This is a genomic window from Stappia sp. BW2 (assembly GCF_008107695.1).
Lineage (GTDB): Bacteria > Pseudomonadota > Alphaproteobacteria > Rhizobiales > Stappiaceae > Roseibium.
The window spans coordinates 113848-171518 of record NZ_VIRG01000103.1; the positions used below are offsets into that span (position 1 = coordinate 113848).

Annotated in this window: 53 protein-coding genes (2 of these 53 only partly in view); 40 read left to right on the forward strand and 13 right to left on the reverse strand. The window is 57.7% G+C overall.

What is annotated here, in order from left to right; all coding sequences use genetic code 11:
* From FMN63_RS28980 to FMN63_RS28995, 4 genes are all read left to right on the forward strand, one after another.
* Positions 1–1691 carry the 3' portion of an autotransporter outer membrane beta-barrel domain-containing protein gene (locus FMN63_RS28980; protein ID WP_162530152.1) on the forward strand. 1354 nt of this gene lie to the left of the window's left edge, so the window shows 1691 of its 3045 coding nt (coding positions 1355–3045); its start codon lies off the left edge, out of view; it ends in the stop codon at positions 1689–1691.
* 184 nt (positions 1692–1875) lie between these two features.
* Entirely contained in the window at positions 1876–2979 is a 1104-nt protein-coding gene (locus FMN63_RS28985; protein WP_148587638.1) for a TIGR03032 family protein, read from the forward strand.
* 1 nt (position 2980) lies between these two features.
* Positions 2981–3232 carry a hypothetical protein gene (locus FMN63_RS28990; RefSeq protein WP_148587639.1) on the forward strand — a complete coding sequence of 84 codons (252 nt, stop codon included), beginning with the start codon at positions 2981–2983 and terminating at the stop codon, positions 3230–3232.
* Positions 3233–3346: 114 nt separating this feature from the next.
* Positions 3347–4384, forward strand: coding sequence for a helix-turn-helix domain-containing protein (locus tag FMN63_RS28995; protein WP_148587640.1), 1038 nt, complete (start codon positions 3347–3349; stop codon positions 4382–4384).
* Positions 4385–4800: 416 nt separating this feature from the next.
* Here FMN63_RS28995 and FMN63_RS29000 read toward each other — a convergent pair whose 3' ends face one another.
* From FMN63_RS29000 to FMN63_RS29025, 6 genes are all read right to left on the reverse strand, one after another.
* The gene (locus FMN63_RS29000; protein ID WP_162530153.1) at positions 4801–6966 is read right to left on the reverse strand and encodes a DUF1963 domain-containing protein; all 2166 of its coding nucleotides are present in this window, start codon (positions 6964–6966) and stop codon (positions 4801–4803) included.
* 50 nt (positions 6967–7016) lie between these two features.
* Positions 7017–8390 (reverse strand): IS1380 family transposase, encoded by a 1374-nt coding sequence (locus tag FMN63_RS29005; protein WP_148587642.1) that lies wholly within the window; start codon positions 8388–8390, stop codon positions 7017–7019.
* A 91-nt stretch (positions 8391–8481) separates the two neighbouring features.
* On the reverse strand, positions 8482–9429 hold the full coding sequence (locus tag FMN63_RS29010; protein WP_148587643.1) for a protein phosphatase 2C domain-containing protein: 948 nt from the start codon (positions 9427–9429) through the stop codon (positions 8482–8484).
* Positions 9430–9508: 79 nt separating this feature from the next.
* A complete protein-coding gene (locus tag FMN63_RS29015) occupies positions 9509–11188 on the reverse strand; it encodes an ABC transporter permease (protein ID WP_148587644.1) in 1680 nt (559 codons plus the stop codon).
* A complete protein-coding gene (locus FMN63_RS29020; protein ID WP_148587645.1) occupies positions 11185–12267 on the reverse strand; it encodes an ABC transporter ATP-binding protein in 1083 nt (360 codons plus the stop codon). The genes FMN63_RS29015 and FMN63_RS29020 overlap by 4 nt, the downstream gene beginning before the upstream one ends.
* Before the next feature lie 108 nt (positions 12268–12375).
* A complete protein-coding gene (locus tag FMN63_RS29025) occupies positions 12376–13332 on the reverse strand; it encodes an extracellular solute-binding protein (RefSeq protein ID WP_498928744.1) in 957 nt (318 codons plus the stop codon).
* Positions 13333–13668: 336 nt separating this feature from the next.
* Between FMN63_RS29025 and FMN63_RS29030 the strand changes: the two genes are divergently transcribed.
* The 7 genes from FMN63_RS29030 to FMN63_RS29060 all read left to right on the forward strand — a co-directional run bounded on the left by FMN63_RS29030 (position 13669) and on the right by FMN63_RS29060 (position 22048).
* On the forward strand, positions 13669–14802 hold the full coding sequence (locus FMN63_RS29030; RefSeq protein ID WP_148587647.1) for an ROK family transcriptional regulator: 1134 nt from the start codon (positions 13669–13671) through the stop codon (positions 14800–14802).
* Positions 14803–15028: 226 nt separating this feature from the next.
* Positions 15029–16135: a thioesterase domain-containing protein gene (locus tag FMN63_RS29035; RefSeq protein WP_162530154.1), complete on the forward strand. Its 1107-nt coding sequence runs from the start codon at positions 15029–15031 to the stop codon at positions 16133–16135.
* A 374-nt stretch (positions 16136–16509) separates the two neighbouring features.
* Complete coding sequence (locus FMN63_RS29040) at positions 16510–17901, forward strand: transaminase (RefSeq protein ID WP_209001430.1); 1392 nt, start codon at positions 16510–16512, stop codon at positions 17899–17901.
* A gap of 1 nt (position 17902) precedes the next feature.
* Complete coding sequence (locus FMN63_RS29045; RefSeq protein WP_148587649.1) at positions 17903–19285, forward strand: glutamine synthetase family protein; 1383 nt, start codon at positions 17903–17905, stop codon at positions 19283–19285.
* Positions 19282–20055 carry an SDR family NAD(P)-dependent oxidoreductase gene (locus FMN63_RS29050; RefSeq protein WP_148587650.1) on the forward strand — a complete coding sequence of 258 codons (774 nt, stop codon included), beginning with the start codon at positions 19282–19284 and terminating at the stop codon, positions 20053–20055. Before FMN63_RS29045 ends, FMN63_RS29050 begins: the two co-directional genes overlap by 4 nt.
* A gap of 95 nt (positions 20056–20150) precedes the next feature.
* Positions 20151–20801: a GntR family transcriptional regulator gene (locus FMN63_RS29055; RefSeq protein ID WP_148587651.1), complete on the forward strand. Its 651-nt coding sequence runs from the start codon at positions 20151–20153 to the stop codon at positions 20799–20801.
* Positions 20802–21298: 497 nt separating this feature from the next.
* Entirely contained in the window at positions 21299–22048 is a 750-nt protein-coding gene (locus FMN63_RS29060) for a hypothetical protein (RefSeq protein ID WP_148587652.1), read from the forward strand.
* Positions 22049–22724: 676 nt separating this feature from the next.
* Here FMN63_RS29060 and paoC read toward each other — a convergent pair.
* The 5 genes from paoC to FMN63_RS29085 all read right to left on the reverse strand — a co-directional run bounded on the left by paoC (position 22725) and on the right by FMN63_RS29085 (position 29735).
* The gene (gene paoC, locus FMN63_RS29065; RefSeq protein WP_148587653.1) at positions 22725–24911 is read right to left on the reverse strand and encodes an aldehyde oxidoreductase molybdenum-binding subunit PaoC; all 2187 of its coding nucleotides are present in this window, start codon (positions 24909–24911) and stop codon (positions 22725–22727) included.
* Positions 24912–24915: 4 nt separating this feature from the next.
* A complete protein-coding gene (locus FMN63_RS29070; protein WP_148587654.1) occupies positions 24916–25866 on the reverse strand; it encodes an FAD binding domain-containing protein in 951 nt (316 codons plus the stop codon).
* Complete coding sequence (paoA, locus tag FMN63_RS29075; protein ID WP_148587655.1) at positions 25863–26504, reverse strand: aldehyde dehydrogenase iron-sulfur subunit PaoA; 642 nt, start codon at positions 26502–26504, stop codon at positions 25863–25865. Before paoA ends, FMN63_RS29070 begins: the two co-directional genes overlap by 4 nt.
* A gap of 362 nt (positions 26505–26866) precedes the next feature.
* Positions 26867–28558, reverse strand: a complete 1692-nt coding sequence (locus FMN63_RS29080) for a methyl-accepting chemotaxis protein (RefSeq protein ID WP_148587656.1) — start codon at positions 28556–28558, stop codon at positions 26867–26869.
* 196 nt (positions 28559–28754) lie between these two features.
* On the reverse strand, positions 28755–29735 hold the full coding sequence (locus tag FMN63_RS29085) for a dienelactone hydrolase family protein (protein WP_148587657.1): 981 nt from the start codon (positions 29733–29735) through the stop codon (positions 28755–28757).
* 1081 nt (positions 29736–30816) lie between these two features.
* On the opposite strand from FMN63_RS29085, the gene FMN63_RS29090 reads away from it, so the two are divergent.
* The 10 genes from FMN63_RS29090 (at position 30817) to FMN63_RS29135 (ending at position 40087) form a co-directional block, all read left to right on the forward strand.
* A complete protein-coding gene (locus tag FMN63_RS29090) occupies positions 30817–31050 on the forward strand; it encodes a hypothetical protein (RefSeq protein ID WP_148587658.1) in 234 nt (77 codons plus the stop codon).
* A gap of 34 nt (positions 31051–31084) precedes the next feature.
* Entirely contained in the window at positions 31085–32485 is a 1401-nt protein-coding gene (locus FMN63_RS29095) for a DUF1254 domain-containing protein (protein ID WP_205514403.1), read from the forward strand.
* A 176-nt stretch (positions 32486–32661) separates the two neighbouring features.
* The gene (locus tag FMN63_RS29100; protein WP_148587659.1) at positions 32662–33204 is read left to right on the forward strand and encodes a hypothetical protein; all 543 of its coding nucleotides are present in this window, start codon (positions 32662–32664) and stop codon (positions 33202–33204) included.
* A gap of 549 nt (positions 33205–33753) precedes the next feature.
* Complete coding sequence (locus FMN63_RS29105) at positions 33754–34023, forward strand: PA2433 domain-containing protein (protein ID WP_148587660.1); 270 nt, start codon at positions 33754–33756, stop codon at positions 34021–34023.
* 284 nt (positions 34024–34307) lie between these two features.
* Complete coding sequence (locus FMN63_RS29110; protein ID WP_286192794.1) at positions 34308–34727, forward strand: hypothetical protein; 420 nt, start codon at positions 34308–34310, stop codon at positions 34725–34727.
* 23 nt (positions 34728–34750) lie between these two features.
* Positions 34751–35335: an OmpA family protein gene (locus FMN63_RS29115; protein ID WP_148587661.1), complete on the forward strand. Its 585-nt coding sequence runs from the start codon at positions 34751–34753 to the stop codon at positions 35333–35335.
* 157 nt (positions 35336–35492) lie between these two features.
* Entirely contained in the window at positions 35493–36797 is a 1305-nt protein-coding gene (locus FMN63_RS29120; protein ID WP_148587662.1) for an MFS transporter, read from the forward strand.
* 623 nt (positions 36798–37420) lie between these two features.
* Complete coding sequence (locus FMN63_RS29125) at positions 37421–38524, forward strand: DUF3734 domain-containing protein (RefSeq protein WP_148587663.1); 1104 nt, start codon at positions 37421–37423, stop codon at positions 38522–38524.
* A gap of 11 nt (positions 38525–38535) precedes the next feature.
* Entirely contained in the window at positions 38536–39273 is a 738-nt protein-coding gene (locus FMN63_RS29130) for an acetoacetate decarboxylase (RefSeq protein ID WP_148587664.1), read from the forward strand.
* A 31-nt stretch (positions 39274–39304) separates the two neighbouring features.
* A complete protein-coding gene (locus tag FMN63_RS29135) occupies positions 39305–40087 on the forward strand; it encodes a 3-hydroxybutyrate dehydrogenase (protein WP_148587665.1) in 783 nt (260 codons plus the stop codon).
* Between the two features lie 368 nt (positions 40088–40455).
* Here FMN63_RS29135 and FMN63_RS29140 read toward each other — a convergent pair whose 3' ends face one another.
* Together FMN63_RS29140 and FMN63_RS29145 are read right to left on the reverse strand one after the other, a co-directional pair.
* On the reverse strand, positions 40456–41844 hold the full coding sequence (locus tag FMN63_RS29140) for a HAMP domain-containing sensor histidine kinase (RefSeq protein WP_148587666.1): 1389 nt from the start codon (positions 41842–41844) through the stop codon (positions 40456–40458).
* Entirely contained in the window at positions 41831–42508 is a 678-nt protein-coding gene (locus FMN63_RS29145) for a response regulator (protein ID WP_148587667.1), read from the reverse strand. Before FMN63_RS29145 ends, FMN63_RS29140 begins: the two co-directional genes overlap by 14 nt.
* A gap of 167 nt (positions 42509–42675) precedes the next feature.
* Between FMN63_RS29145 and FMN63_RS29150 the strand changes: the two genes are divergently transcribed.
* From FMN63_RS29150 to FMN63_RS29240, 19 genes are all read left to right on the forward strand, one after another.
* Positions 42676–43236 (forward strand): HdeD family acid-resistance protein, encoded by a 561-nt coding sequence (locus FMN63_RS29150; protein ID WP_148587668.1) that lies wholly within the window; start codon positions 42676–42678, stop codon positions 43234–43236.
* 284 nt (positions 43237–43520) lie between these two features.
* On the forward strand, positions 43521–44615 hold the full coding sequence (locus tag FMN63_RS29155; protein WP_148587669.1) for a hydrogenase small subunit: 1095 nt from the start codon (positions 43521–43523) through the stop codon (positions 44613–44615).
* A complete protein-coding gene (locus FMN63_RS29160) occupies positions 44615–46414 on the forward strand; it encodes a nickel-dependent hydrogenase large subunit (protein ID WP_148587670.1) in 1800 nt (599 codons plus the stop codon). Before FMN63_RS29155 ends, FMN63_RS29160 begins: the two co-directional genes overlap by 1 nt.
* A gap of 14 nt (positions 46415–46428) precedes the next feature.
* Positions 46429–46998 (forward strand): HupE/UreJ family protein, encoded by a 570-nt coding sequence (locus FMN63_RS29165; RefSeq protein ID WP_148587671.1) that lies wholly within the window; start codon positions 46429–46431, stop codon positions 46996–46998.
* A gap of 9 nt (positions 46999–47007) precedes the next feature.
* Positions 47008–47721 (forward strand): Ni/Fe-hydrogenase, b-type cytochrome subunit, encoded by a 714-nt coding sequence (cybH, locus tag FMN63_RS29170; protein ID WP_148587672.1) that lies wholly within the window; start codon positions 47008–47010, stop codon positions 47719–47721.
* Between the two features lie 370 nt (positions 47722–48091).
* Positions 48092–48778, forward strand: coding sequence for a HyaD/HybD family hydrogenase maturation endopeptidase (locus tag FMN63_RS29175; protein ID WP_148587712.1), 687 nt, complete (start codon positions 48092–48094; stop codon positions 48776–48778).
* Positions 48778–49098 (forward strand): HypC/HybG/HupF family hydrogenase formation chaperone, encoded by a 321-nt coding sequence (locus FMN63_RS29180; protein ID WP_148587673.1) that lies wholly within the window; start codon positions 48778–48780, stop codon positions 49096–49098. Before FMN63_RS29175 ends, FMN63_RS29180 begins: the two co-directional genes overlap by 1 nt.
* 8 nt (positions 49099–49106) lie before the next feature.
* Positions 49107–49541, forward strand: a complete 435-nt coding sequence (locus FMN63_RS29185; protein WP_148587674.1) for a thioredoxin domain-containing protein — start codon at positions 49107–49109, stop codon at positions 49539–49541.
* A 28-nt stretch (positions 49542–49569) separates the two neighbouring features.
* On the forward strand, positions 49570–50403 hold the full coding sequence (locus tag FMN63_RS29190) for a hydrogenase expression/formation protein (RefSeq protein ID WP_148587675.1): 834 nt from the start codon (positions 49570–49572) through the stop codon (positions 50401–50403).
* On the forward strand, positions 50400–50624 hold the full coding sequence (locus tag FMN63_RS29195; protein WP_148587676.1) for a rubredoxin: 225 nt from the start codon (positions 50400–50402) through the stop codon (positions 50622–50624). The genes FMN63_RS29190 and FMN63_RS29195 overlap by 4 nt, the downstream gene beginning before the upstream one ends.
* A gap of 8 nt (positions 50625–50632) precedes the next feature.
* Entirely contained in the window at positions 50633–51223 is a 591-nt protein-coding gene (gene hybE, locus FMN63_RS29200) for a [NiFe]-hydrogenase assembly chaperone HybE (protein ID WP_162530155.1), read from the forward strand.
* The gene (locus FMN63_RS29205; protein WP_148587678.1) at positions 51220–52281 is read left to right on the forward strand and encodes a nickel-dependent hydrogenase large subunit; all 1062 of its coding nucleotides are present in this window, start codon (positions 51220–51222) and stop codon (positions 52279–52281) included. The genes hybE and FMN63_RS29205 overlap by 4 nt, the downstream gene beginning before the upstream one ends.
* A complete protein-coding gene (gene hypA / locus FMN63_RS29210) occupies positions 52281–52622 on the forward strand; it encodes a hydrogenase maturation nickel metallochaperone HypA (protein ID WP_148587679.1) in 342 nt (113 codons plus the stop codon). The genes FMN63_RS29205 and hypA overlap by 1 nt, the downstream gene beginning before the upstream one ends.
* On the forward strand, positions 52622–53515 hold the full coding sequence (hypB, locus tag FMN63_RS29215) for a hydrogenase nickel incorporation protein HypB (protein ID WP_148587680.1): 894 nt from the start codon (positions 52622–52624) through the stop codon (positions 53513–53515). The genes hypA and hypB overlap by 1 nt, the downstream gene beginning before the upstream one ends.
* An 11-nt stretch (positions 53516–53526) precedes the next feature.
* Complete coding sequence (locus FMN63_RS29220; RefSeq protein WP_148587681.1) at positions 53527–53781, forward strand: HypC/HybG/HupF family hydrogenase formation chaperone; 255 nt, start codon at positions 53527–53529, stop codon at positions 53779–53781.
* Positions 53778–54926, forward strand: a complete 1149-nt coding sequence (gene hypD / locus FMN63_RS29225) for a hydrogenase formation protein HypD (RefSeq protein WP_148587682.1) — start codon at positions 53778–53780, stop codon at positions 54924–54926. Before FMN63_RS29220 ends, hypD begins: the two co-directional genes overlap by 4 nt.
* Complete coding sequence (hypE, locus tag FMN63_RS29230) at positions 54923–55960, forward strand: hydrogenase expression/formation protein HypE (RefSeq protein ID WP_148587683.1); 1038 nt, start codon at positions 54923–54925, stop codon at positions 55958–55960. The genes hypD and hypE overlap by 4 nt, the downstream gene beginning before the upstream one ends.
* A gap of 24 nt (positions 55961–55984) precedes the next feature.
* Positions 55985–57466, forward strand: a complete 1482-nt coding sequence (locus FMN63_RS29235; protein WP_148587684.1) for a sigma-54-dependent transcriptional regulator — start codon at positions 55985–55987, stop codon at positions 57464–57466.
* 12 nt (positions 57467–57478) lie between these two features.
* Positions 57479–57671, forward strand: the 5' end (the start) of a protein-coding gene (locus tag FMN63_RS29240; protein ID WP_148587685.1) for a sensor histidine kinase. Its footprint extends 1178 nt past the window's final position; only the first 193 of its 1371 coding nucleotides appear in the window; its start codon is at positions 57479–57481; its stop codon lies beyond the right edge, outside the window.

Sequence of the window (57671 nt, forward strand, 5' to 3'; positions counted from 1 at the left end):
GCACCCTCGACGGCGATATTGAAGGCTTTACCCTTCTGTCCAAGGAAGACAGCGGTATTTTCCGTCTGAATGGAGCGATCACGCAACCTCTCCCGATCGCGATCAACGGCGGCACACTGGCGATCAACGGGGATGCGTCGGGCGGCGAGGTGACCGTCAACTCCGGGTCGCGGTTGCAGGGTGTCGGAACCGTCGGAACAGCGGATATCCTTGACGGCGGTACGCTCGGCGCGGGCAATTCGATCGGCACTTTTGCCGTCGCCCAGGACCTGACCTTCGACGCCGGCTCTTCCCTGGAAGTGGAACTGGAAGACACGGGGAATGTCGACCTGGTGACGGCAGGCAACGACGTCACCATCAACGGCGGAACTGTTAAAGTTCTGACCAGTTGGACGGGGTCTGGCTCCAGCGCCTTCGTTCCGGGCGCTGAGTTCACCCTCCTGACCGCAGGCAATGCGGTGACCGGGTCATTCGACACGCTGCTCCTTGCCCAGGATTTCGCCTTTCTGGATGGAGCATTGATCACCAACCCGAAGGACGTGGTTCTGACCATTCAGCGCAACAACGTCGCCTTTGCAGATCTTGCTGAGACCAAGAACCAGAAAGCCGCTGCGGCGGCAGCTGAAAGCGCCGGACAAGGAAACGAGATCTTCGACGCGGTCATTGGCATCAGCGAAGATCAGGCGCCAACCCTGTTCAACTTCCTGACAGGCGAGGTTCATGCATCGACACAAGGCATTCTGCTGCAGGAAGGCATCGGCAACCGCAACCGGATCATGTCGCATCTGCGCGATAGCTTGAAAACTGACGCGCAATCGCAGGGCGACATTGCCACTCACGGCAACAATCCGGGGCCATCCGGCTACAGACTCGCATCATGGGGACAGGTCTATGGGTCCTTTGTAGACCTGGACAGCGATGGCAATGCGGTCGGAGCCGAAGCCTCGACCGGAGGCCTCATCGTGGGCGCTGGCACAACTGTCGGCTATGGTGTGCATGCGGGCCTGTTTGGCGGCTTCAGTCGCACAGATATCGAAGCAGACGATATTGCCTCCACTGCGAATGTGGAAAGCTTCCTGTTCGGGGCGTATGCGGGCCGCGAATACGGCGATTTCCGGGTACTGGGCGGTGCCAGCTACAGCTTGAGCGATATCTCCACCGACCGGACGGTGAATGCCGGTTCACTGAATGAGCGACTGCAGGCGGACTACAACTCTCATACGTTCCAGGCATTTGCGGAGACCGGCTACCGGTTCGAGAACGCCTTTGCAGCTTTGGAGCCATTTGCCGGTCTGTCCCACATCGCGGTTCTGAGCGACGGATTCACGGAAAAAGGTGGCATCGCTGCGGTGACGTCACCAAGCCAGACGCAGAATGTCACCTATACCAGCCTCGGTTTGCGTGTTGAAAAAGAGTTCCAGCTCGAAAGCACAAAAGGCAAGCTGCACAGCTATGCATCCTGGCAACATGCGTTCGGCGACACGACAACAAGCCTGGAACAAGCCTTTGTGTCGGGTGGCAATCCGTTCACAATACATGGTGCACCAATCGCGGAAGATGCCCTGGTCGTCGGTGCAGGCCTTGAGCTGCAGGTTAGCAACCAGGTGAGCATCGGCTTCAACTACGGCGGCCAGTTCGCCGACGGAAACTCCGAGAACACGGTCTCCGGGCGCCTCAACGCAAGGTTCTGATCGCAGACCTGTTGCCGGCCGGAAGCGTTCAAACAAGGACGGCTTCCGGCCGGCGCACGCTATGCAGGTGTGACCCCACGAACAGAAGCAGAAAACCTGTTGTCTTGCAAAGACGGTGTGTTGTTGTTGCACTTGCATTCTTAACGATTGAAAAACAACAAGATTGAGCCGCAGGTCCTTTCGCATGAAGCAAACCAGCGTTGAAAGCAATTCCGGACCTATCGTTGCTGGTGATACAGTAACGGAAAAACCTCAGAATCCGTTCACTTTGACCCTGTCGAACGGATTCTCCGCCTGGATGGAGAAGCACCGGATATCGCTCGCGTTTACCACTTACACTGTCGGAAAGATTGTCCTGATTGGTCCCGGCGTCGGTGGACGCTTCGTTGTGAACGAGAGAAATTTCGGGAACGCGATGGCTATGAGGCCGACACCATCGGGCTTCTATCTCTCAACCCAATATGCCGTATGGAGATTTGAAAACGGCCTTACTCCTGGCCAGTCCTTGAACGGATGGGACAGGATATACATGCCCCGCAGTTGCAATGTGACGGGCAACGTCGATATCCACGACCTGCACGTCGACCGCCAGGGACGTCTTCTTGCTGCAGTGACAAAGTACAATTGCCTCGCGGAACTCGACCAACGAGGAAGTTTTTCACCGATTTGGCGGCCTTCCTTCATCGATCAAATCGTGAATCAGGACCGGTGCCATTTTAACGGGTTTTGCCTCGAAGACGGTGAAGCTGCCTATGCCAGTATCGTGGGGCCTGGCAACATCAAGGATGGATGGCGAGATCACCGCGCAGACGGTGGCCAGATCGTCGATATTCGAACCAATCAGGTCGTGGCAGATGGTTTGTCGATGCCACACACCCCACGCTTGTATCAGGATGAATTGTACCTCCTCGAGGCCGGGTCAGGTTGGTTTGGCAGGGTTGACCGAATTTCCGGGCAGCTCGAGCGATTGGTATGGTGTCCGGGCTTCTTGAGAGGTTTGACCTTTTATGAGGGTCACGCCATTGTTGCTCTTTCCAAACCTCGAAACAAAGTGTTCTCAGGACTACCCTTGGACTCTGAACTCAGCGCTCGTAATCAGCAGGCTGAGTGTGCCATTTACATAATCTCGCTTGCGGACAATAAGGTAAAACACAAAATTAGCATCGTAGGTTCTGTTGAGGAACTTTATGACGTTGCAATTTTGCCCGGAACTACTCACCCAATGTTGGTAGGACTTGAGGGCGAAGAAATCAGCAAGTACGTTACACTTGGACCAGATAGCTCGTAACATGGTCTTGTCGCAAGTTTCGTCGGTAGGCGAGCTTCTCGCGATTTGGGAGCAATTTCCAGGCTTTGCTGATTTTTTCAATCCCGAAGATCGCCGCAAGCAGGTCGCTCTGTTCGCGGGAGCCCTAGTCGCCGGCAAAGCCGAAGCCTTTCATGGCCGCTTCGGCTTGTCGACAATGGCAGTAAAAAACATGACGCAAAACTCCTGTGTGCAGGAGCGCTCTTTCAACAACCACATCACAAGAGACGTTTAATTCAAAAATACTTGCGACAGGCCCAAATTGCCTGTGCGTCGCGTCACAGGCTGCCCGATTAAAAGCCTCTACAGTTTATCGGTGAACCCAGTGGTTTGAGTAAGAAATCAAACGGTGAAGCAAATAGCCCGTTGCGAGAGAAAAATGCAATCTGAGTATAAAAATAATATTAGCACTCAAGATTTGGAAAAAAGGGATCAGTTCGATTTCTTTTCGCAAACTGTAACTAACTTCTATTCCTTGTCTCCAGTAAAACCCATTGAAGACGGATACGAAGTTAATGTCAAAGCCATGGACTTTAGAGGTTTCAGCCTCGTTCACTGGAACATGGATCCAGTTGATTTTCACCATACCAAAAATCATCTCGCGCTCAACGGTCTAGACCATTGGATTCTCACCCTCGTTTTGAAAGGACGCATTGACAGTGTATCCGGGGGCGACTTCGTACAGGAAAAGCAGGGAGATTTAACAGTTAAGTCATTCGGGAAGACATTTTCCGGGGTAATGAGAAAGAATGAACTTATTTCCTTCTATTTAAGTAGAAATGAGTTTCAGGACATTGCTGCCGGACTCGACGCCCTTACGAACAAAAAGATTTGCTCAACACTTACGCCACTTGTTACGTATTTCATGAAATCGACAGCGAAGATTGATGAAAACTTGACGTCAAGTCAGATAGAAGCAGTCCGGAAATCGTTTTCCATTCTAATACGGGCTGCAATTCAGGAAACGCCCGATCTCGTTTCAGAAGCCGATCCGGCGATTAATGTACTGAAGTTCAATATTGTGAAAGATTTCATCAAAAACAATATTGGCAATAGAGGCCTTAACACCGAATTTATTTCTACAACTCTGAAAATCTCCAAGAGGTCCCTTCAATACTTATTCAAAGAGAGGGGTGGAGTTTCTGCTTATATTAAATCTTCTCGTCTCGAATATTGCTATCGAGCATTGATGGACTCGTCCGATAAGCGATTGGTCAGCACCATCGCAAATGACGCCGGTTTCACTAGCCCAGCCTTGTTTAGCAGGCAATTTAAAGAAATTTACGGATTTACTCCAACCGAAATGAGAAATGAAAAAATAACTTCCAGTTCAGGAATTACTTTCTCAGGAGACTCTTTTCTGGATCTACTTCTTCGTAGCAAGTAATTTTCAAAACCTTCCATCATCCTGTGGTCAGACACGGTCCGCTATACGATCCTGGAAAGATGATGTCCGGCTGTGAAACTTGCCGACAAGCCGCAAAAAAACTTGCTTATCCTCTCGCCCGATTGGTGCGTCCTTACCGAAACGACTTCAGCGCAGGCGAGGGGGCCTGGTAATGGTGCGTCAAGAGGGGAGGGGGACCGGACGCAGCAGTCTTCCGAGGGGCCAGACTTCAGCAAAAACCTGACCGACAGCGTATTGATATCTAAATCAGTATCCGTCCGGTGAAGACCACGGTTTGCAGCATGTAACCGGTCCCAGCCGCTTCACCCCAGTAGTTTAGATATAAGCCGGTGGCCGCTGCCTTCCTTTGGCAGGATTTAATCTGAAATAAGCCTCGCGGCAGGCTTGAAGAACGCTCAATTGCATTCAAAGCTCAGTTCTACGGCGCTCCAGTTCCTGAGTTTCAGATTTTCCGGTGAGATCCAGTACTGAAAGACGCCCATATCACCGAAATTCCAGCCCATTTCCACGTCATAGGCCAGCTGCAGCAACATGTGATCGCCCTCGTGTTCCCACGCGGCATTCGATTGCACCGAAATGCCGCGCCCGAACATCTGGTGACAGTACCCCCGCGTAGGTAACGCATAGTCTTCAGAAAGCACAGTTCGGACTTCTAATGGCAGTTTTGAAAAGACCCAATCGTCCGCGGACAGCATTTCCAGGTAGGTCTGTGTCAGCAGGTCTTCCAGGCTGCCTGGCACAGGCCAGCGGCAGAATTGCCGCAAATCGTCGGCTCTCACCTTCGCGAAAACTGCTTTCAATTCATCTGTCTCGGCGCTCGAAAGCTGGTGCCAGCGCGGGACGCTTTCGGCCCAGCGGGACACCTCCCTGCAAATGCCTTCAAATTGGCGTGCCGTTTCCTTGAGGCTTTCCAGGTCTTCCGGAGAAAGGTGCCGCTCCTGCCGAGAAATGACCAGATCCTTCTGCTCGGCGGCCCGGCGCAACGCGTCTGCAAAAACCATCAGCGATTGACCGAAAAATTCGGCCGGCGCATTTGCCTTTTCCAGAACCTTTGATGCACTCAGATTGTATTTGCGCAGCTTTCCATGCGCTGACAATGCAATGTTGCGTTCATCATCGTCCGCGTCATAAGCAATGCCAAGCTTTTCGATTTGCATAGGGTGGTAGGGAAAAAGGCCCTCTGATTGCGGCTCCCCACCCTTTCCAAGGCGCCTCCAGGATTTCCATTCCTCAACGGACGGCAAATCGTCTGGGGCTGGCGTGATGTCCGGGAGAACATGACCCTCAATGTGGCGCACAGTTCCTCGCATTTCTTTGAGGTCCATGAAAAACGCGAGCCACCCCTCACTGGGCAAAAGCTCGGACCCGCCCAAGTCGTGGATCCGAGCCAGATCGATCTGAGCCAGAAACACCATAGGTTCACCGCTGCTATTCGAACACGGCCAGTCGATCCGCCCCAGCCGTGGCCGGCCGCCGAACCAGCTACGGGCCGAACTCCAGTCGGCGCATTCAAGGCGTGGCGCCCGCTTCAGGAGAATCGCTTCGGCGGCCTCGATTTCCGCGCGGACAGACTGGCTGTCTTCGACACTCGGTGCCTTGCCCTCCCCCGTGACGACCTCGAAAATAGTGCGCGCGCTATTCAGCGCCATGGCGATATCTTTAAGATCCTCCTTGTCGACCAGGTTTTGAGGCTTTGCGTGACTGGCGGTGACGCGCTCATAGATGGTTTCTTCCTGATAGGTCTCCTTGAGCCCCCAAAACCTTTCGCTTTCCCGGTAGAGGATGTACATCGGCTCAAACAGTTTGCCGGCCTGTGTCGTCTTCATGACCGCATCGACGTCCCTGGCCGATCCTGTCAGACAGCGATGGATCACTTTCACCGCTTCTTGTTCTGCCTTGGTTAGAGCCTGATAGGTTGGCAGCGTGTTTTGCTGCCTGCCACCGGAAATCTGACGGTTGAGGCCAGCCGCCAGCGGCATGAGAAATGCCTTACCGGCCGGCGCCTGACCCAGATATCTGTTCTGATCAAAATCATCCCAGCCAGCCAGGTAGAAGGCTTCCACATCATTCGACCGCGCCAGCTGATCTTGAACGGCTTTGCGCTCCTCAGGCGGCCTGCTACCTGGTTTTTTGCTGGTCACAAGCTGTTTGATACGTGCTTTGAGCGCGTCATCTTGTGGCGTGGTACGCTGCGGCGCGCGTTTTAAGGGCCGTCGCTTCAAAATCGAAAAACTGACGAAAAAGACGATCAGGCTCGGGACCAGCACCGCCATGCTCTGTTTCATGAGCGGCCAGTTCATCGGCTGATAGAATTCCTTGGCATAGAAGCCGACGGCCGAACTTGCAAAAATGCAAAGGAAGGAAATGAGGAAAAGAAGACGAACAATCATGAATGCGGATTTCCCATTTGATCTTCGGTTTCCATCATAGTTGCGATGAGGCGGCAGGACCAAGCTTGAGCGGCAAGCACCGAGCGCTTGTGTGAGCGATTTCATAGACGCGGAGCGTGAGTTTGGTGCTTCGAACGCTGTTTGGGAGGGGCAGGTCGGAAAGGCAGACACGCCAATCCTGTCCTTGAAGCGGCGCTGAACATATCTGATCGCGGTGACGCTCATGCCGGAACCGGGTTGTCTGGCGGCCCGCGCAGGCCATTGATCAAGTCGAGCACCTGCGCGAATATTTTCCGCGGCAGCGTGGCGGCGGCCATCTGGAAGATGGCGTAGCGCCCATGACGCACAAGGCGCGCGCCGGTCTTGATCAGGCGTTCGCGCAGGCTTGTCAGGGACCACGTCTCGATCACCTCCGGTGTTGCCAGCGTGCGCAGGAAGTTCGCGAGGTTGTAGGCCAACGCATGAAGCTGAAGGAGCACCTCGTTGGCGGCGAACTTCATGCAGGACAGACGGGTCCACTTGATCGCGTACTTGCCTTCCTTGATGTGCTGCTCGGCTGTACCTCTGTCATTGTAGAAGGCCAGCACCCTCTCGTTTGGCAGGCTGCGGTTGGTGACGACGAACCCCACGCGCGGGAACAGCTCGCCAGGATGGAACTCGACCTTGGCAACCACGCGGCGCGGCTTTGACCAGCTCTTCGCCCGGTAGTGGAAGCTGGTGTAATGACGGACGATGTGGTTTGGCGGGCGGCCCGGGCGGCGCTTGCTCAGCCACTCGACCTGGGAGTGCAGCTTCGGATTGCCCTTGATCCGGATGGCGTAATCCCAGTCTTCATCCTCAAGTAGATCAAGGAGCGCGGGAATGGCGAAGGCCGCATCGGCACGGAAGCGCCGCCGCTTGAGTGAGGGGCGGGCCGAACGGGAATAGCGCGCCAGCACTGGCTTCAGGACATCTTCCCAGCCGTCAGCGCTATGGACGTTGCCGGGCCGAAGCGCGCAGCGCTCCATATCGCCGTACTGATTGAACACGAACAAGGGATGCAGGCATTTGGACCGGAAGTGCCCGTTCCACATCGCGCCTTCCTGATCGCCATGCACAGGGCTTTCGGAGCTGTCCATGTCGAGTGTGATGAACTTCGGCGGTTGTTTGTCATGCACTGCGTCGATCCAGCGCCCAGGCAGTTCAGCAAGAGCCGCAAGGTTACCGGGCAGTGTCAACATCTGTGTCTCGAACCGTCCCATGGCCGACGCCGATGCGGCGCTGGTCTTCACCGCCTTGCCGCCAACGACCTGCCGCATCACAGGATCAGACCGAAGCCGGTCGGCATCGTTCACATCCTCCCAGCCCGCCAGTCGGGAAAAGACTGACTGGCGCAGGTCGCCGCCGATCTGGTGCTGACCATTCTTGCCGGTGCGCGGGTCAACCATCATCTGAGCCGCCATGCCGGTTAGACCAAGAGCGTCATCCAGCTCCCGGTGCAGCAGCAATCCGCCATCGGAACTGATGGAGCTTCCCTGAAACGCGAGTTTGATCGTGCGGTCGAAATGAAGCCTCAAAGGGCCCGTTTCCGCTTCACCCGTCGCGTTCGCTCCCAAAGCCTACCTCCATGCAGGCTAACCCATTGATGCTAATAAATTATCATGCGACTGGCCGACCGAAAAACAATTTCCATATGGGATATCCGGGCTAAAAACTGATCGAGATCACCGTGCGGTCGTCACAGGTTTCAAGGGTGGTCGAGCCCTTCACTGCCGGGAAAAGCCCTGTCTTGTGAAAGTCCTCCTGTTCCACCCGGGCGAACTCAGCCTCCCAGTCGGAACAGGTGGTGCCGCTCTCGGGAATGGACACATAGCCGTCGGAAAAGATCTCGATCGTTCTGATTTCGCTGACCGGCAGACGCAGATCAGTCATCCCGTCACCCTGGATCTCTCCGCCGTTCAAAGAGGCATAGCCCAGATCATGACGGGCGTTGGCGTAGTGGAACTGGGACCGGATACCCCCGAGCAGAAACTCCGAGACCAGGCCGCGGTCCAGCCCGGAAACCCGGGTTGCGGCTTCCATGGCATCTTCTGCCTCCTCTCGGGTCAGGCGCCCTTCATCAATGGAAGCGGCAAGACCGAGGAAGATCGTGCGACGGGTAGCGTATTCGGCGTCGTCCGCCGCGCTCATACGGGCCGTCGCCGACTTGAAGACGGAGATCCGGGCGGCGGTGCTGACCGTGTCGATGATCTTGTGGTGCTGAAAGACGGACTTGCCGTTGATGCGGATACCGCTGTCGCCCAGAGCCAGAATGCGAACGGTGTCCTTGCCCTTCACAGCAATTGCCGCGGTCGTGGAAGGCGGATGCGTCGCGCGGCAGTCCGCAGCGGCGGATTTGACCGCATCACTGATGGCCTGGAAGATCGAAGCTGCACTGTCCCGTTCCAGTGCGTTCTTCGCCCGCAGCCCGGAAATGCAGCGGGCAGCGGCACGGGCGGCAATTCGGCCCGAGCTTTCGCCCTGATAGTCCGCACCGGTGGGATCCGTCGCGCCGTCAAAGACGGCAAGCACCTGATCCGGCTCAATCAAAATCAAATCGTCGCCCGGCCGGTTGCCGGTCTTGTATTTTGAACGCGAGATCGCCTCGATGTTCATGGACGTTCCTTCAAGACATATGAAACCCGCCCGGTGCCCTGCACCAGACAAAACGGCGGGTTAAGAAAAGCCTTCGTGATCACACGAAGGCAGATTCCTTGCTTTCCGAGAGGCGGAAGACGGCAAACACGCACAGGCCGGTGCTGACGAGCAGCACAGTGGACAGGGCCGCTGCCGTTCCGAACTCTCCGTCGATCACCTGAATGTAGATCAGCACCGGCATGGTGATGGTCTTCGACGTGTAGAGGATCAGGGTCGAGGACAGTTCATTGATCGCGGTGATGAAACTCATCAGCGATCCGATGATCAATCCGGGCATCATCAGCGGCACTGTCACCGAGGTGAAGGTCTTGGCCGGCGACGCCCCCAGGTTGATGGCGGCTTCTTCGATCGACGGCTTGATCTGGCGCAGGATCGACGTCGTCGAGCGGACCCCGTATGGCAAGCGCCGGATGAAGACGATCAGGATGATGATAAGCGCGGTTCCGGTGATATCGAACGGCGGATGACGGAAAGTCGCCACATAGCCGATCGCCATGACGATGCCCGGGATCAGGTAGGGAACCATCAGCAGAAGATCGAGAGACCCGGCAACAAAGTTGTCCCGCCGCACCACGATGAAGGACAGAAGGCCCGATACGATCGCAATCAGCACCACAGCAGCTAGTGCGAACAGGAAGCTGTTAGCAACCGCGGCCGGGGAATCCCGCAAAATACGCGCGTAGCTGTCGAGGCCGAACCCTCCTGTGAAGACGGGGCCGTTCGTCTCCAGAAACGAGGTGTACACCACCGTGAAGGACGGCAGCATTGCAATGAAGACCACCAGATAGCAAAAACCGTGCACCAGGACGGACTTGGCAGGTGACATGGACTTCTTGACCGGTCTGCTCGTCATGGCGCCCGCATAGCGGCGCTTTGCCAGAATCCGTCGCTGAAGCAGCAATGCGCCCATGGAAATCGCGATCATGACCATGGAAATGGTGACTGCCATGGTCGGCGTTCCCGCCATTTCGGAGGTATACTGCGAGTAGGCGATGGTGGACAGGGTCCGCACCCCGTGCCCCAGGATGGCCGGCGTGCCGAAATCGGCAATCGACAGCACAAAGCAGATGATGGCTCCGGTGCTGACCGCGGGAAAGACCAGCGGCAGGGTCACTTTCATGAAGCGCTCGAAAGTGGTGCAGCCGAGATTTTCGGCAGCATCTTCAAACGACTTGTTGATCGTGTTCAGCGCGTTTTCCGTCATCAGATAGATGTAGGGGAAGAACTTGAGGCTGAAGACGAGAACAATGCCGGGAATGCCGTAGATCGTCGGCACGTTGATGCCAAACTGCTCCAGGAAATTGGTCACGGCGCCGTTTGAACCGAACAGCATGATCCAGGCGTAGGCACCGATGAAAGGCGGGGCGCAGAGCACAAGAACGGCGAACGTCGCGATCACCGCCCGGCCCCTGATGCGGTAACGCGAGGTGCAGAAGGCGAGGGGAACGCCGATCAGGCATGCGCCGAGCATTCCCAGAAAACCGATCAGCAGCGTGTTCTGGAGGGCGGAGGTATAGTACCTGCGCGTGAACACCTGTATGTAATTGGATATCCCGAGCTCTCCGGTCTTGGCGTCAAAGAAGCTGATGGCGAAGACGTTGAGGATCGGAAGAATGAGGAAAACCGCAAGCAGCAGGACGGCGAGAATGGTCACGATCGTCCAAAAGCCTGGCATGCGCAGCTTTCCGGACAAGGCGTTGGCGGCAAGACTGGTCATGACAGGCGCGCTCCCGTGACGCCATCAGCGTAGAGCTGAACTTTGTCTGCAGGGAAGGCCAAAGTAACCTGATCATCCGGACGAAGCGCAAGAACGTCTGCGGAAGGAGCGGTGATGGCTTCGATCTCTTCTCCCGACGGCAAAACCGCGGCAACGGTCAATTCACGGCCCGTGAAGCTCACTTGCCGAACCTTTGCGGTCAGCGTAACCGTTTCTGGTGTGATGCCGTCAGGATTGATCGAGATGAACTCCGGCCGGATCGCCGCGACCACGGTGTCTCCGGACGAAAGTTTGGCCGCCTGAGGCAGATTGACAGCCAGACCGGCAATGCTGGCACCTGAGGGCGAAAGCGTGAGGCCGAAAAAGTTGTTTGCCCCAACGAAAGATGCAACGAACCGGTTGGAAGGGTTGTTGTAGACCTCCAGGGGCGCGGCGGCCTGCTGGATAATTCCGCCATACATGACACAGACGATATCCGACATCGCCAGGGCTTCTTCCTGGTCGTGCGTCACGTAGACCGTGGTCATGTTCATGGACTGCTGAATGGAGCGAATTTCCCGGCGCAGATCAACGCGCAGCTTCGCGTCCAGATTGGAAAGAGGCTCATCCATCAGGAGAACCTTTGGATTGATGACAAGCGCCCGGGCAAGCCCTACGCGCTGCTGCTGGCCGCCGGAGAGTTCGTGCGGCATGCGCGCTGCGTAGGGTGCGAGCTGCACCACTTCAAGGATCTTGGCGACCCGCTCGGCGATTGCGCGCTTGGCAACCTTGCGCTGTTTCAGGCCGAAGGCGATGTTGTCGTAGACACTGATATGGGGGAAGACCGCATAGTCCTGAAACACCATGCCGACATCACGCTTGTGGGCGGGCATATGTTCGATAGCCTGCTCCTCCACACTGATGCCACCGCTGTCTTGCTGGTGAAACCCGGCAATCGTGCGCAGAAGGGTCGTCTTGCCGCAACCGCTCGGCCCGAGAAGCGTGAAGAATGATCCGGACGGGATCGAGATGTTGATGCCGGACAGGGCGAGGACATCGCCGTAGCTCTTGCGGATGTTCGAAATCTCGACAGCGGCCATGCAAAGGGACTCCGTTTGCCCGATACGGGCAATGATTTTGATTTTTTGGGAAAAAGACGGGGAGTAGCCCTTGGCTGCCCCCCGTTCCAGGGAACCCCAGAGTCAGGGTTAGTTGAGATCGAGAAGCATGTCGTTCCAGGTCTCGAGCAGACGTGCGCGGTTATCCGCGGCCCAGGCAAAGTCGTACTCTGCGTCCGGAACCTGATCGAGAGGGATCAACTCTTCATTGGAGGCCACGTCCTGACGGATCGGACGGCGTCCGATCTTGGCGACGGCAGCCTGAGCATCCTTGGAGACGATGAAGTCGATGAAGGCCTTGCCGTTTTCAGCGTTCGGAGCACCCTTCACCAGAGCCATCCCATCCGGTGCAATGGCCGTTCCTTCGCTCGGGTAGACGATCTTCACGTCTGCTCCACCCAGCTTGTAGCGCAGGGCTGCGTCTTCAAGTGTGATCCCGACAGCCTGCTCTCCATCATTGACGAACCGCGGCACGGCTCCGGAAGACGCAGACAGGACAGCATTGGACAAAATGCCCTCGTAGACCGCCCAGCCCTCTTCTTCAGTCGGGAAGTCCTGCAGCACCGTAGCCAGCTGAATGTAGGCCGAGCCCGACTTGTCGGCGCGTGCCGAAGAGATCAAACCCTTGTACTCAGGTTTTGCAAGATCAGCCCAGGAAGTCGGAACCGGCGCTCCGTCAAGGGCCTCTTCATTGACGATAAAGGCCGTCACGACCGCAGTGAACGGAACCCAGTTCTCGCTTGGCTTGAACTTGGGATTGATGGCCGCCGCTTCTTTCGGCTCATAGGGCTCGAACAGGTCTGCTGAGAAGTCGATGACGGTTCCGTCGACGCTCCAGATCACGTCACCGGCCGGCTTGTCGCTTTCGGCCTTCAGCCGGTTCATCAGCTCGCCAGACCCAGCCTTGATGACCTCAACCTTGGTGCCGGTTTCTTCTTCGAACATCGGCACAAGCTCATCCACGAGCTGTTGCGGCGCTGCGGAATAAACAACCACGGTGCCGTCTGCCAGGGCGTAGGACGTGGTGCCGAGGAGGGCGGCAGTCAGCGCAGCCGCGGTACGGAGTTTTCTGAAATTGCTCAATTTAGTCTCCCGTTACTGTTGGTTCCCTGCTCTCCATCCCGATCCGCTTGATTGTTTTTATGATTGCACGGATCTGCCGGACGAAAGGCCCCTAATAAGTTTTGTTACGTAACTAAATAAGTCAAGCCCATATTCACAGAACTGTCATAAAAGCTGTAAAATTTTGATTTTTATATATTTTTTCAATCGCCTGCACCGAGCCCAAGCTTCGACAAAACCGACAAGGGTGAGATTTTGGGTGATTGTCTGTCAGATCTCGGATAGTGGAAGAGGCTGAGATCAGAAGCTGTGAGGACCGGTTTGATCAATCTGGGTTATAACGAGCGCCGCGTGATTGAAATGCTCCGGCGGCATGGCGGCCTGTCCCGCAGTGAGCTTGCCCGGGAGCTGGAAGTCTCTGCACCCACCCTGACTCGCCTGACCTCCAACCTGATTGACAACGGCCTCATCCTCGAAGAAGCCGAGCCGCGCGCGCCAAGCGGTCGCGGGAAGCCTCAAACTGCCGTAAAGCTCAATCCGGACGGGCTGTTCTCCGTTGGCGTCTATTTCAATCCGGACGACATGCGTATCTGCCTGGCAGATCTCGAAGGGAACATCAGGACCGAACATATCCAGGAACTGAATGACCACAGTTTCAGTCACATCATGGGCGTGGCCGTTCCGGCCGTCCGCGAGGTGATCAAGAAAAGCGGTATCGATGTGAACCGCTTGCTCGGATGCGGACTTTCCTTCCCCGGTCACTTTTCACGCAACCCCGGACACGTGTTCCAGATCCCCCAGTTTGCCAGTTGGCACGACATCGATGTGAACACCGATTTTGAACCCCTGTTCGAGATGCCGGTCTTTCACGAGAACGACGGCAAGGCAGCGATTCTCTCGGAACTGTATTATGGCGCCGGGCGGAATCTTCGAAACTTCGTGATGATCTGGCTGACCTATGGCATCGGCGGGGCAGTGGTCGTCCAACGGCAACTTTACCGGGGCACCAACCGCAACGCGGGGGAGTTCGGCGGCCTTTTCCCGAAGTCTCATCCGAGACCTTCAGGCCAGGATCTGTGCAATCTTCTATCCCGTTCAGGGGTCCCGATCCGCCGCCTGCGCGAAATCGACGAAAGCTACCGCGATCATCCCGGCGTCCGGGAATGGCTGGACCGGGCAACGGATCAGCTGCGCGGCCTGGCATTGACGGTTGCCAGAACACTTGATCCCGGCGCCATCGTCTTTGGCGGCTCGTTGCCGGACTGGATCATCCAGCATTTCGTCCAGCATCTCGGATCGCTGGAAATTCTGGGCGAAGACTTTCACGTGGAGCCTCCCGAAATCCGGCTTTCAGACATGAGCGACAAACCCCATCTGGGCGCCGCGACCATTCCCCTCTACCGCGCCACGACCCCCAGCTATTATTCAGGGCGGGCCCTGAAGGGCTGGTCTTGACGAGATTGGCTCACAGAGGCTCAAATCGTGGCCGGATGAAAGCTCGGTCGCAGTTCACCGAGTAAAAAATTTACAAGTTTGCGAAAAGATGGGCTCGCGTTGAGCAAAACGACGCCCTGCTGTTTGTGAGTTTCTGGTGCATTCCATGTCGTGTTTCTCGGTTCCTGTAGACGTCAAAGAAAAGCTGCTGGACCTTGCCGCGCATGTCCTGAAACGGCAAATTTCGATGGATGACACCATTGAAGATCAATTCAACGTCAACAGGTTCCTGCAGTTGACGGAGCGTTTTTATGCCGAGACCGGCATCGAACTCGATGTCAATAGTGCCTTTGTGTGGCGGTCGATCGGAGAACTTGCCGAGGCAGTGGATCGGGGAAGTCTGCCAGAGCTTCCCAAACTGCTGCAACTTCGGGATGGAGACAAGTCGCGTCCTTTGATCGTGTTCGCCGGGGGGCTGAGCTGTTTTCTTGAACTGAAAGACCTTCTAAAGGGGCTGGATTACGACGGCGTCATCTACGGAATTCGCCTAAGTCAATTCAACAAGGACGGTTCCGAGCCTGCACGTGTGTGCGATGAAGTGAAGGCCTGCTGCGAAGAACTCGCAAGCAAGGGGATTACCGGGCCCGTAAGTCTGGTCGGCTATTCGTTTGGCGGCATATTCGCACTGGAACTCGCCAGAAAGCTTGAAGAAAACGGCCAGGAAGTCAGATTTCTGGGCTTGATCGATCCCCTGCTGAGCGAGCATGCCTGGCCCTGGCATATTTGGGCCAGCCATACGTTTCGAATTCTCATGCGGCAACTGAGGGGAGTGCCGGGCAAACTTCTGAACAAGAAGCCATTGCGAGGGAGCCCAGCTCGGGGAGTGCACACCAAACGAAAGCACCTGCAGCTGCTTGTCCATCTACTGCGGCCTTTCTTCCTTCGGTATTGCAATCCGGCCTGGAAAATCTATCCGGAACTCTGCGCGGAATGGCGGGAAGACCGTACGCCAGACTACACGCGCAGCGGCCGACAACTTCTCACGATGCGCGGTCTCTACCGGCCAAGCGCTTACAGCGGAGATCTGGTGTATTATCGGGCTGAAGGCGGAACGCCGATTTTCCAGGCGCAGCAAAAGACTTGGTCTCCCTATCTCCTGAACGCCGAATGGGTTGACCGGCGTGGAACGCACCTGAGCATCATCGCCGGAAAAAATGGTGTCTTGCTGGGCAGAGATATTGGCAACCGTATGAAGTCACTTTCAACGACGTCCGGGCGCGTGACTTCCGACAAGTACGCAAGCGGCTCGGCATTTCCGGTTTTCCAGCAAGGTGTTGCAGACGGGGCAACCTGACTGCCGCTGCCAGCGAGGCTTGCAAATACCCACCTGGTCGACACCGATGGCACCAATACCATTTCTCTGGCCTTCGAGAGGTCAATTGACGCAAACCGGCTTGTTCCGGCCCCGGTAAGCCTCGTGACGATGCACGAACAACAGGGCATCGAAGACCACCATCAATCAACCGAGAGAGATAGCGGTCGACGGTTTGTCTCTACCGACTAAGTGTGATCACATTACTCTTTAGAAATTATCCGAAGCGATGCACCTCCATAGAGGTGCACCAATTTTTTGAGCAAAATCAGCCCAAATCTTCAAATTAGCTCATTGACAGAAACCTCTCGATCCATAAATGTGATCACATTATTCATTCCAGAAGGTCTTGATTAGTGCTGAGCACCTCACCGGGAACACCCCTTCATCACGACGCAATTGTCAGTGCGGCCGAGCGCATTCTCGCCGACGAGACAGCGATCTTCACGGGTGCGCACGCGCGCAGCAAAGAGGTATTCGCGACGCCGTCCTCAGGCTTCTTCGATCACGTCCCGCAATATTGGATGCGGGACTGGCCAATGCCGTTTCCAGTTGTGGTCGACAAGGCGTCCGGTAGCGAAGTCTGGGACATTGATGGGAATCGTGTGATCGATTTCTGTCTCGGAGACAGCGGCGCGATGTTCGGTCATGGGCCGCAGCCGATTTTGAAAGCCCTTGCCGGCGCGGCGACCCATGGCCTTACCACGATGCTGCCTTCCAACGACCTTGATGCCGTTGGCGACCTTTTGCGCAGCACATTCGGCATGTCGAAGTGGCAGGTCACGACGACGGCAAGCGATGCCAACCGCTTCGCCTTGCGGGTTGCGCGCGCGGTGACCGGGCGCAAGAAGATCCTGGTGTTCGATGGCTGCTATCATGGGGCGGTCGACGAAACATTGGTGGACCTTGTCGACGGGAAAACGGTGCCGCGTGGTGGCCTGATTGGCCAGGCGGTGGATCTGTCCGAGACGACGGTCTGCATACCCTTCAACGACGTACCGGCTCTTGAGGCAGCATTGAAGGAGGGGGATATCGCTTGTGTGGTGGCAGAACCTGTCATGACCAATTGCGGCATGATTCTTCCCCAAGCCGGTTTTCACAAGACGCTGCGGGATCTGACGCGCGCGACCGGGACACTGCTTCACATTGATGAAACCCATACGGTTTCAACAGGGTACGGTGGATATTCAAAGGTTCACGGTCTCGAACCGGATATCTTCGTCGTTGGAAAGCCGGTCGGCGGCGGTATTCCGGTGGCTGTATGGGGCATGACGAAAGATGTGGCGAACAGGCTCGACGATGCGCGCGCGGCAATTACCGGCACGGGTCACTCGGGCATTGGCACAACGCTCTCTGGCAGCGCATTACAACTCGCCTGCCTCAGGGCCTGCCTCGAAGAGGTGATGACGACCGAAGCCTACGCCAGAATGAACCGCCATGCCGATATGATCGAGGAGGGCTTCTCGGCCGCTATCAAGCAGTGCCATTTGCCCTGGCATGTGGGCCGCGTCGGCGCGCGGCTGGAGGTCGTGTTCTCTCCTGATCCATTGCAGAACGCTGCAGAAGCAAAGGCCGCTGCCAATGCGACAATCCAGAAGGCACTGCACTCGGCCTTCCTGAACCTCGGATATCTCGTCACCCCATTCCACAACATGGTTCTTGTGGCCCCCACCACAAGCGAAGCAGATGTCGCTGGCCTTGTTTCCAGCTTCGAGAAAATCCTCCATAGACTCACAGAGGCTGCATAAAATGGCCGGAACACGTCCACAAAATGCGGCCCCTGTCGAGGAAGCCGAAACCTTTCTCGAACAGCACCCGGAAATCGCAGCCTTCGACCTGGTTCTCATCGATCCAAACGGGGTGGCACGCGGCAAGATCATTCGCCGTCATGAACTCTTGCCATTGTTCCGTTCCGGTCGGCATCTGCCCGGCTCAATTCTCGGGCTCGATGTAACCGGTGCGGATGTCGATGAAACCGGTTTGACCTGGGACGATGGAGATGCCGACAGAGTTGCCTGGCCGATTTCCGGTTCACTTGTAACATTGCCCTGGACGTCACCCGAACGCGGTGAAGTTCGCGTCATGCTGTACGAACTCGACGGCTCTCCCATGGGGGCTGATCCCCGTCAGGCTCTGGTGCGCCAGATCGAGCGTTTTGCCACCAGAGACATGTTCCCGGTGCTGGCTTTCGAACTGGAATTCTATCTTCTTGACGCTGAAAAAAATGGCGCTGGCAAACCAGAGGCGGCCCGCCTGCCACTTTCGGGAAAAGCAGCACAGGGCAACCACGTCTACAGCGTTGCCATGCTGGATCAGTTCGAGCCGTTTATCGATGCGCTCTACAACGCCGCCGCAGCCCAAAATCTGCCTGTGGAAACAATCATCTCGGAATATGCGCCCGGCCAGTTTGAACTCACGCTCCGCCATCAGGCCCAGGGTCTGCGGGCGGCAGACGATCTCGTGATGCTCAAGCGGCTGGTTCGCGGTCTCGCGATCCGGCACGGAATGCGCGCCAACTTTATGGCCAAGCCATTCGCCCATCGCTCTGGTTCCGGCATGCATCTTCATGCCAGTCTTGCCGACCCGTCGGGTCGCAATCTGTTTGCCGACGAGCAAAACGATCTCGCGCCTTTGCTGCGCCACGCCATCGGTGGCTTGCAGGAGACAATGGCGGAGTCGATGCTGGTCTTTGCCCCCAATCTGAATTCCTGGCGTCGCTTTACTCGTAACAGCTACGCGCCGACCTCTCCGACATGGGGTCGCAACAACCGCAGCGTTGCCATCAGGGTGCCGGCCGGCAATCCGGCCAACCGCCACCTTGAACATCGCTCACCCGGTGTCGACGCCAACCCTTATCTGGTTGCTGCGACCGTCCTTGCAGGGATCTACCGGGGGATCGAAACCCAGATCGAGCCGGACGCAGAAGCAACCACCTATAGCGACGCTCCTGAAACGTCACTGCCTCGCGACTGGCGGGAAGCAATCGATTTTGCTGATCGATCCAACTTTCTGAAGGATGCGCTCGGTGAACGCATGGCCTCTGTCTTCATTGCGCTCAAGCGTGTTGAACACAGTTTCTTTGCCTCGGAGGTAACAGACGAAGAATTTGCCTATTATGGCGACGTCATATGACGACACGCGAAGACGACTTTCGCACGGCTTTGGTAACCGGAGCAGGAAGCCCCGATGGCATAGGCTTTGCGATTGCCCGCAAACTTGCACAGAAAGACCTGACCGTATTCATCACAGGCGCGAGCGATCGGATCCACCAGCGCGCGGAAGAGCTGCGTGCGCAAGGCTTCAGCGTCACGTCCCATGTCGCGGATCTCACCAAAGCAGATGAAGTTCTGCGGATGCGGGACATTGTTGGGCCGGTTGATATTCTCATCAACAATGCAGGCATGGGGTCCGTGGCGGTGCCAGCCGTACAACGCGATTTTCAGGTGCTGAGCGAGGCTGATTGGGACGCTGGAATGGATGTTACGCTCAAGACGGCTTTTCTGGTCACGCGCGCATTTCTGGGCTCAATGACCGAACGGCGGCGCGGGCGCATCGTGAATATCGCCTCAGTTACCGGACCATTGGTTTCCAATCCGGGTGAAGCTGCCTACTCGGCGGCAAAGGCAGGCATGGTGGGGCTCACCCACGCCTTGGCGCTTGAAGTTGCGCCTTACGGCCTCACCGTGAATGCAGTCGCCCCCGGCTGGATCGAGACCGGGGCGTCCACCGAGGACGAGCGGATCGCTGCGCGGCACACGCCACCCGGACGCGCCGGCACACCGGATGAAGTCGCTGCCGCCGCTGCCTTTCTGGCCTCCGCCGACGCGAGTTACGTGAATGGCGCAGTGTTGGTCGTCGATGGCGGAAACATTCTGCAGGAACGCAAGGTCCAACTTGCCTGAGCTTCAGTCATGTCGCGCGCACAGGCAGAAAGCGCGCCCGAAACAAGGCATGTTGCAAGTGGTTTCAGCGCAGTGTCTTGAAGGTATGGGAAACAATGCGAGAGCTATCGACGCAACAGCAGCAGGTTTATCAGGCGCTTCGCGAGCAGCTTATTTCGGGCCGCTTTTCTCCCGGCACGAGCGTTAGTCTCCGGGGCCTCAGCAAGAGCATGGACGTTGGCCTGATGCCTGTCCGCGAGGCGATTACAAGGCTAGGAGGCGAGCGTGCACTGGAAGTGCGTCGCAACGGCCGGGTCGGCATTCCCGAACTCACACGCGACCGGTTCGAGGAGCTTATGCAGGCGCGGCTGCACCTGGAGCCGCTATGCGCACGCCGGGCGCTTCCCTATGTGACATCCGAGACGATTGCCGCAATGGAAGCCAGCGATTCCCGCATGAACCAAAGCTACGGAGCCAAGGATGCGGACACCTACATGCGGGAAAACTACCAATTTCACTTCGAATTGTACCGGGCAGGGGGCTCGGAAGTCCTTGTCGCTCTGCTGGAAAGCATTTGGATGCAATTCGGCCCGTTCATGCGAAGCGTTTATGACATGAACGAAACGACCCGCATGGTCGACAAGCACCAGATGACGCTGGAAGCCATTCGACGAGAGGATTCCGAAGCACTCGGCGTTGCGATCAAGGCGGACATCCTCGACGCCATTCACCTGTTGAAACAAACCCTTGGAAACGATCCTCAATAGAAACAGCCGGTTGGCCCCGAATTCGAGGCCGAACCACCTGGGGTGAAACTCGAACACGCGATAACGAATTCTGAAGGTTTGGAGATACGACGAAGGGGCGGGCGGCAACACCGGCCCTGAGCGGTCGTCCATCAAAAAAGCTGCACGCCGCGTTGCGGTCCGTCCAATCGGCCTTTCGCCCCGCCTGCGTTCTTTGCGTCACCGGCAAGGCCCACTGAGCGGGACCTTTGAGAAATTTGCTACCCCGGAAATCGATGGTGTTCAAGCGGAGAGATTACCATTCTCTGAGAAGAACTAAATGCTGGTTCTACGTGTTCGATTTAACGTAGGAAGCGTCAAATGAGGTATTTGAAACGTTCCAATGGCTCGTACCAATATCCGACTTGATGACAGTTGCACTTGCAATGGGAATTAAACTGGCACGGCGCATACAAACTCTTAAAGCAAATTTGCTTAGTTGATTTTCTTAATTCAGAGACAAATGATGCAGTTGAGCCATGACCAAAATTTTAGCAGTAATGTCTTTGCTGGCTACCCCATTTGCTATCTTTTTTGCTTTTGACTGGAAAGGTTTGCTAGTCGCAATTTTAGCTCTAGTTGTGTATGCACTTGTAGATTTTCGGCGCTTTAGAAGGGAAGAAAATTGGCGAAAGATCCCGTTAAATCAGGCGCTAAGAAGTTTTGGCCGCTACAATTTTTCTTTGGCAAACGCGCTTGGCAAGGAAGTAAAGATAGATCCCGTCACAATAATTCCCGATAGCTTTTCGCCGAAAAAAAGGGATGATACTCTTTATATCATTTCACAATATGAGGACCTTCTATCGAAGTTTGAGAGTGCCGTAAAAGATTTCGAACACAACATGAAGCTTCGAAAAGGATCCAGTGTATCTGGTGAAGAATTTTTGATATTTATCAATGAATTAGAAGAGGCTCTTTTCCGTATAAAGACGGAATATTCGCCTAAATTTTCTTTAGAACAGAGCCGCTCTGCTTTTTTCGACGAACTTGCTAGCAGGCTTAGTATTGGGGAGGATTTCAGAGGAGATTACCGTTGGGGAGATCCGCAAAAGGTAAAGAAAGGCAAGCGTTTTTATCGACAGAAAGGATCGCTCGACTTGCTGTATTTTGAAAATTCGTCATCGGACAAAATTTGGATCACTGTGGGAGCACAAGAACTAGACATTTCAGATTTTTTTCCAAATCGAATCGACGAATGCATTTCAAGAATAAAAGAGATCACCTCTTAAACGACTTTTGAGGGAGACGCAGCATCCGGAGGCTTTGGACTTAGAAACGGACATTCGCTGCAATCGAGAAGAACATCCACAATGGGCCGTAATTTGACAGTGCACGACCCCATATCGAAAGTCTTGACCGGCTCGGAGCCGACATTCGTTGCGGTTGATCCCGGCCGCTGCGATGCGCCTTACGTCGGACATTCAGTAGACCTGAAGCTGAAAGCAGCCGCTCGTTAGCGATCGAGCGAAGGTCTGAGGGGTGGGAACTGAGTTTTGCTGCAGGCGGAAGGCGCTTTAAGCACCGGTCTGGGGCGGAGCAACCGCTCCGACTCTGGTTCTGTTTCCGAAGCCTTTCGACAGGCGGGTTCGCAGGTGAATTTACGTGGGATTGGATACGCGAAATACTGGCCCGCTCGGCGCGGACCAGAAGATTTGATTGAAATCCGTGGAGGCCAAAGGCTTTCAATCATGGTGTTCGAAAACATCGAATAGCCGCCCGAATTTCCTGGCTTCGAAGAATTCTCCGGTGCTGTTGGGAGTATCCGCAGAAGAGGCAAGGTTCTGAATCCGCCAACGCTGAGCCGGCGCCGGAGCCCGGAGGCTCGGCGTCAGCATGAAGGGGGATCACGAGCGGGCGATCCGGAAACGTTGCGTCAACGTGGCGTCGAAACAATGAGTTTTGCGATCAGATTTCCGGCAGTTCCCCGATCAGCTTGTCCAGTGTGACGGGGTAGTCGCGAATGCGGATCCCGGTCGCGTTATGGACCGCGTTGGCAATTGCCGCCGCGACGCCGCAAATTCCAAGCTCACCGACGCCCTTGGCCTTGAGCGGAGAGATCTCCGGATCTTCCGTGTCGAGAAAGATGACGTCCTGCTGCGGCACATCGGCATGAACAGGGACTTCGTACCCCGCAAGATCGTGATTGACGAAGTATCCTCTGCTTGTGTCCACGAGCAACTCCTCTGAAAGGGCTGCACCGAGGGCCATGGTCATTCCGCCGATCACCTGGCTACGGGCCGTGACCGGATTCAGGATGCGTCCGGCATCGCAGACCGCGAGCATTCGGCGCACGCGCACCGTACCGGTTGCTGCATGAACACCAACTTCGACAAAATGCGCGGCAAAGGTCGCAATCTTGAACTTCTTCTGGCTGTCGCCGAAGTCCATGCTGTCTTCCGCGCAGACTTCCTTGCCATCGAAAAGGTCTGCCAGGGGGAAAGCCTTGTTGCCGGCAATGACCCGTCCATCCTCGAACCGCAGGTCATCGCTGCCGAGTTCCTCTGCAATCTTGTTCCGCAAGGCCAGGCAGGCCGCGTAAACGCCGGCGGTGGAACTGGCGGCTCCGAATTGTCCTCCCGATCCGGAAGAAACGGGGAAATCGCTGTTGCCCAGTCGGACGTCAACAGTGTCTGCGGTGAGCCCCATCATCTCGGCGGCCGTTTGCGCAATGATCGTATAGGACCCGGTGCCGATGTCGGTCATGTCCGTTTCGACAATCAGCCGCCCCTTTTTCAGGCGGACGCGTGCGCCGGATTTCAGCGTCGGGGCGCCGCGATAAGCGCCGGCAACGCCGTGTCCGATCAGCCACATGCCATCGCGGGTGCTTCCCGGTGACCGGTTTCGCGCACACCAGCCGAATGTCTCCGCGCCAACGCGCAGGCAGTCGACAAAATGACGGTCGGAGAATGGAATGTCCGGGTTCTGCGGATCGACCTGGGTGTCGTTGAGAATGCGGAATTCGACCGGATCCATGCCGAGTTTATCGGCCATTTCGTCCATTGCGATTTCGAGGGCCATCAACCCCGAGGCTTCCCCGGGCGCACGCATGGACGAGCTTTCCGGCAGGTGGAGTTTCAGCTCGTGGTGTTTTACCCGTCGATTGGCGGCCGCATAGAAGACTTCCGTCTGGCTTACCGGGTTTTCCTCGCTGCTGCCGTGCGGCGTTCTATGGGATGCACCTTCGTGCTCGATGCAGGTCAGCCGGCCATCGCGTTCTGCCGCAAGCCTGATGCGCTGGATTGTGGCCGGCCGATGGGTTGTGTTGTTGAAGACAAACGGACGGGGCAGGGCGAGTTTTACCGGCCGGCCAGCAGCGCGAGAGCCGATGGCCGCAAGCACCGCATCCGAGCGCAGGAAGAGCTTGGCGCCAAAGCCACCTCCGACGTAGGGGCTTTCCACCCGGATCTTCTCCGGGTCGATATCGAAGGTCTGGGCCAGCGACTTTCGATTCCACGCGATCATCTGGTTGGAAGTCCACACGGTCATCCGCTCGCCGTCGGACCAGTCGACGACGGAGGCATGGGGTTCCATCATGGCGTGGGATTGGACCGGCGTACGGTAGGTCGCGTCGAGCGTGACGCTTGCATCCGCGAAGCCGGCGTCCACGTTTCCCGTTTCCGAATCCGGATCGCCGGACGTATCGCGCCCTTTCCAGGCCTCTTCCATATCGAAGAGGCCGCTTTCTTCCTCGTAGGTCACTTCGATCATGTTCGCTGCGTGGCGCGCATGTTCCAGGGTGTCGGCGACCACAACTGCAATTGCCTGATGATAGTGCTGGATCGCGTCACCACCGAAAAGACGCACGTCGTTGAAAGAAGAAATGCCGAGCGGATCGATTTCAAGCGTCGTGACAATGGCGGTAACGCCGGGCGCAGCGCGTGCGGCCTCCGCGTCGATCGAGACAATCCGCCCCCGGGCGATGGTTGCGCCCAACGGATAGCCAACCAGCTGACCACCAACAACGTCGTGGCGCTCGTAGGCGTAGGGCGCCTGACCCGAAACCTTCAACGGGCCGTCGATACGGGTGTGGGCCTTTCCCAGAACCGCGGTGGTGTCGAAGAAAGTATCTGTGGCGGTGTTTTCGAACTTCATGGGATTACTCCTCGGCCAGCATCGCGGCGAGCGTGCGTTCCGCCAACTTGAGCTTGAATGCATTTTCTTTCGTCGGCCGAGCCCCCTCGAGAAGGCATTCCATGACAGCCTTGGCCCCTTCGGGGAGGGCGGCATCTGCGTCCGGGCGGCGCCATGGCTTGGGGGCGACGCCGCCAAGCGCGACGCGGCCGGTCCCGTCCGGATGCCGGACAAGGGCAACAGACACCAGGGCAAACGCATAGGAGGCCCGGTCGCGTACCTTGTGATAGGCCTGCCGGCCGCCAACCGGCGCCGGAAGATGAACTGAGGTGATCAGTTCGCCGTCCTTGAGAACCGTTTCCCTGTCGGGCGTCGTCCCGGGCAGGCAGTGAAAGTCCTGGAGCGGGATGAGGCGAATGTCCCCTTCCGGCGTAAGGGTCTCGACAGTTGCGTCCAGAACGCGCAGGGCGACGGCCATATCGGATGGATTTTGGGCGATACAGGCATCGGATGTGCCGATGACGCCCAGCTGACGGGAGTGGCCGGAAGGTGACAGGGCTGCGCACCCTGCGCCCGGAGAACGCTTGTTGCAGGGCAGGGCCGTGTCGTAGAAATAGGGACAGCGGGTGCGCTGCAGGAGATTGCCGCCGGTTGTCGCCTTGTTGCGCAACTGGCCGGAAGCTCCCGCCACAAGAGCCCGTGTCAGAACGGGGTAGTCCCGGCGAACCCTGTCATGGTCGGCAAGATCGGTGTTGGAAACCAGCGCTCCGATCCGCAGACCCCCGTCATCGGTTTCCTGGATGCTGTCGAGACCGGTGCCGTTCACGTCGATGAGGTGAAACGGCGTCTCTATTTCCAGCTTCATCAGGTCGAGCAGGTTGGTTCCCCCTGCGATGAACATTGCGCCCGGCACTTCGGCGGCGCGCGCGGCAGCTGTTACCGGATCGGTTGCGCGTTCGTAGGAAAAACTTCTCATGCCTCGGTCTCCGCGATCTCGGTGATGGCCGCGAGCATGTTGGCGTAGGCGCCGCAGCGGCAGATGTTACCGGACATGCGCTCGCGAATTTCGTCTTCCGTTATTTCGATCCTCGATGTCAGATCGGCGGTGACATGGCTCGGTATACCTGCGCGGATTTCCTCCAGCACGGCTTTGGCGGAGCAGATCTGACCGGGGGTGCAGTAGCCGCACTGGAAACCGTCATGATCGATGAAGGCCTGCTGCATCGGGTCCAGCTTGTCCGGAGTTCCAATTCCTTCGATGGTCGTGACGTCGTCGCCCTCATGCATCACCGCGAGGCTGAGACACGCGTTGATCCTGCGACCGTTGACTGAAACCGTGCAGGCGCCGCACTGGCCGTGATCGCACCCTTTCTTGGGACCTGTGATTTTCAGGTTCTCACGAAGCGCGTCGAGCAGTGTGGTCCGGTTGTCGAGGGTGAGCGTGTGCTCTTCGCCGTTGACGTTGAAGGAAACGCTCGAAACGTCTCCTGAGGGGGTTCGTTCTCCTGGGTTTGGAGAAGGTGCAGACGGTGTCTGGTGACGTGCTGCCGTCTGCGGCGCGAGATCCTTTGGCTGCGACTGGCTGGGCGATTGCCTGGCTGTGCCTGGGCGCATGGGAAACCTTCCTTTTTCGCCGCGAAGATCCAGACCTGGGTCAGGACGCTTCCGGCCGGTTCAATGGCGAGACGCTGTCTGCGGTGCAAGGTCAGCCAACTCCGGAGAGCCGCTGTTCGTGTCGCGCCGGCTCAGGCCTGCGAGCGGCCGGCAATCGCGTCCTCAGGTGATGAACGTTTGAAAAAGGCAAAAAGTTGCGTCGCAGCCGGAGTTGGGGTCTCGGGCCCCAACTCGACGGCATTAAAATCCAACGTTGAAATGATGCACGTTTAATGGCCGGGAAAGCGGTTGGCATGGGGAACAAAAAACCCGCCAAGGCAGCCTTGGCGGGTTCTTGATCTTTTTGCGGTTTATCCGGCTCTTCAGGCAGCTTCGACGCTGTTTGTCTTGACCCCGTCGATATAGTCCGCGACCCGCTGTCTCAGACCCGTTGCTTGCTGATCCAAAGACTGTGCTGCCGACGACACGGCCGTCGAGGTCTGGTTGGTCTGTTCTGCCGCCTGGGAAACCTCAGTGATGTTCAGGGACACATTGTTGGTCCCTTCTGCGGCCTCCTGCACATTGCGGGCAATCTCGGCTGTTGCCGCGCCCTGCTGTTCAACGGCAGCGGAGATGGTCGATGTGATCTCGTTGATCTTTGCGACGGTTTCAGTGATCTCATTGATCGCGGAGACCGCTGCACCCGTTTCCGTCTGAATGCTGGAGATCTGCGTCGAGATATCTTCCGTTGCCTTGGAGGTCTGGGTGGCCAGTTCCTTCACTTCGGCGGCAACCACCGCAAAGCCCCTGCCGGCCTCTCCGGCCCGCGCTGCCTCGATCGTGGCATTCAACGCAAGCAGATTGGTCTGCTCCGCGATTGCCTGGATGAGGTTCACCACATCGCCGATGCGGCTTGCTGCTTCCGACAGGCCGCGAACACGCTCGTTGGTCGTGCCGGCCTGGGTTGCCGCACGGGACGCCACTTCGGCGGAGATGACGACCTGGCGGTTGATTTCATTGACCGATGCAGACAGCTCTTCTGCTGCTGCGGAAACGGTTTCCACGTTGTGGGATGCATTGGCGGCCGCAGTCTCGACGAAACGGCTTCGTTCAGAGGTATGTTCCGCACCCTGGCTCAACTGTGTGGAGGCTGCCTTCAGTTCCGTCACCGACGTGGTGATCATTTCGAGCATCTCATGAACCTGGGTCTCGAATGCACCCGACAGGTTCTGAATGTTGTGCGCACGCTCCACATCCAGCTTGCGCCGCTCGGCGTCGCCTGCGGCAAGCTCCTTCCGGCTCCGTTCGTTGCGGACGAAGGCTCCCATTGCCTTGGCCATGTCACCGATTTCATCGGCCCGGTCCGTTTCGTCGACGGTGATGTCCGTATTGCCCTCGTGCAACTCGCGCATGTTCTCGGTCAGCGCCTTCAGCGGACGGGCAACATTCCGGATTGTGGCGTAGGCGATCAGAACTGCAATAGCACCACCAACGAGAATGATTGCGATCAGCTGCATTGCATTGTTCCAGAAGGTTTCCTGAACGTCGGTTACATAGAGCCCCGTGCCGAACACCCATCCCCAGGGTTCGTAGGTCTGCGCCCAGGAGATCTTCTGAAGGAGCTCATCGCCACCCAACCGAGCCACCATGTAATCCACGCTGCCGCCGCCTGCCTTCGCAGCCTCGATCATTTCGCGGATCTGATACTTGCCGTTCGCGTCTTTGCTGTCCAAACCGTTTTTACCGACCAGCTTTGGATTGCTTGCGATCAGCCGTGTGCCATCAAGCGCATAGGCAAAGACGTAGCCGTCTCCATCGTAGCGAAGCGAACCGATCAGTTCCTTCGCACGATCTTGCGCCTCCTCCTTGGACATTTCGCCCGAGAGTTCCTTCTCGTGATAGAACTGCGAGGCGGACAGCGCCATATCAACTATGGATTGTGTCTTTTCGATCCGCTCATTGAGCAAGGCAGTATTCAATGCCGAAAGACTAACGCCAGCTACGATGATTGAGAGTAAAGTTAGAGTGATGACCGGGAGCCAGAACTTGACGCCGAGACCAATGCGATTGAGCATGTCTATTGACCTAAGTAATTGGTATTTTGCCGTTAATTACTCCCTTGCAATTTAATGATGAGTAAATTCAGGATTACAAAGTGTTCGCATTCGAGCTTAAATTCATCTGGTCGGAGGTCGACCAGATTGATTTTCTTTTTGTCGGACAAAAAACGCCCGCTGGTTGAGCGGGCGTCGTGAATGTGATGACCCTGGGTCAGTTCAAACCGAACGTTTTTGCGAAATGAGCAAGAACTGCGCCGTAAGATGCTTCAGCCGCTGCGGCACTTCCACCAACATGGGGTCCAAGCACAACGCACTGGTCCTGATAGGTGAAAGGCTTGCCGGTCTCGCCGTTCATGAGAATTCCGTTCTCGCCTTCCTCGATCTTGCAGTCCCTTGCCGTTTGCGCGGTCTTGAGCTGAATCGATTTTCCGAAAAGGGTCGGGACATCAAATCCGTGTTCTCCTTCCGGATAAACCGTCATTTCGATGTCAGCTCCGGCTTCCTTCAGTCGCTCGGTGTATTTTTCACAGACACCGGCCGGATTGTAGTCGTCCGCACCGCCGTGGAAGATCCGGACGGGACCGGCTTCAAGCTTTTCGTCTTGCTTATAGATAGACACGCAGTTGGGATAGAACGGAACATAGGTTGCAAACCGGGCATCCGATTTGTTCCAGAGATCGTTGAACCTGGAGACGCTGGCATACAGAGCCGCCTGGCCACCCCGGGAGAAGCCGAGCAGACCGATACGTTTCGCATCGATGGCATCGTGGTGTGCCAGGATGCCGAGAGCACCGTAGATGTCCACGATGTAGTTGAGCCGCCCGAGGGCTGCCTGCTTGTCACCAAGCTTCTTGAAACCTCGGCCCGTCAGGGAATCTATGGTGAAGGTTGCAATGCCCCTGGCATTCAGCTGGCGAACCCAGGGTTCGATATTCGCGCCGATGCCGCTTGAGCCGTGCATGAGCACGACGGCGGGGAAGGGGCCCTTGCCCTTCGGAAGGCGCAGAATGCCGCCAATCTGCTCAGCCTTACCCTCGGCCCCGGTCAGAAACTGTTCATCGGAAAGGGTCTGTGTTGCAAAGGGGTAGATTTCTTCGCGCACGGCCATATCGGTTGTAAAGGCCTGGGATGCTACGGCAGACCCGGCACTTGCCAGGAACAGCGCCGCGGCAGCGATTATCTTGAAATTCATCTTGATCCTCTCGGTTTTCAACTGCCGTGGAGGCGGCAAACTGAGACGGCAGGTTGGGGAGACAGGTTTGAACTGAAGTCTGCTTCTCAGTCTGCGCAAGGCCTTGTTTGAAAAGAAGCTTCTGGAAAATGTATGTCCGGCGGGACGTATGCGTGCAAGGGCGCGAACCGCTTGAGAAAGCCTGATGAGACAAGACCGCCCCATCGAACCTCTGGCTTCAGGATACCCCGTCACAATCAACGTGAAGCTGTGAGGACAACCGACGTCGCGGAATCAAGTTGTATGCGTTGCGAAGTAAAGAAACGGATGAACGCGAGCAGCCTCGTCCGGCCGCACTGGTGTTGCATCTTGTTGTTCTGATTTTCCTGTTAATTTCGTCGACCGGAGGCGAAAAGACTCGTCCAGGCACAGCAATTGCGCAAAAGCGTCCGCTTTAGGGTGTGGCCCAAAACCGAAGACGGGCCATTGAAATCCGGCCTCGCCAGTAACTTTTCGAAACCTGTTCAAACTTTCCGGATAGAGGGCCTGGTGGCTCCCGGCATCTCACAGCACTTCCTGACGGTTTGGAACCAAACCAACGCCATCAGGAGCTTACACGACATCGCTACCCGGAATGGTCGAAAAACCTCCGCGATTCTATCCGTAACCTCTATGTAGTCTACCCTCCGTTACGTGCTGCCCATCAGAAATTCTACCTAAGGTCACTTTTGGCGATTGGCTGGCTGAGAGGCTCGGAGGAGATGGACAAGGGGCTGGAGGCTGCACTGCGACGCTTTCCGCTTCGACACGAAGAACTGAGACGGCTTGTTCAAAACAACGAGACGTTTCGTGGGATGTGCGCAGACCTCGCGGATGCAGAGGCGGCTTTCGCAAGATGGTCCGGCACACCTGAAAATGCCCCGCATGGGTCAAGGGCAAATGAATACGGAAAACTGGTGAGCGAACTCGTCCTGGAGATCGAAGAGATGCTCAACGGAGCAGGCTCGCCTTCTTGAGGAAGAAGCTCACTGGTCAGCGGAAAACAGTCCAATTCAGCCAGTGAACAAGGTTGCAATTCGATAAGTCAAATTCAGGGGGCGTCATGCTTGTTGTTGGAATGTTTGCACTGAATGCGACCCGCAAGATTTTAGCGCAAGCGACGGTCGAGGCACCAACGGCAACAGCTTCAAAACAGGTGTTGACGCTGGATGAAGCCAACACCGTCGCGGCGAAGGGTGCCCTCAATTTCTATTCCTTGAGCACGAAGCCGGACAGCAGCGCGTTTTGCCGCTGCCGCTTCTGCGCGAACGCCACACAGGAGAGCTCTCGTGTTTGAATGCATAAACAGAATGCTCGCACGCAGGAAACTGTTGTCTTCGTCCCTAGTTGCGGCAGTCGTTGTGGGCACACCTGCTCACGCGCTGACAACTAAGGATGCCAGGTCCATCGCAATGGACGCCTACATCTACGGCTATTCCCTCATGACCACCGAGGTGACCCGCGTCCAGATGTCCAATGTCGACCAGACGGACCTGGAAGCGATGAAGGCGCCCCTGGGCCAATGGATAAACGTGCCGCGATATCCGCCGGCAGACTATCGCGGCGTTTCTGCTCCGAACGCGGACACACTCTATTCCCTGGGCTGGCTGGATCTGTCCGAACCTCAGGTGTTCAGCTATCCTGCCATGGGCGACCGGTACTTCCTGTTCGAAGTGGTTGATCTCTGGATGCATGATCTGGCGAACTCGCCTGGCATCAGGACGCTCGGTGGAGAAGCGCGAAACATCCTCTTCACCGGTCCAAACTGGAAGGGAACCGTGCCGGAAGGCGTGGAGCATATTTCCATCGCCACCGATTACATGACCGTGCTCGGCCGCATCTATTCGACAGGCACTGAAGAAGACTACAAGGCGGTCAACGCGCTTCAGGCGCAGCTGAAGATCACACCGCTATCGGCCTGGGGAACTGACTACACCCCCAAAGCCCCGCCGGTGCAAACGCCGCCGCCGTTCTCGATGACGGACAAGCCGCAGGCCGTGATCCTGGACATGGGCGTCGAAGGCTATTTCGACAGGATGGCCACCTTGATGTGCAAGGTCGCCCCTCCAGCCAAGGACGACCAGGCCATCCTCGCGAGGATGAAAGAGATTGGCATCGAACCTTGCAAGGATTTCGATCCGGGCACACTTGATGCCGCAACGCGAGCGGCTTTGGAAACCGTGCCGAAGGACGCCCTTGCAAAGATCGAGGCAAACCGGAAGGTCCTCGGGAAAACCGTCAATGGCTGGATCATTACCAAAGGTCTGGGTGCATACGGCACCGATTATCTGAAAAGGGCGGTGGTCGCCGCCTTCGGATGGCCGGCCAACCGCCAGGAGGATGCGGTTTATCCCAATACCGGAACTGACAGCACCGGAGCCCTGCTGAACGGTGCAAACCGGTACACCGTGACCTTTGCCAAGGGCGAGGAGCCTCCGGTCAAAGGCTTCTGGTCGATCACCATGTACGAGATCAACAAGGGGTGGTGGTTCACGCCGAACGAGCTGAACAAATTTACAGTGAGCCCGCGCAATGACCTTATCAAAAATGCCGACGGGTCGCTGACGCTGTATTTTCAGAACGAGTCGCCTGGCAAAGACAAACAGGCCAACTGGCTGCCAGCGCCCAAAGGCAACTTTATTCTGATGCTGCGCATGTACTGGCCTCAACCGGACAGTCCCACAATTCTCGATGGTTCTTGGACACCGCCTGCCGTCGTCAAAACAAACTAGGACTGCATTCCCGACCCGGGCCGTACCGGCATCCAAGCCTCCTGGCTTTGGTCACCAGAACCAGCAGACCCTTATTTCGCCCCCCCCCGATCGCGCGGCAGGATGAAAATTGATCGCAGTGGCCCCATCACACATCCTGTCGGTTGACGCCATACCGAACCACGAAGGAACCTTTCATGAGCTCGAGCATCTTCAAACAAACATTAGGCGTTGCCAGCGTTCTGGTAACCGCACTGTGGGCGCCGCACGCACAAGCGCAACAACCTGAATGCGAAACGCTCTTTGTGCAGACGGCGAAGGCTGTCGAAATGACGGACACCACCATTACGCTGAAAGGAGTGAGCCCGCTCATTTCCTTTTTCTGCGACCGTCCGGTGCGTCATGCCGGGCATCTGTCCAATGAGGAGTATCTCAAGGCCTGGGATGCCGGAAAAGACTCATTCACACAAGATCCACCCAACGCCATGCTGTCCGTCCTGGACGGCAACGACGCGCACGATGTCGTTGTCGAATTGCTGGAAAAACCGACAATTGCAGGCGACGAATTCACCTACAAAATGACGATCCTCGAGGGTGATCCGGTTTCGACAGATCAACCCGGGTCCATGTTCATAGACATTATCGGACGTCCGTTGACACCGCTGTCCTACGCTGGTGTGGGCCGGCGTGTAACACGGCGCGCCGTCAGACGGTGCGCGGTCGGCGTCACGTGCTGGTGAGGAGGGGCGATCTCGCTTCCTCTGTGATCCTGGGCTCCCCGACAAATTGTCTCGCCGCGGCCCGGCCGTTCAAAAAGGCAGGTCCCGCACGTTCGACACCGAAACAACGAGACATGAGCTGTTCGTGAGCCTTAGGGTGTGGACCCATAAATGAAGTCAGGAGGACATTTCCGGACCGCGGACCTGGTTCTGATTTGACCTCTTGTGAAATACTAAAAAATTGAGCGATTTACTTCAGGTAAATCGCAGAAATTAACATTTATCAGAATGAATACGTCGCTTACTTGAACAAAATCTACAAAATATGTAGATTAATGTTGAAATGCTCAAACATTCATGTTTCTATAAATGAGTCTTATGGATATTTGGTAAGTATTATACCGTATTCATCTGACTTGATCTCGATGGGAATTCTTCTGTTTACTTCCCTTGTGTCCCCGGTCTCGACTGTGTTTGACCTGACAGAGCCGCATCGGAAACGCAGACGTGATTTCCACCGAGCCGTAAAGCCCCAAGGGCAAAACCAATGTTCGAGAGGAGGATGGAAGTATGACTAAGCATCTGAGTTCCGTGTCAAAGGTGATCATGGTCATGGGCGTCTTGATGGCCGCACCCATGAGCGCTTTGGCAGACTGTTCGACGGATATCGACAAGGTGGAAGCTGCCGTTTTCAAGGCCCAGGAAAACGGAATTGCCGAAACGACCGCAGAGCAGATGCGCGCACTTCTTGACGAAGCCAATGAGGAAAAAAAGAAGGGCGACGAGGCGAAGTGCCAGGAATTGATCAATCAGGCCATGCAAATGGGTGACATCGAATAACACCTGATGATCTGGCCATTGAGCAACTGTTTGCCTGAAACCCAAGACTGCCTGGAAACTGGCAGTCTTGGGAGGGCACTTGTTCAGGGGCCTTGAGATTGCGCGGTTTCCATAGCGAAACGTGCATGTCCCGGATTGTCACCTAGGGGCAAACACACACAATCCGGCGTCGAAACGCTGGATATCCCGCCTCTCCGATCGGTTGGTCAAAGAACGCCTGAGCCGGCTATTGGGCCTGAATCGACAGAGTGCAAAAAGGCGTCACGATCTAGGGGATGACTATCATGAAGTTTCTACGTGTTTCGGCCAGTACAGTTTTCTTGATGATGTCAGTATCGCTGGCTTCTGCGCAGACCGTAGGGTTTGCAGATGCGATCAAGATCCTGGCGGCCAGTTGCGGCAAGGACATCAGGGCCTATTGTCAGTCTGCCTCTCTTGCCAATAGCGGCATTACAAACTGTCTGGAAAAGAACCAGTCCAGGGTCTCACAAAAATGCAATGCTGACCGGCAGATTGTGGTCGGTTTGATTGCGGCAAGGCTGGCCGCCCAGTCTGAAGTCGCCAAAATCTGCAATCGAGACATGGCTCAATACTGCAAGGGTGTGAAGCCGGGCGCGGGTCACATGCTGCGTTGCCTTCTCAAGGCAAAGCCATCCGTCAGCGCGAAATGCAATGAGGCCATCGATCTGGCCGGCTACCGGTAACATTCCGCCGAGGAGATTTTTCAATGAGCAAGATTTTTCTGGGCAGCGTCACCGCCGCCATCGCCATCATAGCCTGTGCATCCGGGGCGCTTTCGCAAACCAAACTGAGCCGCAACGAAATTATCAACTCCCTGCAAGGGGCACAAAATGAGGTAAATATCAGCGCCGACGAATTGCAAAAGGCAGCGATTGAAAACATTGAAAAATACCCTGGAGCGAATTCGCCTCAGCAGTTACCGCTCGCGGAAAAGCTGGCATCGCTGCGTCAGTTCAATCTTGAAATCACGTTTCACTTCGACTCCGCAACCATCGCACCTGGCTCATACGAGACTGTGGGATTGATCGCCGATGCGCTCCACACGCCTTATTTGCAAGGGCAGACTTTCTTCATCGTGGGGCACACCGACGCCAAGGGGACCCGGCAATACAATCTCGAGCTCTCGATCAAACGGGCGAATGCTGTTCGTGACGCGCTCGTAACAACCTTTCAGGTGCCCGCAGAATACCTGTTTGCCGTCGGCCTTGGCGAAGAACAGCTTCGCGACCCCTCAAATCCGGACGCTGCTGTCAATCGAAGGGTTCAGTTGATCAACCTCGGATACAAATAGGCAAGTCCCACATTAGGGTGTGGACGCTGCCGGGTCCCTTCGTCTGTGGGCGGCGAAGGGCTCGACGTCTGCAGCTGTAGTTGACACGTTTGTAAAGTTTGGGTCAGAGACGGTTCAATTGCATACCCCATGTTCCCTTTCAAACTGGGAGGGATACATGACGTTTCAAACCAAACACTCCGCCACTTCGGATACAGCAACCAGGTTCCGCTGGATCGTTGTGGCGATGCTCGCTGCCATCATCCTCATCAATTACATCGACCGTTCGGCGATCTCCTATGCGATCGGCCCCATGTCGAAGGAGCTGAACCTCAGCGATGCTCAGCAAGGGCTGATACTTGGTGCCTTCGGGATCGGCTATGCCGTGACGACCCTGCTGGGCGGTATTTTGGTCGACCGGTTCGGGGCGCGCATTGTGCTGGCCGTCTCGGTGGTCGCCTGGGCGGCGTCAACCGCATTCGTCGGCGTGGTCGGCAGTTTTCTTCTTATCCTGGTGGCCCGCGCGACACTCGGTCTGGCCGAAGGGCCGATGTTCCCCGGTCAGACAGGTGCCATTGCGAAATGGTTGTCCCGACAGGAGCGCGGTAGCGCGCTTGCCTATTCGCTGGTCGCGGTGCCCGTCTCGCTCGCTATCGGCGCACCGATTGTCTCCTATCTCACGGAGATCACCGGATGGCGCGAGATGTTTCTCTTGCTGGGTGCCGTCAGCATCCTCTGGTTGCCGCTGTGGTGGTTCCTGTTTCGCGACGACCCCAAAGACAGCAAGCATGTGAACGAGGCCGAAATCGCGGCAATCGAGGACACCGCACACGAAGATGCAACCAAAACCGCCGGCTCGACACAGGGTCACACAAGCTGGGCCAGATTGCTGACGGATCCCACGCTTCTGGCAAACTACTGGGCCTTCTTCGTTTTCGGATACTTCCTGTTCTTCTTCATGACATGGTTGCCGGGCTACCTGGAGCGGACTTTCAATCTGTCGATCACAAGCGTCGGATGGTTCTCGGTTGCTCCCTGGCTTGCTGCTGCCGTGGTGCTGGTCCTGCTCGGAAACCTGTCCGATACCCTTTTGAAACGCACCGGAAAGCTGCGGATTGCGCGGAGTTGGTTGATCGCTGGCAGTCAGGCCCTTGCAGCGATCGTGATCCTGCCGGTCGCCTTTACAGACAATCTGACGGTTGCGCTCATCCTGATCACCATAGCCGTTGCCTCGTCCATGGGTGCAAACGCCGCATTTTACGCCGTCAATATCGACGTGGCACGCGACCGGTCAGCCACCGCGCTTGGCATCATGGACTTCGGCTTTGCGATAGCCGGTTTCAGTGCCCCGGCGCTGACCGGCTGGATCGTCGGGGAAAGCGGTAATTTCGCCGAGGCCTTCATGCTCATGTCGGCACTGGCGGCATCCTCTGTGATCCTGACCCTGATCTTTCATCGTCCCGACAAGGCATGGGAGAAATGAAAACAGTGATTGCGAAACCGGCCCAAGGGCTGGTGTTAAAGACAGACCAACAGTCGAAAAGCTGAGCCAGGAAAACGCAAGTCTTGAGAGCCTGCCACACGAGACAATCCGCTCTTCGAACAGCTCGCTGTCAGCATGCACATGATAGATCCTCGGCACGAGATCCTGTGAGGACGGCCCGAACGACGCATCTGCGGACGTCGGGCCGTCCTTCGCGTATTTTCAAGGCGCCCTTGAGCATTCTCCGCCTTCCAGATTGTCAAGCCAACCCGGCGCGGAAGGCGAAGGCGGCCCGCCCCGCGTGTGCTTCTACGCGCCCAAACGAGCGGTCGGTCAAAGCAGCGCTTCTGTTCCGAGAGCAGCAGGGAAAGCCGACGCTGCGACACCGACTTATTGAAAACAACACGGGCGTCTTCAAGTCGTTTCAGACGTCGCATTCGATGGCCTCATTTATTGGATAGTAAACCCGCCCATGGCCGTAAGACGGATGCCGCTCCACCGTGAAAAGAAGGGGTCAATGACGCCTTCGGTGAAGTTGTCGCGATTGTAAGATTCGAGCAAAGGCCATGCCCGGCCAGCATCCTATCTCTGTCTCAACGATACATCGATCAAGGAGACAGTAGATGCCAAAGGCAGAGCAAAACCTGCTGGTGCTGCAAGGTGGCGGCGCTCTCGGCGCCTACCAGGCAGGTGCCTACCAGACGCTGAGCGAGAGCAGTTTTGCGCCGGACTGGGTTGCAGGGATTTCCATTGGTGCAATCAACGCAGCAATCATTTGCGGAAATCCGGTCGAACTGCGCATGGAACGGCTCCGGGCCTTCTGGGAAGAAGTGACATCGGACCTGACCGTGAAGCCTTTCTCGTGGGGCACGAAGTCACGCCGTACCTTTTCGGAACTGGCTGCAGCTGAGGTAACGATTGCTGGCGTGCCCGGTTTCTTTCGGCCCCGCGTGCCTATGGCTCTGTGGCCCTTTTCTTCCGATCCGGCCCTCAGTTTCTACGATACCACGCCGCTGGAAGGCACGCTTGGCGAGCTGATCGATCTCGATTACCTCAACGAAGAAGGGCCTCGGCTGAGTGTTGGCGCCACCGACATCGAAACCGGCAACTTCATCTATTTCGACAGCGAGAAGATGCGCCTCGATCTGCGGCACATCATGGCCAGCGGTGCGCTGCCGCCGGGATTTCCACCGGTAGAGATCGATGGGCGTTTCTACTGGGATGGCGGTTTGGTGTCGAACACACCTCTGCAATACGTGATGGAAAACGCCGGGGCCGACACGCTCTGCATTTTCCAGATCGACCTGTTCAACGCGAAGGGCGACGTGCCTGCCGACATTGCCGATGTGCAGCAGCGCGAAAAGGACATCCGCTTTTCCAGCCGCACCCGGTTGACGACCGACAGGTTCCGGCATCTTCACGATCTGCGTGCCGCAGCTGAGCGACTGATGGAGAAGCTGCCGAAGGACATGCAGTCGGACCCCGATCTTGCCCTTCTGCGAAATGCCAGCCCGGCCTGCCCGATCACGCTGGTGCATCTCATCCACCGCAAGGAAGGGTTTGAGAGCAATTCCAAGGATTACGAATTCTCGCGGCTATCGATGACGGAGCATTGGGCTGCCGGCGTCGATGACGTGAAGCGAACGCTTGCACACAGAAAATGGAAAAGCCGCGAGATCGGCAAGGATGGACTGCAGGTCTTTGACCTGGGTTCCAGGAACTCATGAAGGAAAAGAAAATGAAAGCGGAAGACGTCGCCAAAAACGCATTTTCAATGCCACTCACCAACCCTTCCTATCCGAAAGGCCCCTACAAGTTCGTAAACCGTGAATTCTTCACCATCACGTATCGTACCGACCCCGAGGTGCTGCGCCGCCTCGTACCGGAACCGCTGGAAATTCCCGAACCGCTCGTGAAATACGAGTTCATTCGCATGCCGGATTCCACGGGCTTTGGCGACTACACCGAAAGCGGCCAGGTCATCCCTGTTACCCTCAATGGTGTTGCAGGGGGTTATTCGCATTCGATGTATCTCAACGACGAGGCGCCCATCGCAGGCGGACGCGAAATCTGGGGCTTCCCAAAGAAACTCGCCGATCCCTCGCTCTCCGTGAACAAGGACACGCTCATCGGCACGCTCGACATGGGTGGCATCCGGGTGGCGACCGGTACCATGGGTTACAAGCACCGGGAACTGGATCATGCCAAGGTGCTGAAATCACTCGAAGGCCCGAACTTTCTGCTGAAGATCGTTCCGCATGTGGATTGCACACCGCGGATCTGCGAGCTGGTCCGCTACTACACGACCGACGTGACCCTGAAGGGTGCCTGGGAAGGCCCGGCGAGGCTGGAACTGTTCCATCACGCGCTTGCTCCCGTCGCCGACCTGCCGGTGCTCGAAGTGGTCTCGGCAGTACATCTGGTGACCGACCTGACGCTCGGTCTGGGCGACGTCGTCCACGACTATCTCGCCTGAAACGCTTATTTGAAACAGAAGGAAATTCGTCATGAACCTCAAGGATAAAGTCTGCATCGTTACCGGTGCTGCCAGTGGTATCGGCCAGGGCATCGCCAAACGCTATATTGCCGATGGCGCCAAGGTCGCCATTGCCGATTTGAACCTCGACGCGGCGCAGAAGACCGCGGACGAATTGAACGCTCAAGGCCCCGGCAAGGCGATAGCGGTCGAGATGAACGTGACCGACGAGGCACAAGTCAACGCCGGCGTCGAAAAGGTCGTGAAAGAATGGGGCCAGATCGATGTGCTGGTCTCCAACGCCGGTGTGCAGATCGTGCATCCGATGGAGAAATTCCCTTTCAACGAGTGGAAGAAACTCCTGTCAATTCATCTTGACGGGGCTTTCCTGACGACAAAGGCCTGCCTGCCGTACATGTACAAGGCAGGATCGGGCTCGATCATCTTCATGGGCTCGGTCCATTCCAAGGAAGCCTCGCCGCTGAAATCCGCTTATGTCACGGCCAAGCACGGGTTGCTGGGCCTTGCCCGGGTGATCTCGAAGGAAGGTGCGGAACACGGCGTGCGCGCCAATGTGATCTGCCCCGGCTTCGTGAAGACACCTCTGGTGGAAAAACAGATCCCCGAGCAGGCGAAGGATCTTGGCATTTCCGAAGAGGAAGTCGTCAACCGCGTCATGCTGGGCGATACGGTCGACCAGGAGTTCACCACGATCGAGGACGTGGCAGAAGTGGCTCACGTCTTCGCAGCCTTCCCGACAAATGCGCTCACCGGGCAATCACTCGTTGTCAGCCATGGCTGGTACATGAACTAACCCGTCTGAGGCATTCGGCCCCCGGGATCGTAAATCTGCCTTGTGCTCCCGCCTACGACAAATAGGGCGCACGACTGCGTGACATGTGAGGTGCAACTTTTCATGCGAAGTTGCACCTCACTCTCGATTTGAAGGCGCACGCAATGCGCTGCAAAGCTGGCAAAACGAAGTGTATCGGCCGCGGGATTTCTCTAGGTCCGGATATTTGCAAGTGACAACCAGCAAAAGCCAGCAAGCAGCTCGACCCTTAGGTGGATGAAAAACGCCTCCTGACCGTGTCGTGGTCGGCAACGTCATTCACACACATCCCCGCGCGTGATCACAGAACCTGGGAAACGGGAAATTCGCCTGCGGTCCTCTTTACACGGTTAGCCAGGAACCCCTTGCGGTTCCGCCAGAGACGGAAATGCAATCTCGACCCGCAGTCCCGGATGGTTGTCGTGCAAGGCAATGGTGCCCCCGTGACGTTCCGCGATCACTCGCACCAGCGCCAAACCCAACCCGCTGCCCGATTTGGTTCGGCTCGGGTCCAGTCGATAAAACGGCTGGAACACCGCATCGCGATCCGTTTCGGGAATGCCGGGCCCTTTGTCAGCGACCACCAGAGCGACGCGGTCCTCGTGCCGGGTCAATTCCAGGCTGATCTCGTTTCCCTCCGGCCCGTAATTGACCGCGTTCTGCAGCAGGTTCACGATCAGTTGCTGCAACATCTGCGTATCGCCGAGGATCTCACATGCATCTGCGTCATCCAGACGTGTCACGAGGTTCTGTCCGGCATCCTCGGCGACCATTGCGTACGTCTCGGCCAATTCGCAAACCAGGTCGCTCAGCTTGACCGTCTTGAATGTTGCGTTGTCCGTTCCCCCTTCAATCCGCGACAACTGAAGATATGTGTCGAAGATGCCGCGCATCCGCTCCAGTTCGTCCTGTGCATCAAGCAGAGCATCCCTCGGATCTGCCCCTTCCTCGACCTTGTCCTGCGCGCGGCCGAGCGCAAGATAGGCCCGGCCCAGAGGCGACTTCAGATCATGTGCGACCGCAGCGGCTGTATTGCGCGTCGTGGTCATCAACCGCGATGACCGGTCGAGATGCCGGTTCATCTCACGCGCCAGACGGTCGATCTGCGTCGTGCCGCCGTTCTCGGGAATGCGCGCCGTGACATCTCCCTCGCTTGCGCGCTCCAGCGTCGCCTCGATTTCGCGCAGGCGAGACAGGCTCTGCCGGCTGAGGAAGTATCCGAATGCCAGCATCGACAGGACCACGATGAAGCCCGTCAGCGCGAGCGTTCTCACGAAAGCTTCCCGCGTACGCTTCAGAACGTCCAGCCGCTGTCCGACGACCAGCCAGCGTCCGTCCACCTCGTCGCCGTAGTATATGGATTCAGTCGAGGCGCCGGGCTGCGGTGGGGTCATGTATTCCAGAGTGCCAACCTGGAACCCCGACCCCGGTGGGCGTGTCGCAAGGTTGCCGGCCAAATGTCCGTTTTCATCGAAGATTGCCAGTGCGCGCGTTCCTGTTTCCTCAAGCGCGGCCACATGGCTGATTGCGGCGACGACGTGATCGACCCCTTCGGCCTGATGATCCGCAGCCAGAATGTCCCAGCGTTCCTTCACGTCGCTGCGGAATTCCTCCAGCAAAGTGTGCTCGACATACGTCAGCGCAGCCCATCCCACCGCGATCAGGATGAAAAGGAAGACAATTGATGACCGCAGCACAGCGGTGAAGGCGGCTCCTGAAAGAACTTCACCGCGGTCCATGCAACGAATACCCGGTGTTGCGGATCGTGTGGATCAGGGCCACGTCGAAAGGCTTGTCGATCTTTGCGCGCAGGCGGCTCATGTGGGTCTCCACAACAGTGGAGTTCGGTTCGAAGTTGAAGTTCCAGACGCGTTCCAGCAGCATTGTCCGACTGACGACGTGGCCCGCGTTGCGCATCAGAATTTCCAGCATGTTGAACTGCTTGGTATGCAATTCGATCAGCATGCCCTGGCGTGTTGCCGTGCGTGCGAGAAGGTCAAGCGTCAGGTCATGCACCTTCAGGAACTGGTCCACCCCGCTAGTCTTTCTGCGTCCTGTGACCGCCCCGATCCGCGCCAGCAGCTCCGAGAAATGGAATGGCTTTGTCAGATAGTCATCGCCGCCCGCCGACAGGCCTTCGACCCGGTCATCCACCTGTCCCATCGCAGTCAGAAAAAGCACCTGCAGGTCTTTCTTCGATGCCCTCAGCGCCTTGAGCACCGACAACCCGTCCATGCCCGGCATCATCCGGTCCAATATCGCCAGGTCGCAATCGTTGTACAGGCAATAGCTCAGCGCATCGCGTCCGTCGGTAACGTGATCGACACTGTGACCGTTCTCGGTCAACCCGGCGACAATGTACTCGGCCATCTTGGCATCGTCTTCGGCAAGCAGGATTTTCATGAAGCGGCGTCTCCTTTCCAACGACCCTATGACAGCGGCGGCTTTCTCACCAGCCAAACTGCATTTCTTACACGGATGTAAGTTTCACGCGAATTTCAGGGGCATTGGCGGACGTATCAAAGTTGTGGATCCGGGACCTCGGGCTTGGATCATCTGGAGCAACACTCATGAACACGAGAACCGCCGCACCGTTGAATCACACCCTTGCGCAGCAGGATACGCACCGTCGCACGATCATCGGAGCGGTCTTTGTTGCCATTGGTCTGCTTGTCATGCTTCTGCCGTCAATCGCGACGCTTGCGGCCGAACGCCTCATAGCCGCGATGTTTCTCCTCTGGGGCGCAGCCGGTCTCTGGTTCATGTTGGAGATGCGCTCTGCCCCCGAATGGCGATATGGCGCCGTGGCCTTCGCCTTTCTTCTACTCGTCGGCCTGATTTTCGTTGCCTTCCCCGTCGTGGGCATCGAGACGCTGACCATACTCATGATAATCGCCTTCCTGATTGAAGGGATCGTATGCATCCTTTTGGGCCTGCGCAGTTCCTCGTATTTAGCCAACTGGAGCTGGCTGGTTTTCAGCGGCGCATGTTCTCTGGTCGTCGGGCTCATCGTTGTCATTGGCTGGCCCGATACGGCAACCGTGACCCTTGGCCTGCTGATGGGTTTGAATTTCCTGTCCAACGGGCTGTCTCTCATTCTGCTTGGCCGTGCGACGCAGACCGCGAACTGATGTGGTGAGCCACGGGATCTTTCCATCCCTATCGATTTGAGTCCGGCTCACGCCATTCCGGTTTGCCTGCCCAACCGCTTCAGGAAGCTGGAAGCGGAGTTTCCAGTTCGGCTGGAAAGCTGACAGACAGCTTTCGCTTTTGACGCTCCGTTATGGCCGGAAACTGGAATAAGTATCTGAAACATATGAAATAAGAGTATCTGGCACAGCGGTTGCTTTGCTCCGTCTGGACGCGTGAGAAATATAACGACGCGTTTTGGGGATCTGGAGGAGGAGACACCCGTATGACGGAAACCTTTTATGACGTGATGCGCCGACAGGGCATTACGCGCCGGAGTTTTCTGAAGTTCTGTTCGTTAACGGCGGCGGCTCTTGGTCTCGGACCCAGCTTCGCTCCGAAGATCGCAGAAGCGATGGAAACAAAGCCGCGCATTCCGGTGCTGTGGCTGCACGGGCTGGAGTGCACCTGTTGCTCGGAGAGCTTCATTCGCTCGGCTCATCCGCTCGCCAAGGACGTCATCCTGTCGATGATCTCTCTGGACTATGACGACACGATCATGGCGGCGGCCGGGCATCAGGCCGAAGCGATCGTCGAGGAGACCATCGCCAAATACGATGGCAACTACATTCTGGCTTGCGAGGGCAATCCGCCGCTCAATCAGGAAGGCATGAGCTGCATCATCGCCGGCAAGCCCTATCTGGAACAGCTGAAGAAGGCCGCCGAGCACTGCAAGGCGATTATCTCCTGGGGCTCCTGCGCCTCCTGGGGCTGCGTCCAGGCGGCCCGGCCGAACCCGACCCAGGCGACCCCGATCCACAAGGTGCCGGGTCTGGCGCCGAAGCCGATCATCAAGGTGCCCGGTTGCCCGCCGATTGCCGAGGTGATGACCGCCGTGATCACCTACATCCTGACCTTTGAGCGTTTCCCGGAACTCGACCGCCAGGGCCGCCCGAAGATGTTCTATTCCCAGAGGATCCACGACAAGTGCTATCGCCGGCCGCACTTCGATGCCGGCCAGTTTGTCGAATCCTTCGATGATGAAGGCGCGCGCAAGGGGTATTGCCTTTACAAGGTCGGCTGCAAGGGCCCGACCACCTACAACGCCTGCTCCACCGTACGCTGGAACGGCGGCCTGTCCTTCCCGATCCAGTCCGGCCACCCCTGCTTCGGCTGCTCCGAGGACGGCTTCTGGGACAAGGGCTCCTTCTACGACCGCCTGACCGATATCCACGGCTTCGGCATCGAGGCCAACGCCGACAAGATCGGCGGTACCGCGGCGGTTGTCGTCGGTGCGGCGGCAGCGACCCACGCAGCGGCCAGCGCTGTCAAACGCGCGCGGCACAAGGGAGGCGACAGCCACAAGGGGGGAGATAACTGATGGCGACGATCCAGACACCCAACGGGTTCAACCTCGACACCTCCGGCCAGCGGGTGGTCGTTGATCCGGTGACCCGTATCGAAGGCCATATGCGCTGCGAGGTGAACATCGATGCGGACAACATGATCCGCAATGCCGTCTCGACCGGCACCATGTGGCGCGGGCTCGAGGTAATCCTGAAAGGCCGCGATCCGCGCGATGCCTGGGCGTTCACCCAGCGTATCTGCGGTGTGTGCACCGGTACGCACGCGCTGACGTCCGTGCGCGCGGTGGAAGATGCCCTCGGCATCGATATTCCCGAAAATGCCAACTCGATCCGCAACATCATGCAGCTGTCGCTGCAGATCCACGATCACCTTGTGCATTTCTACCATCTGCACGCGCTTGACTGGGTCAACCCGGTCAACGCCCTGAAGGCGGATCCCAAGGCCACCTCGGAGCTGCAGCAGAAGGTCTCCCCGCATCATCCGAATTCCTCGCCCGGCTATTTCCGGGATATCCAGAACCGCCTGAAGAAGTTCGTGGAAAGTGGTCAGCTCGGCCCGTTCAAGAACGGCTACTGGACCAACCCGGCCTATCTGCTGCCGCCGGAAGCGGATCTGATGGCGGTGACCCACTATCTGGAGGCTCTCGATTTTCAGAAGGAGATCATGACCACGCGAACGATCTTCGGTGGCAAGGACATTCACCCGAACTGGCTGGTCGGCGGGGTGCCCTGCGCGATCAATCTGGATGGTGAATTGGCGGCCGGTGCACCGCTCAACATGGAGCGTCTGAACTACGTCAAGAGCATCATCGACCGCTCACTCGAATTCGTCCGCAACGTCTATCTTCCCGATATCTTCGCCATCGGCTCGTTCTACAAGAGCTGGCTCTATGGCGGCGGATTGTCGGGCCAGAGCGTTCTGGCTTATGGCGATATTCCGGACAGGGCGAATGACTACTCGCCAGAAAACCTCTTGATGCCGCGGGGCGCGATCATCAACGGCAACTTGAAGGAAGTGCATGAGGTCGACCACCGGGATCCGGAACAGATCCAGGAATATGTGCCGCACTCCTGGTACAGCTATCCGGACGAAAAGAAGGGGCTGCATCCCTGGGACGGCATCACAGAGCCGAACTACGCGCTGGGGCCGAACGCGAAGGGAACCAGCACCAACATCATCGAGCTAGATGAAAGCGCGAAATATTCCTGGATCAAGGCGCCGCGCTGGCGTGGCCATGCGATGGAAGTCGGACCGCTCGCCCGTTATGTGGTCGGCTACGCCCAGGGGCATGAATATTTCACCGAGCAGATCAACCGCACTCTGACCACCCTCGACGTTCCCATTGATGCCCTGTTTTCAACGCTCGGCCGAACCGCAGCGCGCGCGCTGGAGGCCGAATGGGCGGCGGAAATGCAGGTCTATTTCTTCGACAAGCTGATAGCCAACCTGAAGGCTGGCGACAGCGCGACGGCCAACACGGAGAAGTTCGATCCGTCCACATGGCCGGCAGAGGTCAAGGGTGTGGGCTTCACAGAGGCACCACGGGGCGCCCTTGGCCACTGGATCCGCATCAAGGATGGCAAGATCGACAATTACCAATGCGTCGTGCCGACCACCTGGAACGGATCGCCGCGAGATAACGAGGGCAACATCGGCGCCTTCGAGGCGTCCTTGATGAACACCAAGGTGGAAGTCGCCGAGGAACCGGTCGAGATCCTGCGCACGCTGCACAGCTTCGATCCGTGTCTTGCCTGCTCGACCCATGTGATGGGACCGGACGGCGAAGAGCTCGCCGACATCAAGGTGTGCTGAGGGAGGAGGACATCATGAAATCTGTTTTCGGAAAGATGTTTGGCGCAGTCGTGCTGACAGCCATGGCGACACCCGCACTGGCGCACACGGGGGGCGCTGCCGGCGGGTTGTCTTCCGGCCTGGTCCACCCGATCCTGGGTGCCGACCATCTGCTTGCAATGGCCGCCGTGGGGGTCTGGTCGGCCGCGCAGCCGGCAAAGCAGGCCTGGCGCGGTCCGGTTCTGTTCGTCGGCGTGCTGGCAGTCGGTGCGTTGCTCGGCGTGAACGGTTTGTCCTTGCCGTTGGTCGAGCCGGGCATTCTCGCCTCCATCGTTGTTCTTGGCCTCATGATTGCCGCTGCGCGCGTTTTGCCCGCGGGGGCTGGTCTTGCTGCAATCGCGGTCTTCGCCCTGTTTCATGGTCACGCCCATGGCACGGAGGCCGTTGGAGCCCTGGCGGGGTATATGGCCGGTTTCATGATCGCGAGTGCCGCCTTGCATGCGACCGGTTATGGCCTTGGCCGTCTTGCCGGCAGTTTGAAGCACGGGCTTGCGGGCATCGGACTGGCGATTGCCGGATCCGGTCTCTTGCTGGCCGGCGGATAGGAGGGGGCTATGACTGTTGAGACCACTCCATCCCACAAGGAAGAGGCCGTCTATGTCTATGAGGCGCCGGTGCGGGTGTGGCACTGGATCAATGCCCTCGCAATCCTTGTTCTGGCTGTCACCGGTTATCTGATCGGATCTCCACCTCCGGCGATCCATGGCGAGGCGTCAGCCCATTTCCTGTTCGGCTGGATCAGGGTCATGCACTTTAGCGCTGGCTACATTCTCGCCGTCGGCATCCTGCTGCGGATCTACTGGGCCTTTGTCGGCAACAAGCACGCCCGGCAGATCTTCCTGCCACCAATCTGGCGGGGCGGTTTCTGGTCGGAGCTTGTGCACGAGGTCAAGTGGTACGCCATGATCGCGCCGGAGCCGAAAAAATATGCCGGCCACAACCCGCTCGCGACCCTGGCGATGCACGTGATGTTCGTCTGGGTCATCCTCTTCATGATCTTCACCGGCTTTGCGCTCTATGGCGAGGGAACCGGCATGGGGTCGTGGCAGTACACTCTCTTTTCGAGCTGGATCATTCCCCTGTTCGGCCAGAGCCAGGATGTCCACACGTGGCATCACCTGGGACTGTGGGCAATCGTGTGCTTTGTCATCATTCATGTCTACGCTGCTGTCCGGGAAGACATCATGTCCCGGCAGTCGATCATTTCATCCATGTTTTCCGGCTGGCGGACCTTCAGGGACGACAAGCCGATGGATGATCCTCACTAGCTTGGTCGATTATGCACATCCAAGCTTACTCAGGCGGAGCTGTAATGGCTCCGCCCTTTTTTTTCGCCAACTGGATTGTCCGCTTCCAGGTCTTAGGAGCAGCTGAGCCGCAGCTCGAGACCCGTATCGCGAACTGGAAGAAAATCTTCCAAATGTAGAGAAATTTGGAAGGCTACTATCCATTACACAATAAGGCATTGAACAAAAATTCAGCAAAAACAAGGAGATGAATAAGCCAAGGGTCTGGCACGCCTCTTGCGTAAGTTACCTCACCCCGCATTCCGGCAAGGCTCGAAAAGACGCTGACGGGGACAAGGGTTGCGCTGCGGAGATTTCGTCTCGGGCGCAAGAGGGAGGAAAAGCCGTGACTATCGACGCGCCAGCTGTACTCGTGCTTGGCATCGGAAATCTGTTGTGGGCGGACGAAGGCTTCGGCGTTCGCGCCGTGGAAGAGTTTCACCGCCGCTTCGAGGTGCCTGAAAATGTACGGGTCATGGATGGAGGGACCCAGGGGGTTTATCTCGTCCAGTATATCCGCGATGCCGACATCCTCATTGTGTTCGACGCCGTCGATTATGGCCTGCCGCCCGGCACGCTGAAGCGGGTGGACGGTGAGGAGGTTCCCAAATTCCTCGGAGCCAAGAAGATCTCGCTGCACCAGACCGGGTTTCAGGAAGTGCTCGCCATGGCGGAAATGCTCGGCGACTATCCCGACCACCTGCTATTGATCGGCGTGCAGCCTGTGGAGCTGGACGACTATGGCGGCAGCCTGCGGCCGGAGGTCAAGGCGCAGATCGGCCCGGCGATTGATCTGGCCCTTTCATTTCTCAAGGACCACGGCGTCTCGGTCACCCCGCGCGGCGACACTCTCGATGAAGACAACACCATCGCCTCGCTTGAGATGACGCTTGGCCGTTATGAAGCCGGAAGACCGGCAGAGGACGAGGCCTACCGCCATGGCGACAACCGCGTTCTGGCCAGCGAAGGCTGGCGGGGACCGGAAGACTTCGATGCCGAAATGGCCCGGCTGGTCCATACGGCAGCGGAGCAAAGCTGATGTGTCTCGGCATACCCATGCAGGTGCTCTCCACCTCCGGACTGACGGCACGATGCAGTGACAGGGGCACGGAAACTGTGGTCGATTTGAGCCTTGTCGGCCCTGTCGAGCCGGGAACCTGGCTGATGGTGTTTCTGGGCGCTGCCCGCGAAATCCTGAGCGAGGAAACGGCAAAACAGACAGCCGACGCGCTGGAGGCGCTCGGCATGGCCATGCGCGGCGAGACCGACTTCGATCATCTTTTCGCCGATCTGACCGGCCGGGAACCGAGCCTGCCGGATTTCCTGAAACCCACGGAGAGCGGTAGCTCCAAATCTTGAGGCAACACATGTTTTCACCTCTTCTGCAATCGATCATCGACCGGGAAGGCTACGAAGCCGTCAGTCATGAGACGCTGGCAACAGCCGCGCAGGCACATGAGTTCGCCATGGTGTTTTTCCCGGGGGATGCTGAGCGGCTGGCGGAAAGCAACGATGTCGCTGTCGTGCTGCCGGAACTTGGCAAGGCGCTGATGGGCAAGGTCGCGACGCTGATCGTCGAACGGAGCAGCGAGCGTGAGCTGCAACGGCGTTTTCTCTTCAATGCCTTTCCGGCAATCGTCTTTCTGCGCCGGGGCGATTATCTCGGCGTTCTTCAGGGCATTCTCGATTGGGCCGATTACCTGGACCAGATCCCCGATATCCTGGGGCGTGAGCCAAGCGATCCGCCACCTTTCAAATTCCCGGACGGTTGCGGCGTTGCGCCCGACAGCCTTCGGCACTGACTATTTGTCTCAAGGAGGGGACGGCAAGATGAACAATCCAATCGGACCGGTGGTCGGGCCTGGTAGCCAGCCGCTGGATGAGGACGGCGGTGTTCTCGATTATATGGCCATGCCGTCGGGCATGATGACCTTTGCGACCCCGAACCTTCCGGAGGCCGAGGAAGCAGAGGATATGGTTGCCGGCAAGGCCGCGCTTGAGGCGCTTTTACGGCTGCTCGAAGGTTTCGAGCAGACAGGCTCTGCCGGGCGCGTGGACCTGGCCGGCCTGGACGAAGCCAACCTGGCCCTGGTCAATCAGGTACTCGGGGAAGGGGAGGTCTCGGTCATCGGCGGTGCGACGCTACAAGCCCAGGAAGCCGTCCTCGCCGGTGTCTGGAGGGTGCGGGAGACGGCGGCGGACGGCCGTGCGACCGCCGATTACGTTGAGGTTGCCGCGTTCCCGCGGTCTGTTCTGGCCAGGGCCTTCGCGGGCGCGCAGGGACAGGTCGCGATACCGGACCGCTTCGGCCCCAACGTCTTTAACGCACCGCCTTTGCTGCCCGAAATCAACGAGCATATCGCCGGGTCGCGGCCGCATGTGATCAATCTGTCGCTGCTGCCGCACACGGAGGAAGACCTTGGGCTTTTGAACGACCTTCTCGGCCGGGGCGAGATCACGATCCTGTCGCGCGGTTACGGCAATTGCCGCATCATGGCGACAGCGACACGGGATATCTGGTGGGTTCAGTTTTACAACTCCCAGGACACGATGATCCTGAACACCATAGAGATCTGCCCGATTCCGGCCGTCGCCTGCGCCGCGCCGGAGGACATCGCCGATTCAGCGGAACGCCTGAAGGAAATTCTCGAGGTCTACCGATGAGCGAGGGGTTCTTCGCCGGTTCGTATGGTGGCGATGCCAGCAAGATCGGTCCCGCGACACGGCTTGAATGCAAGATCTGCTGGCATGTCTACGACCCTGCCGAAGGAGATGACTACTGGCAAATTCCAGCCGGCACGCCTTTTGCGGCACTGCCGGACCATTGGACCTGCCCGGAATGCGATGCCAGCAAGGACGGGTTCATGGTGATTGGAGACGCATAGGTCCGAACATGAGCAATGCGACTGCCATTACCAACCGTTTGGAGGCCTGCTTCCGGCAGGTGCATGCCGAACGCATGACCGGAATTCCGATCCTCAACGGTAAGCTGGGCGTGCGCGCGGTCGGTATCGCACCCTGGAACGGCTTCTGGTTCGGTGTTCTGATCACGCCCTGGTTCATGAACCTCGTGCTGTTGCCACAGGAAGCGGATGAGGAAATCATCCGCTCCGGCGAAAAGCGCCTGTTCGCCTTTCCGGCCGGACCGTTCGAATTCATCCGGGGGCACGAAGACGGTCTCGGGCCCTTCTGGATGTGCTCCCTGTTCTCGCCGGTGTTTGAGTTCGAAGAGATGGAAACAGCAGAGGCCACGGCCATCGCGGCGCTCGCCGGACTGATGGAAGGTGTTCAAGTGGACGAGGACCGCGACATGCAGCGGATCTGGCAGGGAGACCTGCCGGAGGCTGTGGACCTTGAAGGAGAGCATACGGCTGCAGGTCAAGAAGAAGCCGGAGCTGCTGAAGATGCTGGAAAGGCACCGGTCGCGGCAGAGCTAAGCCGCCGGAAGCTTTTGACCGGCCAGCTCAGGGACAGTTCGCGATGACAGCGGAAGGCAAGGTCATGATCGATCTGCCGGCAACGCCTGGCGCGCCCGTGGGCATGACCTATCAGCCACCGGCGGATGTGACACGTCTGCTGATCGGGAAAACACCGGAAGAGGTTTTGAAAATCATCCCGCTTGTGCACGGTGTATGTGCAACGGCGCAAACGCATGCCTCGGTGCTGGCGCTGGAAGGCGCCCTCGGCATCGCTACGTCCAGGCAAACCCTGTCGGCACGGCAAACGTTGACGATGATGGAGTGCCTGCGGGAACATGCCTTGCGTGCGATAATCGACTGGCCGAAACTGATGGGCCTGACGGGAGAGGTGATGGCGGCGCGGCAGGCAATGGCCTTTCTACCGCGTTTTCAAGGCGGCTTTACCGGTGACGGAAGCGCTTTCAGCCTCAACGCCGAGGTTGTTTTCAATCTTCCATGCCTGTCCGAAGTTCTTGATGAGGCGGTGTCCTTTCTGGAAACCGGTATTTATGGAGAAGCCGTTGATGAATGGCTTTCGCGGCGCGGAATGGACCAGCTACGGCTGTGGGCAATGACGACAGAGACAGCAGCAGCCCGCTTTGTCGCCTGGCTGTTTGACACCGGCCGTTTCGGGATTGCCGCTTTCCCGACCTTCGAAACCGGGGGCGCGCGTGCCGAGGCGACTTCCTTTGTCCGCCGGGCGAGCGATCCACTGCTTGCCAGCTTGGGCGCTCCGACACTTGGTGCCCGTTTTGTTGCACGTCTGGTGGAGCTAGCCCGGTTGCCGGGCGAAATCCGGGCCGTTCTGGCTGGCAAAACCGAAGCTCCAGCGCCGCTTGCAACCGGCCGGGGAGAGGTCGAGGCGGCACGCGGTCCCTTGGTGCATTGGGCAAGGATCGAGGAGGGCCAGGTTCAGGAGTACCGGATCCTGCCGCCAACGGCGTGCAATTTTGGTCACCATGGCGTTGCCAGCCGGTGTCTGAACGCAATTGCCGCAATGGATCGGGAAGAGCAGCGCCTTTGCGCCCACCTCGTGGTCAACGCAGTCGACCCCTGTGTCGCTTATGAAGTGAGGGCCGCCTGATGCATGAGATGTCGATTTGCGAAAGCATTCTCGGTCTGCTGCAGGAGCAGGCGCAGGCACAGAACTTCTCTAAAGTCGAGCGGATCTGCCTTGAGATAGGGCCGCTCTCCGGTGTGGAGGTCGAGGCACTCAAATTCGGATTTGACGTGGTCATGCGCGGCACGCTCGCGGAAGGGGCTCGTCTGGATATTATCGAGCCGGAAGGCACCGCCTGGTGCATGCCTTGTGGACAAACCGTAAAAATCGAACAGCGTTTTGACGCATGCCCGGAATGCGGCTCACATCAGCTGCAAGTTACGGGTGGCGGCGAACTTCGGGTCAAGGAACTGGAGGTGAACTGATGTGTACTGTCTGCGGCTGCGGCGAAGGAGAGGTTCGCATTCACGGTGGCGATCACCATCACCACGATACCGGCCATGGTCATGACCATCACCATGAGCATGGGCACAGTCATCATCACCACCATGATCACGGGCATGGTCATGGCGACGGTGCGCAGCACTATGGTGAAGGCCCGGCCGGCGTTTCGGTTCCCGGCATGAGTCAGACCCGCCTGATCCAGCTGGAACAGGATATCCTGTCGAAGAACAATGCCTATGCGGCGGAAAACCGCCAGCTCTTCGCCGAACGGGGCATACTGGCCCTCAATCTGGTGTCCAGCCCCGGTTCGGGCAAGACAACGCTTCTGGTGAAGACCATCGAAATGCTGGCAGAGCGGTTCAAGCCCTGCGTTATCGAGGGGGACCAGCAGACCTCTGCCGACGCGGACCGGATCCGCGCCACCGAGGCACCGGCGGTCCAGGTCAACACCGGCAAGGGCTGCCATCTGGATGGCCACATGGTCGGTCACGCGCTGGAGCAGTTGCCGCTTGTGGATGGCGGCATTCTCTTCATCGAAAATGTCGGCAATCTCGTTTGCCCGGCGGCCTTCGACCTCGGCGAAGCTCACAAGGTGGCTATCCTGTCGGTGACCGAGGGCGAAGACAAGCCTTTGAAATATCCCGATATGTTCGCTGCGAGCGATCTGGTTCTCCTGAACAAGACCGACCTGCTGCCGCATCTTGATTTCGATATGGATGTAGCAATTGCCAATGCGCGCAAGGTCAATCCTCAGGTTAAGGTATTGCGGGTGTCGGCACGCAGCGGCGAGGGGATGGAGGCCTGGTGCGCCTGGATCGAGGCGGCAAGAGCAATGCAACTGGCCGGCCACCCGGCTGGTGAGGCGGCGCAGTAAGGGAGGGGAACATGTGTCTAGCAATCCCGGCAAGGGTCATTGAGCTGGAAGACGACGATATTGCCATCGTGGCGCTGGAGGGGGTGAAGAAACGGATTTCGACAGCGCTCCTGGAGGAAGTTGCGGTTGGGGACTATGTCCTGATCCATGTCGGCTATGCGCTCCACAAGGTCAGTCCGGAAGAGGCTGCCCGCACGCTTCAGCTGATGGCGGAGGCTGGCGTTCTTGAGGAGGAACTGGCCGAGATCGGGGAGAGCGCGGCATGAAATACGTCGATGAATTCCGGGACCGCGATCTGGCGGCCACACTCGCCAAGGCAATTCGCAAGGAGGCCGATCCGGCGCGGCATTATTACCTGATGGAATTCTGCGGTGGCCACACCCATGCGATTTTCCGTTACGGTGTACAGGATCTCATGCCGGACAATGTCACCTTCGTTCATGGTCCGGGATGCCCGGTCTGCGTCCTGCCGGTGCGCCGGCTCGACGACGCGGTGGAACTGGCCGAGCGCCACGGTGTCATCTTGTGCACCTATGGCGACATGATGCGTGTGCCCGGCACCAAACAGCGTTCGCTGATCCGGGCCAAGGCAGACGGCGCCGATGTTCGCATGGTCTATTCGACCGCCGATGCCCTGAAGATCGCCCGTAACAACCCGGACCGGGAGGTGGTGTTTTTCGCCATCGGGTTCGAAACCACAACGCCGCCAACAGCGGTGGCCATCCTCCAGGCCGAAGCGGAAGGCCTGACCAACTTTTCGGTGTTCTGCAATCACGTGCTGACCCCGGCTGCCATCGGCCATGTTCTGGGGTCGCCGGATCCGAGAGATCTGGAAAAAGTCCGCATCGACGGCTTTCTCGGGCCCTCTCACGTCAGTGCGGTCATCGGCTCCAGGCCCTATGAAGCTGGAGCCGAATTGTACCGGAAACCGGTGGTGATCGCCGGGTTCGAACCACTGGATGTCATGCAGTCGGTGCTGATGCTGATCCGCCAGATCAATGAGGGCCGGAACGAGGTTGAAAACCAGTACACCCGCGTTGTGACCCGCGAAGGTAACAAAAAGGCACAGGATCTTGTCGCCAGCGTTCTGGAACTGCGGCGGGAATTCGAATGGCGCGGTCTGGGCACCGTGCCGGACAGCGGGCTGAAGATCCGCGACCGTTATGCGGCATTCGATGCCGAAAAGCGGTTTGAGGTCAGCGAAAAGGTTTCGCGCGAGGTGAAGTCCTGTGAATGCCCCGCGATCCTGCGCGGGGCCAAGAAGCCGACGGACTGCAAATTGTTCGGCACAGTCTGCACACCGGAATCGCCGATGGGATCGTGTATGGTGTCTTCTGAAGGAGCCTGCGCCGCCTATTGGAGCTACGGTCGGTTCCGGACGCCGGCGAAAGCGGAGGAGGCTGTCGCATGAACAAGATGGATGAGACTGTCTCGTTCCGGACCGGGTCCGTCGACATGACCCATGGCGGCGGCGGTCGGGCGATGGCCGAGTTGATCCGCGATCTGTTTCACCGGCATCTGGCCAACCCGATCCTGGATCAGGGACATGACGCGGCCCTGTTCGATGTGCCGGCCGGCCGGCTGGTTCTGTCAACCGACGGCCACGTGATCTCTCCATTGTTTTTTCCCGGCGGCGACATCGGTTCGCTGGCGGTGCATGGCACGGTGAACGACGTCGCCATGGCCGGGGCGCGGCCGCTTTATCTGACCGCCGGGTTCATCCTGGAGGAAGGCTTTCCACTCGCCGATCTGGAGCGGATCGTCATGTCGATGGCGTGCGCGGCGAACGAGGCAGGTGTGCCCATTGTCACCGGTGACACCAAGGTGGTGGAAAAGGGCAAGGGAGATGGTGTCTTCATCACCACAACCGGGCTTGGCGTTGTTCCCGATGGGGTGCACATCGCAACCGAAAAGGCGCGCCCGGGCCAGGCGATCCTGCTGTCAGGTTCCGTTGGCGATCATGGCGTTGCCATCCTCTCCAGCCGCGAAAATCTGGAGTTCGAGACGGAAATCCACTCAGACAGCGCCGCGCTTCACACGCTGGTGGCGGATATGGTTCGCGATGTTCCGGGCATTTCGGTGCTACGGGATCCAACCCGGGGCGGGCTGGCTGCAACCCTGAACGAGATCGCCCGTGCCGCAAGGGTCGGTATGCTGCTTGACGAAGCGGCCATACCGGTGAAACCGGATGTCGCTGCCGCCTGCGAGCTGCTTGGTCTTGACCCGCTCTATGTCGCCAATGAGGGCAAACTGATTTGCCTGTGCGAGGCAGCGGATGCGGAGCACCTGCTGGCCGTGATGCGGCGTCATCCCCATGGGGCCGATGCAGCCCTGATCGGAGAAGTGGTGGAAGACGGCAATGCCCTGGTCCGGATGCGCACCGGCTTCGGAGGACAACGGGTCGTCGATTGGCTGGCGGGCGAGCAATTGCCCCGGATATGTTAGGGTTTGGACAATGGGGGCTCAATCATGACAGACCTGCCCACAATCCTGGTGATCGACGACGAAATACGCTCGCTGGAGTCGTTGCAGCGCATCCTGTGTGACGATTTCGACGTCAAGACTGCCTCGACCGTCAAGGACGCCAACGCCATTCTCGAACAGGAATGGGTTCAGCTGGTGCTGTGCGATCAGCGCATGCCGGAACAAACCGGCGTGGAATTCCTGAAAGCCATGCGCACGCGCTGGCCCGATATCATTCGGATGATCGTGTCGGGCTACACGGATGCCCATGACATCATTGACGGCATCAATGAAGCCGGCATCTTTCAATATATCACCAAGCCATGGCACCCGGAGAACCTCATCCTGACGCTGAAGAATGCCTGCCGTCTTTACGAGCTACAGCGTCAGAATGAATTGCTCGCCATCGAGCTGAAAATGTCGCCCTCTGGTGCGGACAAGGTGGTGGCCGAGCGCCGCGAGACACTGCGCAAGGACTATGACTTCGACGACGGCATCATCCGGGGCACGGACAGTTCGATGAACGAGGTCTGCGCGACCTTGCGTCAGGTCGCGCCTTACGATGTGCCGGTGCTTCTGTCGGGAGCCTCAGGTACAGGCAAGGAACTTGCGGCCCGCGCACTGCATTACGGCTCCCTGCGGTGGAACAAACCCTTCGTGGTGGAGAACTGCGGTGCATTGCCCGATCAATTGCTCGAAAGCGAATTGTTCGGACACAAGCGCGGCGCTTTCACCGGCGCGGTCGAGGACCACGTCGGACTGTTCGAGCGGGCAAACGGCGGCAGTGTCTTTCTGGACGAGATCGGCGAGGTCTCGCCCGCGTTTCAGGTGAAGCTCTTGCGCGTTCTCCAGGAGGGCGAAATCCGTCCGGTCGGTAGCGCCAAGACACGCAAGGTCGATGTCCGGGTGATCGCTGCCACCAACCGGGACCTGGAGGATGAAGTCAAGGCGGGTCGGTTCCGGGCCGACCTTTACTACCGTCTTGCCGGCATGGTCATCCGTTTACCGGACCTGAAGGACCGGCGTGGTGACATTCCGGTTCTGGCCAAGGCGCTTCTTTCCCGGGCGATGGCTCATCTCGGCAAGCAAGTGGAAGGCTTTTCGGAAGAGACTTTGGATTGTATGCAAAGCTACCACTGGCCCGGCAATGTCCGGGAACTGCAAAACGAGATCCAGCAAATGCTCGTGATGGGCAAGGAAGGCGGCCTGCTGGGAGCTGATCTTCTGTCCCGCCACATCCTGCGGGCCGACCACACCGTGGACGAGGATGGTGCCGATCTGTTTGACGGGCTGGAAGGCACTCTCAAGGACCAGATTGGCCAGCTGGAATGCCGGATCATCCGCGAGTCCCTGATCCGCAACCGCTGGAACAAGTCGAAGGCGGCCCGGGAACTGGGCTTGTCGCGGGTCGGGCTTCGCAGCAAGCTGGAGCGTTACGAACTGGAAAAAGTCAAACCGCTGCCGTCCATGCGCCGGGCCGCGGGTTAACCGGGAGCGCTCATGACAACGCGTCTGCCAGAAAGCCATGCCGCTCATGACCTCAAAGTGCCGCAGCTGAGCAGCGCGATTGAGGGAACTGGCGATACCGTCTGGATTGAGGTGATCCAGAAAATGGATGAGGTTTATACCGACCTCGTCGATTCCCAGACGGCGCTGGAGGAACAAAACGCACGGCTGGAGGAAGCACAGGACT

Coding starts and splice junctions, on each gene's coding strand:
- FMN63_RS28985 (WP_148587638.1), top strand. CDS start 1,876: ATGAAGCAAACCAGCGTTGAAAGCAATTCCGGACCTATCGTTGCTGGT.
- FMN63_RS28990 (WP_148587639.1), top strand. CDS start 2,981: ATGGTCTTGTCGCAAGTTTCGTCGGTAGGCGAGCTTCTCGCGATTTGG.
- FMN63_RS29010 (WP_148587643.1), bottom strand. CDS start 9,429: ATGAACATCGAGGCGATCTCGCGTTCAAAATACAAGACCGGCAACCGG.
- FMN63_RS29015 (WP_148587644.1), bottom strand. CDS start 11,188: ATGACCAGTCTTGCCGCCAACGCCTTGTCCGGAAAGCTGCGCATGCCA.
- FMN63_RS29020 (WP_148587645.1), bottom strand. CDS start 12,267: ATGGCCGCTGTCGAGATTTCGAACATCCGCAAGAGCTACGGCGATGTC.
- FMN63_RS29035 (WP_162530154.1), top strand. CDS start 15,029: ATGGATGACACCATTGAAGATCAATTCAACGTCAACAGGTTCCTGCAG.
- FMN63_RS29045 (WP_148587649.1), top strand. CDS start 17,903: ATGGCCGGAACACGTCCACAAAATGCGGCCCCTGTCGAGGAAGCCGAA.
- FMN63_RS29050 (WP_148587650.1), top strand. CDS start 19,282: ATGACGACACGCGAAGACGACTTTCGCACGGCTTTGGTAACCGGAGCA.
- FMN63_RS29055 (WP_148587651.1), top strand. CDS start 20,151: ATGCGAGAGCTATCGACGCAACAGCAGCAGGTTTATCAGGCGCTTCGC.
- FMN63_RS29060 (WP_148587652.1), top strand. CDS start 21,299: ATGACCAAAATTTTAGCAGTAATGTCTTTGCTGGCTACCCCATTTGCT.
- paoC (WP_148587653.1), bottom strand. CDS start 24,911: ATGAAGTTCGAAAACACCGCCACAGATACTTTCTTCGACACCACCGCG.
- FMN63_RS29070 (WP_148587654.1), bottom strand. CDS start 25,866: ATGAGAAGTTTTTCCTACGAACGCGCAACCGATCCGGTAACAGCTGCC.
- paoA (WP_148587655.1), bottom strand. CDS start 26,504: ATGCGCCCAGGCACAGCCAGGCAATCGCCCAGCCAGTCGCAGCCAAAG.
- FMN63_RS29080 (WP_148587656.1), bottom strand. CDS start 28,558: ATGCTCAATCGCATTGGTCTCGGCGTCAAGTTCTGGCTCCCGGTCATC.
- FMN63_RS29085 (WP_148587657.1), bottom strand. CDS start 29,735: ATGAATTTCAAGATAATCGCTGCCGCGGCGCTGTTCCTGGCAAGTGCC.
- FMN63_RS29090 (WP_148587658.1), top strand. CDS start 30,817: ATGCTTGTTGTTGGAATGTTTGCACTGAATGCGACCCGCAAGATTTTA.
- FMN63_RS29100 (WP_148587659.1), top strand. CDS start 32,662: ATGAGCTCGAGCATCTTCAAACAAACATTAGGCGTTGCCAGCGTTCTG.
- FMN63_RS29105 (WP_148587660.1), top strand. CDS start 33,754: ATGACTAAGCATCTGAGTTCCGTGTCAAAGGTGATCATGGTCATGGGC.
- FMN63_RS29110 (WP_286192794.1), top strand. CDS start 34,308: ATGAAGTTTCTACGTGTTTCGGCCAGTACAGTTTTCTTGATGATGTCA.
- FMN63_RS29115 (WP_148587661.1), top strand. CDS start 34,751: ATGAGCAAGATTTTTCTGGGCAGCGTCACCGCCGCCATCGCCATCATA.
- FMN63_RS29120 (WP_148587662.1), top strand. CDS start 35,493: ATGACGTTTCAAACCAAACACTCCGCCACTTCGGATACAGCAACCAGG.
- FMN63_RS29125 (WP_148587663.1), top strand. CDS start 37,421: ATGCCAAAGGCAGAGCAAAACCTGCTGGTGCTGCAAGGTGGCGGCGCT.
- FMN63_RS29130 (WP_148587664.1), top strand. CDS start 38,536: ATGAAAGCGGAAGACGTCGCCAAAAACGCATTTTCAATGCCACTCACC.
- FMN63_RS29135 (WP_148587665.1), top strand. CDS start 39,305: ATGAACCTCAAGGATAAAGTCTGCATCGTTACCGGTGCTGCCAGTGGT.
- FMN63_RS29140 (WP_148587666.1), bottom strand. CDS start 41,844: ATGGACCGCGGTGAAGTTCTTTCAGGAGCCGCCTTCACCGCTGTGCTG.
- FMN63_RS29145 (WP_148587667.1), bottom strand. CDS start 42,508: ATGAAAATCCTGCTTGCCGAAGACGATGCCAAGATGGCCGAGTACATT.
- FMN63_RS29150 (WP_148587668.1), top strand. CDS start 42,676: ATGAACACGAGAACCGCCGCACCGTTGAATCACACCCTTGCGCAGCAG.
- FMN63_RS29155 (WP_148587669.1), top strand. CDS start 43,521: ATGACGGAAACCTTTTATGACGTGATGCGCCGACAGGGCATTACGCGC.
- FMN63_RS29160 (WP_148587670.1), top strand. CDS start 44,615: ATGGCGACGATCCAGACACCCAACGGGTTCAACCTCGACACCTCCGGC.
- FMN63_RS29165 (WP_148587671.1), top strand. CDS start 46,429: ATGAAATCTGTTTTCGGAAAGATGTTTGGCGCAGTCGTGCTGACAGCC.
- cybH (WP_148587672.1), top strand. CDS start 47,008: ATGACTGTTGAGACCACTCCATCCCACAAGGAAGAGGCCGTCTATGTC.
- FMN63_RS29180 (WP_148587673.1), top strand. CDS start 48,778: ATGTGTCTCGGCATACCCATGCAGGTGCTCTCCACCTCCGGACTGACG.
- FMN63_RS29185 (WP_148587674.1), top strand. CDS start 49,107: ATGTTTTCACCTCTTCTGCAATCGATCATCGACCGGGAAGGCTACGAA.
- FMN63_RS29190 (WP_148587675.1), top strand. CDS start 49,570: ATGAACAATCCAATCGGACCGGTGGTCGGGCCTGGTAGCCAGCCGCTG.
- FMN63_RS29195 (WP_148587676.1), top strand. CDS start 50,400: ATGAGCGAGGGGTTCTTCGCCGGTTCGTATGGTGGCGATGCCAGCAAG.
- hybE (WP_162530155.1), top strand. CDS start 50,633: ATGAGCAATGCGACTGCCATTACCAACCGTTTGGAGGCCTGCTTCCGG.
- FMN63_RS29205 (WP_148587678.1), top strand. CDS start 51,220: ATGACAGCGGAAGGCAAGGTCATGATCGATCTGCCGGCAACGCCTGGC.
- hypA (WP_148587679.1), top strand. CDS start 52,281: ATGCATGAGATGTCGATTTGCGAAAGCATTCTCGGTCTGCTGCAGGAG.
- hypB (WP_148587680.1), top strand. CDS start 52,622: ATGTGTACTGTCTGCGGCTGCGGCGAAGGAGAGGTTCGCATTCACGGT.
- FMN63_RS29220 (WP_148587681.1), top strand. CDS start 53,527: ATGTGTCTAGCAATCCCGGCAAGGGTCATTGAGCTGGAAGACGACGAT.
- hypD (WP_148587682.1), top strand. CDS start 53,778: ATGAAATACGTCGATGAATTCCGGGACCGCGATCTGGCGGCCACACTC.
- hypE (WP_148587683.1), top strand. CDS start 54,923: ATGAACAAGATGGATGAGACTGTCTCGTTCCGGACCGGGTCCGTCGAC.
- FMN63_RS29235 (WP_148587684.1), top strand. CDS start 55,985: ATGACAGACCTGCCCACAATCCTGGTGATCGACGACGAAATACGCTCG.